Below are 44,860 nucleotides of genomic sequence, written 5' to 3'. Positions count from 1 at the left end.
AGGGGGGGGGGGGGTTCAGTCCAACCCCCCCCCCTCCCCTCTTTTTTCGATAATCTTGTGGCTATAGTCTGTCCGTCGTCCTCCTGCAACTTTTGAAGACTTGTTTATAGCATTATGGATAATTTGAGAATAAATTTTGTCCTATTTAATCTTGTAAGCTCCCGAAGATGCAATTTCGGTCGCTATTCTCCCTCTTTATTCGGTGAGTGCTTACTATTTTCTTGAAATCCCGATCATAACAATCCTCCAATATAATCTATTCAATCATAAAAAAAGACAACCATAGTTGAAAAACAACTATGGTTGTCTTTGAGTTACAATATAACTTTATTTATCTATTAAGTTGTTAGTTTTTAATTGTTCATCACACATTAATCGTCGTTATTACGCTGTCTACTCCGAGCTTCTCCGCCTTTTTGACCGATTTCTTCATAAAAGTCGCGATCTCGATATTGGGAGGTAGCTTCTCCACCCTTTTGTCCAATTTCGTCATAAAAATCTCTGTCATGATTTCTGGAGGTAGCTTCTCCACCTTTACGTCCCGCTTCTTCGACACTCATGTTTCCATTGTTGTTTCTGTTGCGATTGTTCTGGTTGTTTGCCATGTTAATTCCTCCTTCATATTTTTTAAAGCTTGGTAATCAAGCTCACTATTTATATTCCCACCTCTAGTCGAGTTAAACACATATTTTAATATGTTTTTCATAATGAGAAATAAGTAATATTAAAAAGGCCATTCCTAAATGACCTTTCAGACTGTAGACAAATTCGAATTTATTTTTATAGAGGATATACTGGTTTTCCGAAGCTTACCACTCGCTTTCCGCGGGCGAGCGCCGAGCCGCTTGGGCCAACACGATGTTGGTCATGAAGGCGTTGCCTCAGGAAGAGGCGCACTTAGCCTTCCTTCCTATTACACGCTCCTGCAGGGTCTCGTCTGTCTCGCTTTTCCCGCAGGAGTCGAGCGGACGCTTCTCCAAACCAATAAAATGCTACTTTATTATTTCTATATACTCAGGAAAAATAATCTTGAGTATATAGAAAGTGAGTAAAAATCAGAATAATTAACGAGACCATTAGCAAACTTCCTTTTGTCTACAACCTGAAGGGTCATTCCTAAATGACCTTTATGTATTGTATTTTTGCTTCGAATTTTTCTTGCCCTCGTTTAGAAAAGACGAGGATAAATAATTGAGTGCATCCATTATATTTTGTTGTGGGTATTGATTCATCAATTCTTCTATTAACTCATTCATTTCTACCTCTTTTTTCTCTTTATCCACAGCAAGAACCTTCTTTCTATTCTAATACGGTGATATCGACTATTTCATCCAATCTCAAAGAGAATGATTGGAATGTATCTTCCATTTCAATTACTCTTCGATTTAAGTCCACCCATATCACCTTCCCAACATAAATAGTAAATTCACCAGCTTTCCATATTTTGAGTTTTACTTCTACATTCCTTTTCATCGCTAGTTCGATTGATTCTTGTATAGCTTCTAGATCCCACTCATTTAATTCAGGTTTAGGAATTTTTTTGGAGTCGTCATTATATTGTCTAATAAGCTTGAGATGTTCCGGCAACATCATCGCCACCCACTTTTTAGAACCTCTATCCTGCACTTTCGATAAGTCCAGTTTTTCATGCATGAAATCATCAAAGGAAGACATTAGATAACATCCTTCTCTCTGTTAATGACAGGGATGCATGCAAGAACATTGCCCATAAGAAATGTTCGTTTTGCATTTCGAGTAAAACAATACGCTTGAAATGATTCTCCTTGTAACTTCAAAACCTTTATTCGCCTTTTCGTCACCTCACCACTTCTCGATAGATACATTACATCTAGTAATTGTCCATAACGCATGTACTTCGAAATTTCTTTCTTCACATTAACCTCTCCTTAAGAACGTTTGTTCTTATTATATGCCGAACATACGTTTTTAATCAATGGTAATTATGAGTAATTTTAATCCTCTTTTATCTGATGTAGAACTTTTTCAAATTTTTGCTCCTCAACTACTTGACGAATGTCTCGAAACGGATTGCCAATTTTTTTTATACGTTCTAATACAGAAGGGATGGTAAAAAAATCTGGTTTCAGTGAGTCACTTACTTCCTCCCACTTTAATGGAGTTGCAACAAAGCCATGCTCGTTTCCTCTAGTAGAATATGGTGCAATAATCGTTTTTCCTTCGTGATGTTGTACATAGTCCAAGTACAATTTGTTTTTACGGTTCTTTTTAAGGCGTTCGGTTGTAAACCACTGTGGTTCCTGCTCACATAAAAAATCACAAACAAACTTTGTAAACACGCGCGTATCTTCATAAGAATACGCGTTCAAAGGTAATGGGATATAAATCTGTAGCCCCTTACCACCAGAAGTCTTAACAAAAGATGGAAGCTCAAAATGATCAAAAATGGCTTTCATTCTTAACGCTGCTTCAACCGCCATGGAAAACTCATTAACTGAAGGAGGATCGAGATCAAATACGATTTCAGTCGGTTTTGAAGTATATATAGGCTGAAAAGGAATATGTAATTCTAACGCTAGCTGATTTCCAAGCCAAAGCAAAGACTCCACATCATTACACATCACATAACGATTATCCTCCAGCTGTTCTGTTTTAATAAAATCCGGAACTGTATCCGGGAAATTTTTTTGATAAAAACTTTCACCCGGAACTCCGTGTGGATAACGAATGACTGTAAGTTGTCGATCACGTAAAAAAGGAAGAATAAAGGATGAAATATTTTGCAAATAAAATAAATAATCATCTTTTTGTACACCACTAGCCAGCCAAACAGGTTTGTCCGGGTGAGTTATTGTGACCTTTTCAGGTAAAGGAAATAGTTGTCTTTGCATGTGCTGCCACTGACAATCAAGTGGTTCTTTTTCAAAATTAAATTGATGGAATCTTGGTTCTCTTAAACTTTTCCCATCAAAATCTATGCATGCTATATCCACGCATATGGAAGGTTCTATTTCCCAAATATTTTTATTTACTTTCTTCCCATTGGTTTGAAAGAGTTTTGACAATGTTTTTAACTCTTCTTCCTTCAGTCCGTGAAGAAAAGTGACAATTTCCACAAGCTCCTTGTTCAAGTAAACAGCACCATGAAAAAAATTATTACTTTTATCAAATTTGGTTAGAATTACACTAACAAATTTCCAGTTTTTTATTTTCAACCAGTTACCGGTGCGCTTCTCACTAATCCACATACTATTTTTTCTCTTTGCGATTACCCCTTCCCCATTATTCACCACTATTTGATTCCATAAGCTTTCATAATCCATGTAAACATCTATTGCCTGAAGTCGCTGTACATTTTCATAATTTATGGAGAGAGGAAGATGTAGTTTTTGAAATAGTTTTTTCAATTGTTGTTTTCGCTTTGTAAGCGAAAGATCGAATTGATCTTCTCCTTTATTAACAAGGAGATCAAAAGCTATATAATGACATGGAAACTGTTCCATATGGTTTTGAATGACATCCTTATTGCGCATTCGTCCTCTCAATTGGACAACAGAAAAGTTACTATTAATATCATTCGTCAAATGAACCAATTCGCCATCAAGTGTTATAGGCAAGTAAGATTTAATTTGTTCATACATTTTATGGCAAAAATCAATAATCTCCGGAAACATCAAATTAAGTATTTTTCCATTTCTACTTTTAAGTATTGGTTCACTTTCCCACTCTAAAATGCACCGGAAACCATCATATTTTGTTTCATACAACCAGTCTTTTCCTAATGGAATTTCCGTTGCATCTGTTAAAAGCATTGGTTTCAACTTTTTCACCTGCATTTTCTTTTTACTTAGCTTTTGAACAATTAGCAATCCTAATACATAAAAACAAACAAAAGATTGCATAGTAAGAAGAAAAAGAAAAAGTGGTGAATGCACATGCATACAGTTTGGAAAGGAAGTATTAGTTTTGGATTAGTTAATATCCCAATTAAGCTTCACACTGCAACAGAAAACAAAGATATTAAATTGAGACAACTCCATAAAGAATGTCATACACCTATTAGTTATCAAAAAGTTTGTGAAGGGTGTAAACAAGAAGTAAAAAGCGAAGATATTGTAAAAGCATATGAATACTCCAAAAATAAATTTGTCATTTTGGATGAAGAAGAACTGGAGAAATTAAAAAGAGAAAATGAGGATAAAGCGGTAGAAATAATCGACTTTGTTAAGTTAGAAGAAATAGACCCTATTTATTTTGAACGTAGTTATTTCATGGCACCAGATAGCGGTGGAGGGAAAGCCTACTCCCTTTTAAGAAAGGCTTTACTCGAGTCAGGAAAAATTGGCGTAGCGAAAATTATTATTAGATCCAAAGAGCAGTTGGCGATAGTTCGAGTATATAAAGAGACACTATTGATGGAAACGATACATTATCCGGACGAAGTTAGAAGCGTTCAAGATGTCCCTAATATCCCTAGTGAAGAAAATGTTGTTCAACGGGAGCTCGAAACGGCTTTATTATTGGTCGATCAGTTAACAACAACATTCGCACCTGAAAAGTATACTGATGATTATCGAACCGCTCTAATGGAATTAATTGAGGAAAAGAAATCTGGCAATCAAATAGTGACCGCAACAGATGAAAAACAACCTGTTGCCCCTTCCAATGTGACAGATTTAATGTCCGCTCTACAAGCTTCCCTGGATAAAACGAAAAAGAAAAAGCCCGCAACAAGAAAGAGAACAACAAAGGCAAAAACTTTAGCGTGATTGTACGAGATAATGCACATTAAAAGCTTTTGAAAACTAGGCATAGATTGGGGAAAACTATTCCCTTGCCCTAATGCCAGATATGCCAAATGAACATAGTCCATGTTTGTCGAATATGAATAATTAATTGTGAAAAAACCGCAAAGTCTAATCTTTGCGGTTTTAAATGTTCTCTACTTATTCCCTTTCTTCACTTTATCTTCATAAAAGACACTAAAATTCGGGTCAACTACTCCAATATTTAAATATCTAGCCTTATAATCTTGAAGTAATTCAAAGAATTTTTTACTAAGAAATAATATAACAACTAAGTTTACAAATGTCGGAATGGCAGTAGTTATGTCCGCAAAATACCAAACTGCTTTTCCTGGAAGATTATACATTACAGCGTAAATAACCATCAATGAACCAGGAATTGGATACAGCCACTTGAAAAGGGTTAGAATTTTATATTTTAGCGTAACCTTTTTCTCGTCTTTAAACATGTGTCTTAATAAGATTTCATAGTACGTATACCATCCGGTAGAAGTTGTAAGCCCAAATAAGAAAATTGATATAGTGATAATATAACGACCGAATTCACCGATTCCGATTTCAAACGCAGACAATGTTAATGCGGCCCCATCTAATCCAGAAGACCAAACACCGGTAATGATAATTGTAAAAGCTGTTATCGAACAAACAATCATCGTATCAACAAAAACTTCTACTGCTCCCCACATACCTTGTTTAATAGGATGATCCGTTTTCGCTGTTGAGTGAATCATTGGTGAAGTTCCCCATCCAGCTTCATTACTATACACGGCACGCGCTACACCCATACGGATTACTTGAGCAATAGCCGCACCAGTAAAACCGCCGACAGCTGCCATACCAGAAAATGCACTGTCAAATATTAAACCAAAGACAGGAATGATTTCGGAGTAATTTTTAAAAATAATAAATAGACCAGCAATAACATAAAACATACACATGAAAGGCACAAGTAAAGAGGCAATTTCACCAATACGCTTGATTCCACCGTAAATGATGATATAAATAATTGTCAAATAAATAAGGGAAGCGGGAATCATGCCAATATTAAAGGAAGAGCTTAATGCTTCAGAAATAGTATAATTTTGAAGCGTAATAAAAAACGTTGTAAAGATTCCAAAACCAAATAAAATGGCAGGCACTTTCCAATATTTAAATTTCTTTTCTTCCCCAAGCCCTTTTTCCATGTAATAGGTTGGCCCGCCATACGGATTTCCTTTTTCATCTGTGTTGCGGTAGTAAACAGATAATGATACTTCTACGGTTTTCGTAATCATGCCAAGAAGTGCTGTAATCCACATCCAAAAAACTGCTCCAGGACCTCCAATTGCGATGGCTGTAGCAACTCCCCCGATATTTCCAACTCCTACACTTCCACCAATTGCTGTACTTACCGCTTGAAATGGAGTTAATATTCCTTTCGAATCTTTCGACTTGTCTCGCTTTGAAAATACTTTACCAAAGGTAGATTTAAAGATATGAGGTAAATACCCGAACTGGAATAGCTTGCTTCCAATGGTGAAATATAACCCGACGAATAAAACAGTGAAAATTAGTGGTAATCCCCATAGCCAACCAACGATTGTTTCAAGTAGAGCATCCATATTCAATGTCCTCCCCTATTAGTTATAGTTCGTTATTTCGGTATTTAATTTCACCGCCGATTACCGTCATTTCTACTTTAGTAGTCAACAACTCATCAGCACTCTTCATACGAAACGGATCTTGTGAAAGTACCGTCATATCACATAGTTTTCCTCTTTCAAGTGTTCCTTTCTCATATTCCTCGTTTGTTGCGTAAGCACCTCCTAACGTAAAAAGTTGAATTGCTTCATACATGGACAATTTCTCTTGCGCATTATATCCATCGTGAGTCTCTTCTCTTTTCTTGCGTGTCACAGCTGCATGAATTCCTAACAATGGATTTAACGGTTCGATTGGTGCATCAGAACCACCTGCACACAATACCCCGTTTTGTAACAGTGTTTTAAATGGATAAGCAAACTTGGCTCTGGATTCTCCTAATCTATCTATAATCCATGGGTAATCACTTGTTACAAACTTTGGTTGTACATCTGAAATTCGATGTGAACCTTTTAGTCTTTCCATCAATACTTCATTTAAAATAGATACATGTATGAGTCTATCTCTAAATCTTGTAGGTTCGAATAAATCCAAAATATCTAAAACATTTATTAAAGCCTGGTCACCAATAGTATGTATTGCAACAGGCATATTATTTTCGCGGATATCTTTTATAATTTGAAAAAGTTCATCATTATCATACATTGCATTTCCAAGGTTATTTCCATCATCCTCATAGGGCTGAGAAAGAAGAGCAGTTCTGCCTCCTAATGCGCCATCCGCAAAAAGCTTGATTGCTCCGATCATCACTTTATTATTTCCGTAACCTGTAAACATACTAGATGCTTTTAATTCTTCTAAATAATCATAGTCAATTAAAAGATTACTTCTAGGACCGATGCCTTCTTTATTAACAAGCTCATTGAATAGCTTGTAAGTTTGACTTGCACCTCCTAAATAATTCGGGTCATTTGTGTGTATGCTTGTTAAACCAAGGCTAACTGCATCTTGAAGAGCATTTTTTAAGGCTTCTTTTAACTGGGAGTAACTTTTTTGGGGTATATGTTTTGTAATGAGGGTTGAAGCGGTTTCAAGCAAAAGGCCAGTAGGCTTATGACTAGTAGGGTCAGTTACAATAGTGCCACCATATGGAATGACCATATTGGTATGATATCCACAAAGTGAAAGGGCACGGCTATTTACTAAAAATGCATGTCCACATATTCGAGGTAAAAAAAGCGGAAAGTAAGGAGCTACATAGTCCAGTTCTTGTATGGAAGGAATTCGTTTATCAGGAAAAATGTTTTCATCCCACCCACGACCTAAAATCCATTCTCCCGGCAATAATGTGCTTGCTTTTTTCTTAATTGCAGCTAATAATTCATCTTTAGATTTAATGCCAATAAGATTAAGCTCCAGAGAATTAATCCCTACACTTGAAATATGAAGATGACTGTCTATCAAACCTGGGATTACAGTTTTTTCTTCCATGTTTATAATGGGTGTTCCGTTTCTCCCCCATTGCAGAATCATATCTTCGTGTGTTCCCATATCCAAAATTCTATCGTTATCAACAACGATAGACTGTACAGTAGGTTTAAGAGAATTCATCGTATAGAAAGTGCCATTTGTATAAATTGTCTTCAAAATAGATACACCTCTCTCTTATTCTTAAGTTATTAAAATATAAGTAAGTTATGCTAGTAAACTAAATATGATATAAAGAAAATATTATTGGTTTAAAATAATTATAAACGAAAATAAAGATAAGACAAAATATTCTGTACATTATAATGGAAATATATGAATGAAAAGAAGAATGTAGAACGCCTAGTAACTAAACTTAAAATTATAATAAGAATATAAAAAAGCACCTCTATGAGATGCTCGTTCATCATTAATTTTGTATATGCCGGTTTAATTCGTCGGCAATTTGTTTGTATGATTTATTTTCTTTATATTTCATTCGAGAAATTTGATAATTTAACCCCTTCAGCATGGTTTTATTTTTTTCTTTTTCTCTCTTAATTTCTAAATAAAAATCATGCATCTTTAGGAGCCTAATTTTTTTGTTTCGTAAATCCTGAATGTTACCTACTTGTGTAGTATGGACAATATCCTGGCTTTCACCAACAGTAAATGACAGCTTATTTCTCCCATACCAAAGCTCTAAATCCACATTAATTTGTTGTAAATGCATTTCAATAGTATCGATTTTTCTACACAGATCCACATAATTTGTGATTGTATCCACTTAAGCCCCCCAATCCCGATTATGTATAAATATTCTATATACATTTTTTTGCTTAGGCGAAATTCGAAGGCTTAATCAATGGAACCATATTGCTAAAAAAATATCCGTTATTACTTAATTGCAATTAAATACAAAAAGAAAAAGCGTTTAAAATGTTGATATAACAACATTTTAAACGCTTTTTCATGTTATTAGGTTATACATAGAAAACGTCCCAGGAGAGATTCGAACTCCCGACCGACGCCTTAGAAGGGCGTTGCTCTATCCAGCTGAGCTACTGAGACAATATTACATGCCTACCCAAATAGTAGGAAGACAATATATATTATCTGTTATTTTCTATACAAAGTCAAGCGGAAAATAAATAAAAATGCAATATACTACACCGATTACTTCAAATTATTATAAGTAAAAACAATGAAAAGGAAATATCGAATATTTAAGACACAAAAAAACCTCCTAAACATTAGAATAGGAGGTTTTTTCGTTCAATATTTAGAAAGGATATTTGATTAGGTACAAATCCTAAACGTTTACCCCAATCGCTCTAAACATTGATGTATAAAGATTGGATTATTATTTGTTTACGTCCCAGGAGAGATTCGAACTCCCGACCGACGCCTTAGAAGGGCGTTGCTCTATCCAGCTGAGCTACTGAGACCAGTACTCCCCCACCACACAGATAGGAAAGACAAGATTTATTATATAATCTATTTTGAATTAAGTCAACGCTATTTCAATAAAACTTTAAAATTATATTTTCAATAATAATATGTTCCGAGGAATAGAAAAATACATTCCATCCATCCTTAAATTTTTCGACAATTGCATAGCTTTTTTCTTTACGACCACGTGGCTGGTGTAGGCTACCTGGATTCACAAAAAGAACCCCATTGTTCATTTCCGCACCAATTAAATGAGAATGACCAAAACAAACAATGGATGCAGCTAATTCCTGTGCTCGATAACTAAGTGGCATAAGTGTCGATTTCACTTTATGTTTATGCCCATGTGTAACATAAACAATTTCGTCCTCTACTTTTAAAACCTGCTCCTCAGGAAATTGTGAATCAAAATCACAATTCCCACGAACAACATAAATTGGTTTATCTTCAAAGTATGAAAATTCCAGTTCACTATCTCCACAGTGGATTATCATATCCACTTCCTTGTGGTGTTGTATTACTTGTTCCATTGTTTTAGTATCCTGATGGGTATCACTAATTATTAATAATTTCATTCTATTACCTATTCGCTCTTCAAAAACTCAGGAAGTTTGACAGACAGTTTTTTAATCGCATTTCCTCTGTGAGAAATTGCACCTTTTTCTTCTGCAGATAGTTCAGCCATCATTCTATTTTCAGATGGAACATAAAATACCGGATCATATCCAAAACCATTGCTTCCTTTTTTTTCTTTTGCAATGATGCCTTCGCAAGTCCCTCTAACTGTAATTGGTTCCATAGAAGGTGAAGCGACTGCAATCGCGCATACAAATCTTGCTGTACGATTCGAATCTTCTACGTTTTCAAGCTCTTTTAGCACTTTTACGATATTTGCTTCATCACTTTTTTCTTCTCCAGCGTATCGCGCAGAATAGATGCCTGGACGTCCATCTAACGCGTCAATTTCTAGTCCGCTATCATCAGCTATCACGATCGTTTGTAGACGCTTTGCTAATGCTGTCGCCTTTAACAATGCATTCTCCTCAAATGTAGTGCCAGTTTCTTCTACATCCATATCCTCCGCAACATCATGCAAAGTTAAAACTTCGTAGCCTAGAGGTCCAAATAATGCTTCAAAATCTTTTGCTTTTCCTTTATTTTTAGTAGCAATAATTATTTTTTTCATTTTGTCACCTGACCTTTATCACCGATTTTATGAGCCAATTCACCAAGCGCAGAACGTTGAATGTCCATTAACTGCTTAATACCAACCTCACCATACTCAAGTAGTTCCAGTAACTCTTTTTTGGAGAAAGTTGCTTCTTCACCAGTACCTTGTAGTTCCACATATTCCCCATCACTCGTTTGAACGATATTCATATCTACTGCTGCTGATGAATCTTCTTCATAGTTTAAATCTAATACAACACCAACATTTTCAATAATACCAACACTTGTTGCAGCTAAATAATGACGTACTGGAAATACCGGCAAGTTCTTTTCTTCATACAGTTTACCAAGAGCAATCGTTAAAGCAACAAATGCTCCTGTTATACTAGCTGTTCTTGTGCCTCCATCCGCCTGAATTACATCACAGTCGATCCAAATGGTTTTCTCTCCTATACTTTCTAAGTCTACTACTGAACGCAATGCTCGTCCTATTAGGCGTTGTATTTCCATTGTCCGACCAGTTACTTTACCTTTTGAAGCTTCACGTTGTGTACGAGCTTGTGTCGCTCGTGGAAGCATAGAATATTCCGCAGTGATCCAGCCCTTGCCTTGTCCTCTTAAAAAAGGCGGCACTCTATCTTCAATAGTTGCATTACATATGACCTTTGTTCGTCCCACTGTTATTAATACGGACCCTTCTGGATGAATTAAATAATCCGTTGCTATTTGTACTTCCCTTAATTGATCTACGTTTCTACCATCAGTTCTTGTTGTCATATACTTCTCCTTTATATTACACTTCAAGCAAAATAAGACCCCGCTATTCGAGGATTCTCAAGTTAACAGGGTCATGTAAATGAAATTGTTCTTACATCTGCATTTTGCAGTACTAACCACTTTTCGACAATTGTCTTAAAGATTGGAATAGATCCAGTTGTATAGAATACCGGCTGTTTGTAACCCGAAAGTGGATTATGCATCTCATGATAATCCAAGTACTCTAATACTTCCTGGGCTGTTTGCTCTGCGGAAGAAAGCACCTTCACCTGAGGGCCAACAGCTTCCTCAATATATTTTTGTAATAAAGGATAATGGGTACAGCCAAGGATGACCGTATCAAATTGTTCGTTTTTTAATGGAAGTAACGTATTGTATACCATATTACGGGCAAATTCCCCTTCATACTCATTGCTTTCCACAAGAGGCACGAAAGTAGGGCATGCAAGTGGTATAACTTTGCTCGATGAATTCAGAGCAGTTATAGCCTCTTCATAAGCCCCACTTTTTATTGTACCGCTTGTACCTAAGACTACAATTTCATTTTTTTTTGTAGCTTTCATTGCAGCACGAGCGCCTGGAAAAATAACTCCAATCACTGGAAAAGGCATTTTTTTGCTTAATGAATCAAGTGCAACGGCAGTTGCTGTATTACAAGCAATGACCAACATTTTAATATTCATTTTAGATAAAGCAGTTGCCAATTGCCATGTAAATTTACGTACTTCTCCGCTCGAACGCGGTCCATATGGACATCTTGCAGTATCTCCAATATAAATAATTTCTTCATTCGGCAAAAGTCGCATAATTTCTTTAGCGACTGTTAAACCGCCAACTCCAGAGTCTATAACGCCAATCGGGGCTTTCAATTTTAATTCCTCAGTTCTTTTTCATCTCTTGGTGTAATTTTTCTAATAATGTTGATAGATTTGCTACTTCGTCTTTGTTGAATTGTTTTAGTATGTCTTCTAAGTACTGTTGTCTTTTAGCTATTACTTCTTCAATAATACGTTCGCCTTCTTTTAATAAATGTATTCTTACTACACGACGATCTTGATCATCACGAATTCTTTGAACAAGTTCGCTTCTTTCCATACGATCGATTAAATCGGTCGTTGTACTAAAAGCTAAATACATTTTATTTGATAAATCGCCAATTGTCATATCTCCTTGCTCCAAGAGCCATTGAAGTGCCACAAACTGTGGGGGAGTTATTGTATAGGCATTTAAAATTTGTCGCCCTTTTTGCTTGATAATACCCGAAATATGTCTAAGTTCTTTTTCTAAAAAAGCAACCTCATGATGATCATGGTGTGCAATTTTTATATCATCTGCCATTTAATCCTTCACTCCTCAAAACAATTCGTTCTATTTATTATTGTGACGTGTTCTGAGGAAAATGGCAAGGATTCTAATTAATTCAACGATAGTTCACCTAATCGTAATAATTCGACAATCGCTTGAGACCTACCCGATACTCCTAATTTTTGTATCGTATTGGAAATATGATTTCTTACTGTTTTTTCACTTATAGATAACTGTACAGATATTTCTTTTGTAGAATGATCCTCAACTAATAACTGAAATATTTGACGTTCCCTGCTCGTCAGTATTGATCGATGCTGATTACTATCATACAATGCCATAGCCCCCCTATCCACTCTTCTACTAACGTATGTAGCATGGGGAAAGTAGGTGACGGCTAGTTATGCCTACTTATTAAAAACTTTTAATTTTTCTTCTGACCATTTTGATCCTCTTCCGGTTTTCTTATCAATTTGGACCATTGTACCTCTTCCAGTGAAGACGATTTCTTCTTTCACGTTTTTTGCCATGTAATGTATATCTATGGATGACGAACCTACAGAATTGATTTTCACATAAATACGAAGTTTTTCATCGAAAAACACTTGTCTCAAGTAATCGCATTGCAAATCGGCAACAACTGGGATGGTTTCAGTATTAGGATTTAACCAATCACTCATTAACTTTATATGTTTTAGAAACTCAATACGTGCATACTCAAAATACGCAAATGTCACTGTATTATTTAGATGTCCGAACATATCCGTCTCTGAAAAACGAACACTTACCTCTGAATAAAAAGAAAATTCTTGCTCCCAACTTTTTATATCTTCTATGTAACTAGCTTTCATGACAACCATCCTCCTAATAAATGAATAACAATTCATTTATTATAGCAAAAAAATAAAAAATCTGCATAGAATACTAAATTCTACACAGATTTCTCTATATTCAGCTTTAAGAAAGCGCTTTTGTTCTATTAATCCACCATGTTGTCGCTTCCGAAGAAGTTTTTGAACATTTGAACAGTAGTATCACGGTTTAAAGCAGCAATTGAAGTTGTTAGTGGAATACCTTTTGGACATGCAACAACACAGTTTTGTGCGTTACCACAGTTAGCAAGGCCACCATCACCCATAATTGCGTTTAATCTTTCATCTTTGTTCATAGAACCTGTTGGGTGAGCGTTAAATAAACGTACTTGTGAAAGTGGCGCTGGTCCAATAAAGTTTGAACCGCTATTAACGTTAGGACAAGCTTCCAAGCAAACACCGCAAGTCATACATTTAGATAATTCATAAGCCCATTGACGTTTACGTTCAGGCATACGAGGACCTTCTCCAAGTTCGTATGATCCATCAATTGGAACCCATGCTTTTACTTTTTTCAAAGAATCAAACATACGAGTTCTATCAACTTGAAGGTCACGAACTACTGGGAAAGTTTTCATAGGTGCCAAACGAATAGGTTGAGTCAGTTGATCAACAAGTGCTGAACATGATTGACGTGGCTTATCGTTAATAACCATTGAACAAGCTCCACAAACTTCCTCTAGACAGTTCATATCCCAAGTTACTGGAGACGTCGCTTTTCCATCAGCATTGACTGGATTTTGACGAATTTCCATTAAGGCAGAGATAACATTCATATTAGGACGGTAGTTCACTTCGAACTTTTCCCAATAAGGTGTTGATTCAGGTGTATCTTGGCGGAGAATCTCAAATGTAACTTTTTTTGTTTCTGTCGCTGTAACCATTTTTATTTTTCTCCTTTCGTAGAAGAATAATCACGTTTACGAGGTGGAACAAGTGATACATCTACTTCTTCATAAGAAATAATAGGAGCACCAGTAGCTGGATCAAACTTAGCCATTGTTGTTTTCAAAAATTCTTCATCATTACGTTCTGGGAAATCAGGTTTGTAATGTGCTCCACGACTTTCATTACGTTTTAGTGCACCAATCGTAATAACGCGTGCTAAGTATAGCATATTTTTTAATTGTCGAGTAAATGATGCGCCTTGGTTAGACCATTTTTGTGTATCGTCCATATTAATATTCTCGTAGCGCTCTAGTAACTCTTGGATTTTTTTATCGGTAGCTTCCAGTTTGTCATTGTAACGTACAACCGTTACATTGTCAGTCATCCACTCACCTAATTCTTTATGAAGTAAGTAAGCATTTTCAGTACCTTTCATCGCTAACGTTTTATCCCATTTCTCTTGCTCAAGTTGAATTTCTGCGTCGAAAATAGTAGCGTCCATATCTTCAGCATGAGTATCAAGGTTTCTCATATATTTAACTGCATTAGGACCAGCTACGCTTCCACCAAATACAGCAGAAAGTAATGAGTTAGCTCCTAAACGGTTTGCACCATGTTGTGAATAATCACACTCACCTGCAGCAAATAAACCAGGAATATTCGTCATTTGATCCTCATCAACCCATAGTCCACCCATAGAATAATGAACAGCTGGGAAGATTTTCATTGGTACTTTACGAGGGTCATCGCCAGTGAATTTTTCGTAAATTTCAATGATACCACCAAGTTTAACATCTAGTTCATGTGGATCTTTGTGTGAAAGATCTAGGTAAACCATGTTTTCACCGTTAATACCAAGTTTTTGGTTAACACATACGTCGAAAATTTCACGTGTTGCAATATCACGTGGAACTAGATTTCCGTACGCAGGATATTTCTCTTCAAGGAAATACCAAGGCTTACCGTCTTTATAAGTCCAAATACGTCCACCTTCACCACGTGCAGATTCTGACATTAATCGTAGTTTGTCATCACCAGGTATTGCAGTTGGGTGAATTTGAATGAATTCCCCGTTTGAATAATGTGCTCCTTGTTGATAAACGATAGAAGCAGCAGAACCAGTGTTAATAATAGAGTTAGTCGTTTTACCAAAGATAATACCAGGGCCACCAGTAGCCATGATAACAGCATCTCCACGGAAAGCACGAATTTCCATTGTTTTAAGGTTTTGTGCTTTAATACCGCGACAAACGCCTTCGCTATCTTTAACTATTCCAAGGAATTCCCATCCTTCGAATTTCGTTACAAGACCATCTACCTCGAAACGACGAACTTGCTCGTCCAAAGCATATAGAAGTTGTTGACCAGTCGTTGCCCCAGCAAACGCTGTACGGTGCATTAATGTTCCACCGAAACGACGGAAGTCTAATAATCCTTCAGGCGTACGGTTAAACATAACACCCATACGATCAAATAAATTTATAATACCAGGTGCAGCATCAGTCATCGCTTTTACTGGCCCTTGGTTTGCTAAGAAGTCTCCACCATAAACAGTGTCATCTAAATGTACTGCTGGTGAATCTCCTTCACCTTTTGTATTTACAGCCCCGTTAATACCGCCTTGTGCACAAACAGAGTGTGAGCGTTTTACAGGAACTAATGAAAATAGATCTACATGCGTACCATCTTCGGCCGCTTTCATTGTTGCCATTAACCCGGCTAATCCACCACCGACAACAATAAGTTTACTTTTTGCCATGTCAATCTCACTCCTCATTTTAATAGTAGTTGAACGTGTAGAAGGATCTTATACGAACGCAAGAAGAGCTTGTACACCAACTACAGATAACGCTAGGAAGATTATTAATGTTACATATGTAACAACTTGTTGTGATTTAGCAGATTGAGTAATTCCCCAGCTTACTAGGAATGACCAAATACCATTTGCTAAGTGGAAAGTAGCAGAAATTACCCCTACTATATAGAAGCCTAACATCCATGGATTAGATAAAATTTCAACCATCATGTTAAAATTAACTTCTTTCGCTCCAATAGCTGCTTGGAATCTTGTTTCAAATACATGCCAAGCGATGAATACAACAAGGAAAATTCCAGTGAAACGTTGTAAAATGAACAAATAGTTACGAAGTGTACCAAAGTTTTTCGGATTATTTTTTGCAGTAAATGCAATATAAATTCCGTAAAATGCATGGAACATCAACGGTAAGTAAATTACAAAGACTTCCAAGAATAATAAGAATGGAAGACTCTCCATAAAGTGTGTTGCCCCATTAAATGCTTCTGGTCCTTTAGTAGCAAAATGGTTAATGATCAAATGTTGCGTCAAAAACAATCCAACAGGAATAATTCCTAATAGTGAATGTAGTCGGCGCCAGTAAAATTCGCGATCTTTCGACAAAACAGTTACCCCCCTCAGATTTACATTGACGCAATGATTACTATTGTAATAGAACAATAGGTTTCATTCCGTGCACACATCATCATGTTACGAATTTATGACATATCCATTGTACTCTCAACAATTTAGAGCGTCAAGGTATCTTTCCGTTTTTTCAAAATGTTTAATGTTTCATTTTTGTATAATGATTCGTTTAATTTTTCACATACTATATACCCTTACCAAGGGAAATTTTTTTATGATAAAATAAACTAGAATATTAGAATATAGATTAGAAAGAAGGGTTGCTACTTGGATGAAAAGGAACATTCACATGTAACTTCCTTTGGATATGAATTATTACGCGATCACGTTCTTGCTTCTATTCTCGGAAAACATGAAAAAGATATTTTATATTGGGCAGGAAAAGACCTTGCCCGCAAATTCCCCCTTTATTCGATGGAAGAGGCATCCTCTTTCTTTAACGAAGCAGGATGGGGAATTTTAAAGTTAGATAAAACGACAAAAGATTCCGCTTTTTATACCTTGCAAACTTTTAATTTACCGCAAAGCGGGAAAAGTAGAAGTCATCGATTAGAAGCAGGGTTTTTAGCTGAACAACAGCAGAAAATTGGTGGTTTTTTAACAGAATGCTATGACGAACAGCAAAAGAAAAATGGAGTTGTCACTTTTCATGTTAAATGGGACCTAAAAACTACCATTTCATAATGCAAATAAAGCAATGTACGAAACTGTACATTGCTTTTTATTGATTATTAAGCAATTTCTAAACCAAATTCACTGTGTAAGGCAGTAGCAGCTGAAATCATATCACTCTGTGGAACGACTACTGATACTTTTATTTCTGATGTGCTTACCATCTTCACAGGAATATTTTCCTTCCGAAGACGATCGAACATTTGAGCTGCAACACCTGGATTAGAGACCATTCCCGAGCCCACAATCGAAACTTTCGCAAGTCCTACTTCAAAGTCTGCGAATGTAAAACCAAGATTTTTTTTATTGGTTTCCAATACTGTAATTGCCTCCGCTAAGGAATCTTTTTTGATAGAAAATGAAACTGCAGGTTTTACACCATCCACGATCGACTGCACGATAATATCAACATCAATATGATTCGCTGCAAGTGTCGTAAATATAGAAGCTAATGATCCATTAAATGGCACTTCGTATTCAATCGTTAAACGGACAATATCGGATTCAAAAGCTACTCCTCGAACAACTAAATTATTTTCCACATCCACTTCCTCCTTTAAAATAGTTCCCTCTTCATCACTAAAACTAGGGCGCACACGTAATGGAATCTTGTAATTTTTCGCAAATTCTACAGCTCTTGGATGTAATACGCCGGCTCCTAAATTAGCAAGCTCTAACATCTCATCATATTCAAGTTGCTCTAGTTTTCGAGCATTTTTAATATAACGTGGATCAGAAGTATATATTCCATCTACATCTGTGTAAATATCGCAGACTTCTGCCTCGATGGAAGCTGCAATTGCAACGGCTGAAGTATCTGAGCCGCCTCTACCAAGAGTTGTAATCTCTTCCTGCGTGGATATTCCCTGAAAGCCAGCAACAATTACTACTTTATCTTCCGCAAGTTTGTCCAAGATTTTGGAAGAATCGAACGTAAGGATCTTTGCATTTCTATGTACGTCATCTGTCTGTAATCCTGCTTGCCATCCAGTTAAGGAAATGGCCTCAATTCCTAATGAACTTAATTTGATGGCCAGTAAAGCCATTGTGACCTGTTCTCCTGTAGATAGAAGCATATCCATTTCACGTTTTGATGGTGCATCCGATAGCTCGTTTGCCAAATCAACTAGTTCATCTGTAGATTTTCCCATCGCGGAAACAACTACTACAATTTCATTACCTTTTTCTTTCTCCATTTTAATTCTTCTTGCAACATTAGCAATTTTTTCTGTAGTGGCAACGGAAGTACCACCAAATTTCATTACAATTTTACTCATGAACATCTTCTCCCTTATTTCATTATCTTTCCATGCAACCGCCTAAGTTTGCATCATAATAAAAAGGCGCTGGAGTTGGGACGATAATTAAATAAAAAAAGCTTCTCACATATTGTGAAAAGCTTTGTCCCATACACGGTCAAAAGAATTGTCCATGTGAGATAGCCCTCCAGAATATTGCATTCTGACAATTCTACATTTATTAAATGCAGAACCAACATAAGAAAAGGAAAAGCTTTTCTATGTTTCGGCGAACGACCCTTTCCTCAACTATTATAGGATCTTTTCATCCTCCTGCTGAGTACTCTTGCCAATTCGCACCTCTATCTTCACTTAAAGTGAATATTAAATTGTTTCAACCATAACATAAGATTATTCAGAAGACAATGATTTTTTCTGAAAATGCTCTATCAATATATCTGCTAACTTTTCAGGAAGTCCTGCCTTTATGAATTCTTCTTTAGTAGCAGCTTGCATTTTCTTGATGGAACCAAAATGCTTTAATAATAAAGTCTTTCTCTTAGGTCCAATTCCTTCTATACCATCTAATGAAGAAGCAATCGTATGTTTCCCTCGTTGCTGACGATGAAAAGTAATCGCAAATCGGTGTACTTCATCTTGTATACGTTGTAAAAGGTAAAATGCTTCACTTGTACGTTTCATCGGAATAATTTCCATTGGATCTCCAAATAGTAACTGGGAGGTTTGATGTTTTCCGTCTTTTGCAAGACCAGCAATAGGGATATCTAATCCTAACTCATCTTCCAAAATCTCTCTAGCAGCTTCTATTTGTCCTTTTCCACCATCAATAATGATTAAATCTGGCAAAGGCAAGTTCTCTTTCAAAACTCTTGTGTATCTTCTTCTAACAACCTCACGCATCGCTCCATAATCATCATGTTTGGCAGCTGTTTTTGTTTTATATTTCCGATAATCTTTTTTATAAGCTCTACCATCTACAAACACAACCATAGCTGATACTGCATCTGTACCATGTATATGCGAATTGTCAAACGCTTCTATTCTACTTGGAATTGCAATTCCCATTAAGTCGCCTAATTCTTCTACAGCACCAATAGTACGTTCTTCTTGTCTTTCAATAAGATGAAATTTCTCACTTAAAGCCAACACTGCATTTTTTTCTGCAAGATCTACTAAATTCTTTTTGGTTCCTTTTTGCGGAATGATGACTTTCATTTCTAATAATTCAGTTGCCAAATGCAAATCTGTACTATTTGGAACAAAAATTTCTTTTGGTTTGATGTGTTCGGGTTTTGCATAAAACTGACCTAAAAAAGTGAGGAATTCTTCTTCGGGATCACGATAAATAGGAAATAAAGAGACATCCCTTTCGATTAACTTCCCTTGTCGAACAAAGAACACTTGGACACACATCCACCCTTTGTCCACAGAATATCCAAATACATCTCTACTTGTAAAGTCGTTCATCGTCATTTTTTGTTTTTCCATCACTTGTTCAATGTGAGATATTTGATCTCTATATTCCTTAGCACGCTCAAATTCTAAGTTCTCGGCAGCAGTATGCATTTTTTCTGTCAGGTCCTTCTTCACAGTCGTATGTCCACCATTCAAGAAACTAACTATTTCTTGAATTATTTCATTATAAGTGGATTCCTCAATTTTTTTCACACAGGGAGCTAAGCATTGTCCCATGTGATAATAGAGACAGACTCGGTTAGGCATTTTCTGACATTTACGTAAAGGATATAATCTGTCCAGTAGCTTTTTTGTTTCATGAGCGGCGTGAGAATTAGGGTAGGGGCCAAAATATTTCCCTTTATCTTTTTTTACTTGTCTCGTAATAATAAGTTTAGGGTTCTTTTCAGCTGTAATTTTAATGTATGGATACGTCTTATCGTCCTTTAACATGACATTGTACTTGGGGTCATGTTTTTTAATAAGATGAAGCTCAAGTATTAATGCTTCTAATTCAGACGATGTAACGATATATTCGAAGTCAACTATTTCTTGAACAAGTCTTTGAGTTTTTCCGTCGTGAGATCCCGTAAAATAGGAACGAACACGATTTTTTAGTATCTTTGCTTTACCGACATAGATAATCGTACCTTGTCGATCCTTCATTAAATAACAACCTGGTTGATCTGGTAAAATTGCACACTTCTGTTGAATTAAATCATTCATATTATCACCTGTTTAAAAAAACCGGGCACCATTCAGGACACCCGGCTTAATATTATGCGTTTTTCTCTACAAATTGAACCAATGCTTCTTTTGGTTGGAAGCCAACTGCTTTGTCTACTGGTTGACCATCTTTAAATAATACTAAAGTTGGGATAGACATAATACCAAATTGACTTGCAGTTGCTTGGTTTTCATCTACATCTACTTTTACGATTTTTACTTTATCGCTCATTTCAGCATCCATTTCTTCTAAAACAGGAGCAATCATTTTACAAGGCCCACACCATGTTGCCCAAAAATCTACTAATACTAATCCTTTTTCCACTTCTGTAGAGAAGGTTTGATCTGTTCCGTGAACTATTGCCATTAAAAAATTCCTCCTTTGGTTAACTATAAATAGATTATAGCAGACTCATATTGCTACATCTACATATTAGCTTCACACATGTTGAAGCAATTGTTTCCCGAAGCTTACCACTTGCTACCACTCGCTTTCCGTGAGCGAGCAACGATCCTCCTTCACAGATCTCGCTTGAGTGCACTGAAAAACTTACGTTATAAATGACGTAATTATTTTCTGAAGGGCAATAATAAGGCACATTCTGTTCAATTTTAACAGAATGTGCCTTATTTCTTTGTCTATTTCTAAATCTCTATGTATGGACTTTAATTGATGGTATCTTGGGTTAAAATTATAGGGAGCGCCTACATGCATTTACTTAAATTTATTATACAGGAAAACGATGTTTTTTTAGATAGAAGAAAAGTTTAATTGTAAGTATACAATAGTTGATTGTAGCGGAAGTCGGCGACTTCAGCCGGAATTGCATGAGCTGAAGACCCTGGACTGAGCGTAGCGAAGGAAGCGGCTGAAGCCATGCTGGCGGAAAGCGTCCGCCTAGAACGGAAATCAACGGTTTCCAGGCAAAAAGTGAGTATGTGAACGAAATGTCGTTCATATACTCGCTAAGCTATACCATGAAGAGTTTTTCAGTGCCTTCGCTTCGTGTGGAGGTCTTGTCTGTATCGCTTTTCCCGCAGGAGTCGAGCGGCTTCTCAAAACAATATCTTAAAAATCTCTGAAAAAGGCACATTCCTTAGCGAGTGTGCGTTCCTCAAAGAGCCCGGGGAAAGGGAGTCGTTTCAACGATTTTCTTATTTATTGGACAACCCCTTCAGTGCCATCCCACTTCCCTTACTCTCCTACAAGCAAAAACTCGGCTCCAAAGAGAGCCGAGTTGCTTTTAAGCATTTACTTTAAGTTGTTTGAATTCTTCCGTCAGCATTGGGATTACTTCAAAAAGGTCTCCAACAATACCGTAGTCAGCTACTTTGAAAATACTTGCTTCTGGATCCTTGTTAATAGCAACGATGATTTTTGAGTTAGACATACCTGCTAAATGTTGGATAGCTCCTGAAATACCTGCTGCAATATAAAGGTCTGGAGTTACAACTTTTCCAGTTTGACCAATTTGAAGAGAATAGTCACAGTAATCTGCATCACAAGCACCACGTGATGCTCCAACTGCTCCACCTAAAACATCTGCTAGCTCTTTTAATGGCGCGAAACCTTCTTCACTCTTCACTCCACGTCCACCAGCAACAACTACTTTCGCCTCTGATAAGTCAACACCCTCTGAAGATTTACGAACTACTTCTTTAATAATAGTTCTTAGATTCGTAATATCAACGGATAAAGAAGAGACATCAACTGATTTACTGTCATCTTTTGCAAGTGGTGCAATATTGTTTGGACGAATCGTAATAAACTCAATTCCTTCTTTTACTTTAACCTTTTCAAATGCTTTACCAGAATAAATTGGGCGAACAAATATTGCTGAATCACCTTCGCCCTCAATTGATGTAACATCCGATACTAAACCAACTTGTAATTTACTAGCAATTTTTGGTGATAAGTCTTTACCTAGTGCAGTATGTCCAAAAACAATAGCTTCTGGTTTTTCTTGTTCTACTACAGCAAGTAAAGCTTGCCCGTAACCATCAGAAGTATATTGTTTTAAATGCGGATGCTCTACAGTTATAACACGGTCTGCACCAAATTTTCCTAATTCAACAGCTAAATCCTTCACTGAATCTCCTAAGAGAACACTAACGACTTCTCCGCCACTTGAAATTTGTTTTGCAGCAGCAATTGCTTCGTATGATACATTACGTAGAGCACCTTCACGTGCTTCTCCTAATACTAATACTTTTTTAGACATGTTAATTTCCTCCCATTTTAAATATAAATTCGTTCGAATTCAGATTCCACTTATAAGTGGAAAACAATACTGAAGAAAAAGATTAAATCACTTTTGCTTCTGAATGAAGTAAATGAACTAACTCTTTAACTTGGTCAGCTAATTCGCCTTCCAATATTTTTCCCGCTTCCTTTTTAGGAGGTAAATAAATTTCAATTGTTTCAATTTTCGCTTCTACATCGTCTTCGTCTATATCTAAATCATCTAATTCCACTTCTTCTAAAGGTTTTTTCTTCGCTTTCATAATTCCTGGTAACGAAGGGTATCGCGGTTCGTTTAGCCCTTGTTGAGCCGTTACTAATAGTGGTAAAGAAGTTTCAAGTACCTCAGTATCACCTTCCACATCACGTTTGATAGTCACTGTAGTCCCATCAATTTCTAAATTAGTAATAGTTGTAACATAATTGATCCCTAATAATTCTGCGACACGCGGACCAACTTGACCAGAGCCACCATCAATTGCAACATTTCCTGCTAAAATTAAATCAGGATTTTTATCTTTTAAATACTCTGAGATAATATAAGCAGCTGTGAATTGATCCAATTCTTCTACATCATCTTCTGTATTGATAAGAACAGCTTTATCGGCACCCATCGCTAGAGCAGTGCGTAATTGTTTCTCCGCATCTTCTCCACCAATCGTAAGTACAGTAACTTCTCCACCTTGTGCGTCGCGAACTTGGATTGCTTCTTCAATCGCATATTCATCGTAAGGGTTGATGATGAATTCTGCTCCATCTTCTTGAATTTTGCCACCGCTCACAACAATTTTTTCTTCTGTATCAAATGTACGTTTTACTAAAACATAAATATTCATTTAGAATTCCTCCTAATGCATTAGATTATTATTTTTACTTCCCTTTAAATACAGGATTTCTTTTTTCTAAAAAGGCAGTAATACCTTCTTTTGCATCTTCTGAAACAAAAACAGTTCCAAAAGCATTTGCTTCGGCTTTTACCCCTTCATAGTACGATGCAGGCTTCACATACTGAAGCATTTCAAGTGCTGCTTTAACAGCAATTGGACTTTTCTTTGCAATTTTATATGCAAGCTCTTGTGCTCGATCAAATAATTCCTCTTCTGGGTAAGCATGATTAGCAAGCCCGAATTGCGCAGCATCTTTCCCACTTATTGGCTCACTTGTTAATAACATTTCAGCTGCTTTTGCAAAGCCAACATAACGTGGTAGACGTTGCGTTCCTGCAAAGCCTGGTATCAATCCTAGCTGTAACTCAGGGAGTCCTAGCTTAGCATTCTCTGCTACTAGTCTAATATGACAGCTCATTGCTAATTCAAGACCACCACCAAGTGCGGCTCCATGAATTGCAGCTATGACAGGTTTTGAGAAGGTTTCTAATCTTTCGAAAATAGATTGACCATTTGCTGCCAATTCTGAAAATTCTGCCCCTGTTGAAATAGAAGTAAATTCCTTAATATCTGCTCCAGCAGAAAAGAATCTCCCTTCTCCCTTCAACAATATAACTCGAACAGATTCATCATTTTCTACTGCATCCAGTAATTCATTTATTTCTAAAATAACTCCTCTTGCCAACGCATTTGCTGGCGGACGGTTAAACGTAACAGTAGCTACTCCGTCCTCGATAGTCCATGTCAAAAATTCCATCTGTTCACCTTCCCCTTTGTTATGCTTTTAACCCCTTAAATAATAGACGATGTACTTTATCAGTTAAGGCAACTAAATCATACTTATACTCATTCATTACCCAAGTAGTAGTCGTCTCATCAATTGTACCAAAAACCATCTGTCTTGCTAAGCGGATATCGATCGTTGGATCAAATTCGCCATTTTCAATTCCTTCTTTTAAGATAGTATCCAATAATACTAGATAGTTTTTTAGTATCTCATTGATTCTTAGTCGTAATGCTAAATTCGATTGTCTTAATTCTAATTGAGTCACTGTTGCTAAATGATGATCTTCTGCTAATACATTAAAATGATTTTCGATCATTTTAAACAATTTTTCTGAAGATGTCGTGTTTTCTTTTAAAATAACTTTTAAGTTTTCTGCGAACATCTCCATCTTCTCTTCGAAAACTGAGATTAAAATATCTTCCTTGTTCTTAAAATATAAATAGATTGTCCCGTCAGCTACACCTGCTTGTTTCGCAATTTTGGAAACTTGCGATTGATGATAGCCATTTTCTGCGATAACAATAATTGCCGCATCGATAATTTGTTTATATTTAGGCTTGTCTTTCTTCAATGAATTCACCACCAAAATAAAAATATGAATGATGATTCATTCATATTTTTATATTATATTTAATTTTTCTGAATGTCAATCTACAATTATGCCTCTAGTGCTTGTTTTAATTTTTCTTTTTCTTGTTCTATTAGCGTTCTTCTTAAAATCTTTCCAACTGCTGTTTTTGGTAGTTCTTTTCTAAATTCATAGATTCTTGGAACCTTAAAAGCAGCTAGATTGTCACGACAGAACTTGTTTAACTCCTCTTCTGTAACACTTGCACCTTCTTTTAATACGATAAATGCTTTAACTGTTTCCCCACGATAAGGATCAGGGACACCTGCTACTACACATTCTTGTATTGCAGGGTGTTCATATAATACTTCTTCAACGTCCCGTGGATAAATATTGTATCCCCCTGCTATGATCATATCTTTTTTGCGATCAACGACGTAAAAGAAACCGTTTTCACCCATATACCCTAAATCACCAGTTAAAAACCATCCGTCACGCATTGTCATTGCTGTTTCCTCCGGACGATTCCAATAGCCTTTCATTACTTGAGGTCCTTTTACAGCTATTTCACCTATCTCACCTGGAGGAAGCGGAATCGTTGAATCAACATTAAAAATTGCAGCATCCGTATCTGGCCAAGGAATACCAACAGAACCTTTAATGCGTTCATCACTATAGATTAAATTTGCATGTGTAACTGGGGAAGTTTCTGTTAATCCATAGCCTTCTACTAATTTACCTCCCGTAACTTTTTCAAATTTTTCTTGCACTTCGACTGGTAATGGTGCTGAACCACTTAGACAAGCAACAATTGAAGAGAGATCGTATTTTTGAATATCAGGATGATTTAATAACCCTATATATATTGTTGGAGCTCCAGGAAAGATTGTTGGTTTTTGCTTATCAATCGTTTTAAGAGCGGTCTCCACGTCGAATTTAGGTAATAATATCATTCTATTTCCTAACATTACAGAGAAAATAAGGACAGTTGTCAAACCATAAACATGAAAAAATGGTAGGACACCTAAAATACTTTCTTCTCCCTCTTTACATTTATACATCCATGCTGTACACATAGCAGTATTCGAAACTAGATTTTTATGTGTCAACATAACACCTTTTGGGAATCCAGTTGTTCCACCTGTATACTGTAAAAGTGCAATATCTACTTCAAAATCAAAAGAAAGCTTAATAGGTTCAGCCTTAGCGACTTTCATAATTTCAGGGAATAAATGATTCATTCCACGATGTTCAACTTTTACACTAAATCCGTATTGCTTCTTTTGAATAAAAGGATATACTACATTTTTAGGGAAAGGTAAGTAATCTTTAATACCTGTAATAATAATATTTTCAAGCTCTGTCTCTTTCAAAACCTTAGAAATCCGAGGGAATAAAATGTCCAATGCTAATATTACTTTCGCACCTGAGTCCTTCATTTGGTAGGATATTTCTCTTTCCGTATACAATGGGTTTGTCTGCACGACAATGGCACCTGCATAAAGCGCACCGTAGTATCCAATAACTCCTTGCGGACAGTTTGGCAGCATAATAGCAACCCGATCACCTTTTTGAACCCCTAAAGTTTGCAGGTAATTTGCAAACTTCAAAGAAGATTCATAGAGCTCTTTGTACGTAATATCCTTCCCCATGAAATGAATAGCTACATTAGATGGAAATTTTTTATACGCTCTAGTTAGATACTCTTGAATTGGAATAGCTTCATAATTTAGCGAATGCGGTATTTCAGGTGGATAATTTGCTAACCATATTCTTTCTGTCATTATAAAAACCCCCTTTGTTTTATAATAGCGTGAATATTCCTATTTTTTATTATAATGAAAAATGAATGACAATTCAATTCCTTGTAAAAAAAAGAATGAGTTGGCTGCTCATTCTTAATTTATTACTACATATACTATTCCGACTATAACAAAACATATGCCTACCGCTATTAACACTTTCGATAATTTTTCCATTTTTATCTCTCCTATGAAATACTTGCACCGATAACAAATGACAAACCTACGGATATTATGAGAGAAATAAAACCAACAGAACGGTTGTCCTGTTCAATTTCTTTGTCCACATTAAAAGAGGGTGTTAAAAATTCAAATAACCAATATGCAATGATGAGCAGGAAAAAACCAAACCCTCCCCATCCAATCATTTCAAAGAGTGAATTATGTTGATCTATTGAGTAACGAAAAATATTACATACACCAAATATTTTCCCTCCAGTTGCCATTGCAACAGCTAAATTCCCGTTTTTGATTTCTACCCAATTTTTATACTTTGTTACGATTTCAAATATTACCATGGAAACGACTAAGCACAATATGACTACGCTAAAATAGCCAGCAGACTCCACAAGTGGGTTCGACCAAAAACTTAATAGTATCATTTAAATAACCCCTTTAAACTTTTCTTACTCTACGTTCAACAAAATAAAAGGTTTCAATATTTTATATTTTACTTTAATTCAACTACAGTAACTCCATGCCCACCTTCTCCTGCTTCTCCATATCGATAACTTTTCACACGAGAGTGGTTTTTCAAATATTGTTGAATGGCTTGTCTTAAAACACCTGTACCTTTCCCGTGAATAATGGAAATACGTGGATAGTTTGCAAGAATTGCATCATCCAAATATTTTTCTGTGCGGATAATGGCATCTTCATACCGTTCTCCTCGAAGATCTAGCTCTAGTTTTACATGAGAGTCTCTACCTCTAACCGCATTTACTGATACTGTTTGTTTTTGTTTTTCAGGTTTTATATATTCCAAGTCTGATTCATCTAGTTTCATCTTTAACATGCCTATTTGTACTGACCACTCCGAGTTGGATAGCTTCTCAAGTAAAGTACCTTTTTGACCAAAACTAAGCACCTTTACTTCATCACCTGCTTTTAGTTCTTTCATTTTTTCATTTAATTTCTTTTGTTTTTTCAATACCGGATTGTTTGGTAAAGCCTCTTCCAAACGTTTTTTTGCATCAATTAGTTCATGTTCTTTTACAAGCTTATGCGTATTTGCTTGCATTTTTCGTAACTCGCTAATAATCTCGTCGGCTTCTTGTCTTGCTTCTTCTATAATTTTCTTCGCTTTCTCTTTTGCTTTTTGCTCTAATTGCTCTTTCTTCTTATCAAGATCTGAAAGTTTTTGTTCTAGCTCTTCTTTTACTTGACGTGCTTCTTCTAACTGTTCTTCAGTTTCTTCTGCATCTCTTTCTGCTTGTCTTCTACTTTCTTCAAGAGATGCTATCATGGAATTGACTTCCCCACGGTCTGTACCGGTAAAGGATTGAGCTTGTGCAATAATATGTGTTGGAAGTCCTAGTCGTTCAGAGATTTCAAATGCATTACTGCGCCCTGGTACTCCGATTAACAATTTATAAGTGGGACTTAATGTTTCAATATCAAACTCCACGCTTGCATTTGCGACTCCTGGACGATTATAGCCATATGCTTTTAGTTCAGGATAATGAGTAGTCGCCATCACGCGTGCTCCCGTTCCATGAACAGCATCCAAAATAGATATAGCAAGGGCTGCCCCTTCTTGAGGATCTGTACCTGCTCCAAGCTCGTCAAATAATATTAAAGATTTTTCATCATATTTTTTTAAAATATCAACTATATTGACCATGTGAGAAGAGAAGGTACTTAAACTTTGTTCAATTGATTGCTCGTCCCCAATGTCAGCAAATACAGTTTCAAACAAAGCAACTTCAGAACCGTCTAAGGCAGGAATAGGTATTCCACTCTGTGCCATCAACGTACATAAACCTACTGTTTTTAGTGTAACCGTCTTACCACCTGTATTGGGACCAGTAATAACAATAGCAGTAATATCTCTTCCAAATTCAATTGTATTTGTTACGGCAGTGTCTATAGGAATAAGTGGGTGTCTTGCCTTTACTAACCTTATATACCCTTCGTTATTAATTAACGGCATCGTACATTTCTCGGCTTGCCCATATTTTGCTTTAGCTAAAATAGCGTCAATTTCACCTAGTATATTTACTAATTGGAAGATTTCATGGCCGACTATTTCCACCTCTGCTGTTAGCTTAATTAATATTCGTTCAATTTCTTCTTGTTCTTTTACTTTCAAGCCCCGTATATCATTATTCAATTGAACAACTGCAGATGGTTCAATAAAAAGTGTTTGTCCGGAAGAGGATTGATCATGAATGATTCCACCATAATGACTTCTATATTCTGATTTCACTGGAATAACATAGCGGTCGTTACGAATCGTAATAATTGAATCCGACAACATTTTGGATGCATTGGCACCTCTTGTATAGCTCTCTAATTTTTCACGAACCCGTCCTACATAAATACGTAGCTGCTGACGAATAGACCGCAATGTACTACTAGCGCTATCTAAAACAGTACCATTTTCATCAATACAATTATTAATTTCATGTTCTAACGCAGTAAGAATAGGCATTGCATCCTTTTTCTCTAGAAGATGAGCTATCTCTACATCTTCTGATTCCGCTACATTTTCTAGAAATTGACGTAAAATTTTACTCGCACGGATTGTGCTTGCCGTTTCCATCAACTCCATCGGACTCAACATACCACCGATTTGAGCTCTTTTAGCATGAGGACGAATATCTGTAATGCCACCCATTGGCACATTTCCTCGTAAACGCAGTACAGTTAATCCTTCATCCATTTCTTCCAAAAGCTTTGTTACTTCCGCGTAATCTACAGAAGGAACAAGCGCATCTATATGACTTTTTCCTATTGAAGACGTACAGTATCTCGATAACTCTTCTCTTATTTTATAATATTCTAATGTTTTCAGTGCTCTTTCAGTTATCACTAAGGCACCTCCTATTTATTTCGTTATAAATTGCTTAAATTTTTCTAAAGTCCATGTATTCACAATTTCTTCTTTAGATAACCAAGCTTTTTGTGCATAGCGCACACCAATATCCATGTATTTTAGTTGGTTGATATGATGAGCATCTGTATTTATGGCAATAGGAACACCAGATTCCTTTGCTAGCTTTAAATATTCTGTATTTAAATCTAAACGATATGGGCTAGCATTGAGCTCGAGTATTTTTCCATATTCCTTTGCCCAATCGATTAAAGTCGGGACATCTGGATTATATCCATTACGTGTTTCAATAATTCTTCCCGTTGGGTGTGCAATCATGTGTACATATGGATTTTTAATTGCATTAAATAAACGCTCCATTATTTTATCCTGGGGTTGACTAAAGCTTGAATGGATCGAAGCAATAACAAAATCCAATTGTTTTAAAATATCCTCATCAAAGTCCAGCGACCCATCAGGAAGTATATCCATTTCTGTACCCGCAAATATTTCAATATCTGTATACTTTTCGTTTATATTGCGAACTGTTTCTATTTGATGTAACAAACGCTCTCTAGATAGTCCATTTGCTACTTTTAAATAATCGGAATGATCAGTAATGACTATGTACGAATATCCTTTAGCTCGACAAGCTTCCACCATTTCTTCAATGGAATAAGCTCCATCCGACCATGTAGTATGCATATGAAGATCTGCTTTTATGTCCTCTAACGTTACTAGTAGTGGTAACTGTTCTAGCTTTGTAAACTCTAAGCCATCTTCTCGAACTGTTGGTGGTATAAACGGCAAATCGAAAAATGCATAGAACTCCTCCTCAGATTGAAAGTGCTGAACAGTCCCATCTTCTAACTCCACACCATATTCACTTATCTTCATCCCTCGGTCCTTTGCAATTTGTCTCATTTTGATATTATGATCCTTTGAACCTGTAAAATGGTTGAGGGCAGAAGCAAATTGATCACTGTTCACTAAACGAAAGTCAACGTCTATTTCATTTTCTACATCAAGTGTAATAGAAACTTTTGTATCACCAGCAGCAATAATTTTTAAAACTGGAAGTACTTTTAATAGCTCTTCTCTAACTTCGATTGGGAATTTTGTTGCAATGATAAAATCGATATCCTTACTGGCTTCCTTTATCCTTCTATATGAACCTGCGACAGAAAATTTTTCAATTGCAGAAATATGTGAAAGCTTCTCATTAATTAATTCAACAATTGGCTCCAATAGCCAAACTGCACTTCTTTCAGGTTTCGCTTGAAAGTTTTCTAGTTCGGCAAGTATTTTCACTTCTGTCTTTGCAGCAAATCCAGGAAGCTTTTGAACCTTATGTGATTCACAAGCTTCTTTTAACGCTTCTATTGAATCTACTTGTAATTCTTTATATAGCTTTGCAATTTTCTTACCACCAAGACCTGGTATTTTTAACATAGGAAGTAATCCACTTGGTACTGATTTTTGTAGTTCCATAAGTAAGGAGGATTCTCCCTTATTCATTAAGTCTTCTATAACGGTTCCTGTCGCAGCACCGATTCCCTTAAGTTTAAGAATATTATCCATTTCTGAAAGACTTCTTGAATCTAATTCTATTACTTGGGCAGCTTTGCGAAATGCAGAAACTTTAAAAGGATTTTCTCCTTGTAACTCCATATATAATGCAATCTTTTCTAAAGTTTTAATAATCGTCTTTTTATCCAATATAAATACCTCTTTCCGTCCATAAAAGCAAGCACTTGCTCAATTCGATATTATTATTAGCTAAGCGCTAAAGTTTAGGTATTCAAAAAAAACTTCCCTCTACTGAGAGAAGTTATTTTTCGATATAAATATACCACCAATTTTTTACTGTTTCCGATAGAAAAGGTGTATGATCTAACATCCAAGACGTTAAAATAGATTTTGATATTAAATTCTGAATTAAATCTATCGGCAATAACGCAAAAACGTAGAGCACAACAAATAAAATAAAATAAAATTCTATAAAACCTAAAACGGCACCAACAATATTGCTTATAAAACCAAGTATAGGCAAATACTTTAAAAAATCAAACATGGAAGCTAATAACTGCAATGCAAACTTTACTACAATAAAAATAAGTGCAAATGCAATTATACGATAAAATGTTTGATCTAAATCTAAACTTTCTACTGCAAAAGTAAGCTTAGATCCCGCTGTTACTGCAGGAAAAGGAATCCATAAAACAAATTTATCAGCAAGTGGTTTATAATATGTATAGGCGACAATCAGCGCGATGATAAAACCAGTCATATGAATAAGCTGAACAATTAACCCTCGTTTTGCGCCAGTAATTATACCAGCAACTAATAATATTAAAATCAGAATATCTAACATTTTTTCAGTCCTTTAACTTTTTCACTTCTTCTTCAAGAAGCTCTAATTGTTCTTTTACTTTTATGTAATCGTTTACTGCATTCACGGCTGTTAATACTGCAAGTTTAGCAATATCTAGTTGACTATTATGAGAATGTATTTCTCTCATTTTATCATCTACCATGGAGGCTACAAGACGCATATGTCCAGAAGCTTCGGTACCTACCATTGTATAATTCTGTCCATATATATCAACAGAAATTCTTGTTTTTTGTTGTTCTGACAAAGACATACCCTCCCCCAGAAAATCCTATTAATTATAATAACACGAAATAGATTCTTATGTGAAGAAAGGAACAATCGAATGTCAAATGTAGTACTAGTATTACCACCCGATGAAATTGAAAAAGTGATGTTTCACTATAAGAATAATAAAGTTGAAAGATCAGCCCCAGGTGTAGTTTTTGCAGCAAAGCTAGCCGATACTGCAGTAACTGTTTATAAATCTGGCAAAGTTATGTTCCAAGGCAATGGAGCGTCACGCGAAGCTTCTTTATGGGGAAAACCTATAGATAAAGTTACTGTCTCGACAAAAGGTGATATATTACCACCTAATTTATCTTCTCTATCTGTCATAGGATCGGATGAAACTGGAACGGGTGATTATTTTGGCCCTATAACAGTTGCTGCCTGTTTTGTACGTGAAGACCAAATAGAATTAGTGAAAGAACTTGGAGTAAAAGATTCCAAAATGCTTACAGATGATGTGATGCGTAATATGGCACCGGATTTAATGGCTACATTAAAACACAGTGTTCTAGTATTAAAAAACGAAAAATACAATGATATACAAGGACGAGGATGGTCCCAAGGAAAAATAAAAGCACTCATGCATAACCAAGCACTCAAGCATGTATTAAATAAGATAAACCCAGAGAAACCCGCATATATTTTGATTGACCAGTTTGCTGAGCGTGGTATTTACTATAATCATATTAAAACGGAAAAAGAAATTATTCGTGAAAACGTACTCTTCTCTACAAAAGCTGAGCAACTTCATGTTTCTGTGGCGGCAGCTTCCATTATTGCAAGATATGCTTTTTTAAAGGAAATGGATCGTCTTAGTGAAATGGCTGAAATAACAATTCCCAAAGGCGCCAGCTCAAAAGTGGATGAAATCGCAGCAAAAATTTATTTTAAGCATGGAGAAGCATTTTTAAAATCCATAACAAAATGGCATTTTGCAAACACGCAAAAAGCAATGAAGCTAGTTAACAAAAGAAAATTTTAAATAGAATCATCTAGTTAGTGAATTTAACCTATTTAGAAGAGCAAAAATATTATTGTTTTTGCTCTTTTCTTTTCAATTGTCACGGAAGAACAATTTTATTATTATTTCTTTGTCGAAAATTATCAGAATATATTGTATAATTATGAAAACGCTTTCGTGAATACTAGAGGAGGCTGATGTATGGAATTGATTCTTAACCATAGGCAAGAACTAGGCCTAGTTATGACATATCAGTTACGACAAGCTATAGAACTGTTACAATTCTCTACGTACGATTTATATCAATTCATAAAAGAACAAGAGTCAGAGAATCCGTTAATAGAATTAAATGAAAAGATAACAGATTTAGCGTATATCGATAGAACCGGTAAGAAAACAATTTCTACCCATTCTACATCAGAACAGCTTGACTATATAAGAAATAAAGAAATCGGGATGAGGCAAAAGCTATGTGAACAAGTTAGATTTCAATACAAAGAAGAAGATCAGCAACTCCTTTCTTATCTAATTCACAATTTAGATGATAGCGGTTATTTACGTTTAGATGAAAGTGCCAGCTATGACGAGAAAACCGTTAAAAGAGGAATTCATCTACTACAAGAAATTGGACCAATTGGTATCGGTGCTAGAAGTTTACAAGAGTGCTTGCAGTTACAAGTAACATACAATTATCCAAATCAGCTATTGGCTAAAGAAGTAATTGAAAATCACCTAGACTTATTAGCGAATAGAAAGTGGAACGATATTGTTCGAGTTATGAAAATATCATTAGAGAAAGTAAAAGAAATATATGAGTTTATACAAACACTTAACCCAAAGCCTTGCACACACTTATCGGATTTCAAAGTTGAATATGCAGTACCAGACATCGTTGTAGAATTTAAGGAAGGAAAACTAGTACATTATTTAAATGAAAGCTATTTACCAAAAATAAGTCTTAATCAAGACTATTCCTCTTTATTAAACATTAAGGATGAATCATCACACTATATTTCTAATCAATATGCCAGCTACAAATGGTTGATAAGCAGTATAGAGCAACGCCGGGAAACTATTTTAAAAATAATAAAAGTGCTAATAAAAAAACAAGAAAGTTTTTTCAAAGAAGGTTTTTGTTCATTAAAGCCATTAACTTTAAAAGATGTTGCGGCTGAAATTGAAATGCATGAATCTACTGTCAGCAGAGCAACTATGAATAAAATTATTCAAACTCCCCATGGTACTTTCGATGTTCGGATGTTATTTACTTCCAAGCTTGAGACAGAGGATGGAAGTTCTATCTCTCAAAGAGAAGTTAAACAACTTTTAGAAAACATTATTAAGAAAGAAAATAAACGTAAACCGTTATCCGACCAAAAAATTGCCGATTATTTTAATACAGAAAAAGGAATAACAATCTCTAGACGAACAATAACTAAATATCGGGAAGAATTAAATATTCTTTCTTCTAGTTTACGAAAAGAGATCTAGTAGAAAAAGAGATTTTAGTCAAACCATAATCTCTCAGACTATAGACAAACTTTATCTATAGTCTTTTTTCTAAAATAAAAAATGATAAATAGAATTGAAGTTTCCGCTCCAGGCGGACGCTTTCCGCCGGCATGGCTTCAGCCGCTTCCCTCGCTTCGCTCAGTCCAGGGTCTTCAGCTCATGCTATTCCGGCTGGAGTCGCCGCCTTCCACTACATTCAATATATTGAATAATTACATAATAATAAAAGTTAAGGATCTACATAAAAACATACTATTCATTCAATATGGATTATGATGACAGAAAATAAATCATTGAAACTTAACAATAAGGGAGATGCTGACGATTGACCAACTGGTTCTACTGGTTAACTAGAGGCAGCAATAGATTTCTCCTTCAATTATTTATTGGTCGAAAACCTCTACTCCAAATTAGGTCGTCCTATTAAAATACATAAATAATGACAAAAGGTATCGAGATAACGAACCCTCGATTCCTTTTGTCGACAATCTGAGAGATTATGGTCAATCCATAATCTCTTTTTCTATTACTATTTACAATGTTATTATTAAATAACCAAAAATAATAACCGACCTAACAGTCCAATTGACACTTTATTTTAATACGTCTTCACGTAAGATATACTGGGCCAACGCTTCCATTTGGTCGGAGATTGCTCTGTCACTTTCTAATGGAGGGCAAATTTTTCGAACTTTTTCCAAGTAATCCCTTGTCGCTGGTGCAATTTGGTTTTCTGCTTTCTCTAAGTAAATGGCTTGGGAAGCACATATTAGTTCAATAGCAATGACTCTCGCGCTGTTATGAACTATTTCGCGTGCTTGGCGTGATCCAATTGTCCCCATACTAACATGGTCTTCCTGATTAGCTGACGTTGGGATGGAATCAACACTTGCTGGATGAGCAAGAACTTTGTTTTCAGATACTAGAGCAGCTGCAGCATATTGCGGAACCATTAAGCCGCATTCTAAACCCGGATCCATTGCTAAAAATGGCGATAACCCACTTAGTTGGGGATTAACTAGACGTTCCGTTCTTCTTTCTGAAATATTCGCCCACTCTGCAGCTCCAACCTTCAAAAAATCCATTGCTAATGCAATAGGCTGACCATGAAAATGTCCACCAGAAATGATTTCCCCGTTCTCTAAAATAATTGGGTTATCTGTAGCAGAATTTATTTCAATTTTTAGTCTTTCTTCTACGTAATTAAACGCTTGCCAAGACGCACCATGAACTTGTGGAATGCATCGAATGGAGTATGCATCTTGCATTCGTACTTCCCCTTGGTGTGTAATTCTTTTACTGCCTTCCAACCAATTTCTCATTCGGGAAGCTACGAACTCCATTTCCGGATGTGGGCGTACAGCTAATAATTCACTATCAAAAGCAGAGATTATTCCTTGCAGTGCTTCCATCGTTAAACATGCAGCCATATCCGCGGCTAAGCCTACACGCTCTGCTTCATTAAGCGTAACAACCCCAACTCCAGTCATCGCCTGTGTACCATTGATTAAAGCAAGTCCTTCTTTTGCCTCTAAAGAAACAGGGTTTAAACCTGCTCGTTCTAGCGCTTCGGCACCTGAAAGTATTTCCCCTTCATATTCGGCTTTTCCCTCACCTATTAAAACTATTGCCACGTGTGCTAACGGTGCCAAGTCACCACTTGCTCCAACAGATCCCTTACTAGGTACAACAGGGTGAACACCTTTATTGATCATATCGACTAACAATAGGAGTGTGTCTTCTTTTATTCCTGAAAAACCTTTTGCTAGTGCATTAGCACGAAGAACCATCATCGCCCGTACAATAGGCGTTGGTAGAGGGTCCCCTACCCCCACTGCATCTGCTCGTAGTAAATTTAATTGTAATTTCGCTATATCTTCTTTTTCTATTTCGATATCGCTTAATTTTCCAAAGCCAGTATTAACTCCATAGATCACTTTTCCATCTCTAAGCTGTTTTTCAATCCTTTCTCGACTTGCACGTACCCTTATTAAATCAGCCTCTGGTACATTTACCTTTGCGCCTCTATAAACTGCACTTTCAATTTTATGTCGATCTAATGTGCGTCCATCTAATTCAACTACTACTTCGCTTCTCATTGTAAGTTCACTCCCTATGTCTGCTGCTAACTAGAATATTTATTTATGGGTCTCATACCATTGTTCTATTAATTCAGCTGTTAGTCTACCTGTATTTATTAAGTTTTCTATGCTTATACATTCTCTAAAGGAATGGATATTTTGAAAACCATTTCCCAAGGTAATACAAGTCAAACCATTTTCGTTTAGTATATTTGTGTCTGCACCACCTAATGTTTCTGTTAAATATGGATTTACATGTATGTTTCTAGCGGATCTTTCAACAGTTGAGGTTAAAATGTGATCCTTTGGAATATCAAATCCACTATATTTCTTTTCAAAACGGACATTGACTTTGCCACCACTTTTTCGAGCTGCCTCCTGCATTACTTCCTCCATATGCTTTAGCTGGCGGTCTAATTTTTCTTTAGAAAAACTTCGTACTTCACCAGCCACCGTCACAGAACCAGGAATAATGGATGTTAATTCTCCACCATTAATAATACCTATATTAGCTAATGTCTCTTCATCAATGGTACCAAGCTTCATATTTAACAGACCATTTGCAGCTATAAGAAATGCACTATTTCCTTCATCTGCATTTAGTGCAATATGTGCGGCATTTCCCTCAACTTCTAACCAGATACGACTACTGTATGGACCCTTTAAAATTATTTGACCGACATCACCACTACTATCAAAAATGTAACCTGCTTTACTCTTAATCTTTGAATAATCCATATATTTGGCTCCAACAAGCCCTGGTTGCTCATTAACTGTTAAAACAAATTCTATAGGCCCATGTGGTATCCCACTTTCAATAACCGCCCGAATTCCTTCTAGATATGCTGCTAATGCCGCCCGATCATCTGCACCCAATATAGTTGTTCCATCAGAATAGATAACTCCGTCTTTAATAACTGGTTTAAGTCCCTCAGTCGGAAGTACTGTATCCATATGTGTAGAGAAAAATAGTGGAGGAATAGATGCATCAGTTCCCTCATGCCAAGCAATTAAATTACCAACTTCGCCATTGAAATTTTCATGTGCTTCATCAAATACAATAGTAAATCCTAGCTCAGGTAATGCTTTTTTTAAATATTCCGCTACAAGTTGTTCCTTTGTACTCGGACCATTAATTTTTGCAAGTTCCAAAAACAAATTGAGCAAGCGCTCTTCTTTTACTTCTTCTGCAGCTGAAGTGAATTGTTTTTTCGTCATCCATAACCCCTCCTATTTTATCGACTGACTACTACTCTTCCGTCTTTAATAACTGTTTCAACTATGTTAGTTCCGAGCTCGTAGGCTATATGTTTATACGTGGGAATATCCCAAATCTGTAAGTCTGCTAGTTTACCAATCTCAATAACACCACGATCATTTAAATTAAGTGCTCTTGCACCCCCATATGTAGCTGCTTTTATTGCTTCTTCTACGGTAAATTTATACAGTCTACACGCTAGGTTGATAACAAATTGCATGGACTCTGTATAACACGCTGGACAAAGATCAGTTGCTAGAGCTATTTCCATTCCTGTGTCGAGCATTTTTCTCGCATCAAATGGACGCTTATGTCCAACAGCAAAATCCAATGCCGGCATTAACACACCCGTAACTTTGGACTGTGCAAGCCTTTCCATTACTTCTACAGGAGTATAATTAAGATGATCTACGGAAACCATGTTCATCTCTACAGCTAAATCAGACCCTCCTATGTAGGAATATGCATCTGCATGTAACTTCGGTTTCATTCCATATTGCAATGCTGCTTCCAATATTTGTTTTGATTCATCTGCAGTGTAGTAACCTTCATCACACCAAGCATCACAGAATTCCGCAAGATTGCGCTTGCCTACTTCTGGAATCATTTCATTGATAATGATTGAAAGGTACTCGTTCTTTTCCATGCCTTTTGGAAAACCATGAGCTCCTAGAAATGTATTCAGTACGTCTACAGGAGTTTCTCTATCAAGCCTTCTACCCACTTCTAGAATTTTTATTTCACTTTCGGTTGTTAAACCATATCCACTTTTACTCTCTATTGTAGTAATTCCGTAATTTAACATAGATAACATTCTTCTTTTAGATTGTTGAAATAAATCTTCTATAGAAGCATCTCGCGTTAATTCTATTGTCCGATTAGGTCCTGTAGTGATGCCCAGTTCTTTTAATTTTTCAGGATTGTCGCCAGTCAGTTTAGCTGAATATTCCTCTACACGTGTACCGTTAAATACTAAATGTGTATGACAATCTACAAATCCAGGTGCTACTACTTTTCCAGTTGCATCAATTATTTGTGTATTTTCTATATCAAACTTCTTGCTTAGTTCTTGTTCTAATCCGATTCCAATAATTTTGCCATTTGCAATAGCTAGCGAAGTATTCTTTAGGACTTCAATGCCAGACATGCCTTCGCCAGTACAGGTAATAATTTCTGCTGCATTACTAATTAAAAGATCAACTTCTATATTTTCACTCATTGTTTTCATACCTCCATTAAAAGTAGTACTAGACACATATCAGCTGCACACATTGAAAGTTTAGAGGAATAAAAATACAAGTGGTGTAACAATGATGAGCGTTAAAATCGTTCTCCAAAACCAAATTGCTAATATATGCGTCATCTTAATTGGTATTTCCGTTGATAGAATACAAGGTATCAAAGCAGAGAAGAATAGAATCGTCGAGATGGAAAGAGATCCTATAATAAATCGAGTTTCTAAACTTGCCTCCAATACAACCAGTGATGGTAAAAACATATCAATTAGGTTAATGGCTGCAGCCTTTGCAGCTAGAAGTGGTTCTGGAATTTGAAGAATCCAAGTTAATGGATAAAAAATATAACCAAGAAAGTCGAACACCGGTGTATAATTCGCCAATATTAACCCAAATAATCCAATGGACATAATAGACGGTAAAATACCCATTGCCATAACTAATCCATCTTTGACATTCTCATAAATATTTGTCTTTAATTTAGGAGCATTATGAGCAGTAAGCATTGCTTGCTCCCATGCATACTTTACTCGATTCTCTTTTATAATTTCTTCTGGATACCCTTCTTCTGTGTAATACTCATCGCTCATTTTATTTATTGGCCAAATTCTCACCGTAATAGCTGTTACCACAAAAGTAACTAAAAATGTGAGCCAAAAATATAAATTCCAAATATGCATTAAGTCTAAAGTGTTTGCCACAACAATCATAAATGTAGCTGACACGGTAGAAAAACCCGTTGCAATAATAACTGCTTCTTTCTTTGTATATTTACCTTCCTTGTAAATTCTGTTCGTTATTAACAAACCAATAGAATAACTACCAACAAACGAGGCAACTGCATCAATAGCAGATCTACCAGGAGTTCTCCATATTGGACGCATAATTGGCTGCATGAAAATACCAATAAACTCAAGTAATCCATATCCAACTAACATTGCTAAAAAAATTGCACCAATTGGTACGAGAACTCCAATAGGAATAAGTAATTTATAGTACCAGTATGGCCCCATATCTTCTGCCATAAGCCAAGCTGGACCGATTTCAAACAATACAAGAAAAGCAGCAATAGCCCCTAATACTTTAAAAGCAGATAATACCATTTCAACTTTACTTTTCCGCCATGTTTTTTTGTAAAAAGGGTAGGCTGCACCCAAAACAACTAATATCATTGCATAATAGGCATTTGCCGTATTAGAAAATGACCGAATCCACGTAACCAAGTGATCTAAAGGAATGGAATTTTTATCATTTATATTAATTGGAATAAAAAACATAAAAATTCCTATAGTACTAAAAAAGAAGAATTTTATGAAATTTGGAAACGAATATATCTTTTGTTGCCCATTAAACGAAACTTGATGATTTTCTAATGATTCTGGAAGACTATTCATTTTTTCACCCCATGTTTGGATTCTTAAATTTTGAAACCGATTAGAGAACCTTACTTAAGAAGGATTTTGTTCGATCGTGTTGTGGGTTTTCAAATATTTCTTTTGGAATATTTTCTTCCACTATGAAACCACCATCCATAAAAATAACGCGGTCGCCTACTTCTCGAGCAAATCCCATTTCATGAGTAACAACTACCATCGTCATCCCCTCTTTTGCTAATTGTTTCATCACTTCCAGTACTTCTCCAACCATTTCAGGATCTAATGCAGATGTCGGTTCATCAAAAAGCATAATTTTAGGTTCCATCGCAAGTGCCCTTGCAATAGCTACTCGTTGCTTTTGACCACCTGATAAAGAATCTGGATACGCATTTGCCTTTTCTTCAAGTCCAACTTTACGGAGTAAATCTAAACCTTTTATCTTTGCATTTTCTAAAGATAACTTTCTCACTCTCATAGGGGCAAGAATAATATTTTCCATTACCGTTTTATGGGGAAACAAATTAAATTGTTGGAATACCATACCTACTTCGGTTCTAACTTTATTAATATCTGTCTTCTTATCTGTTATATCAATACCTTCTATCGCCACACGACCGTCTGTGATCAATTCAAGTAAATTCAAGCATCTTAAAAAAGTTGATTTTCCTGATCCAGATGGTCCAATCACTACTACAACTTCCTGAGGTTTAATGGCAACATTGATATCCTTTAATACTTCATTTGTACCAAATGATTTTTTTAAGTTCTTTACCTGTATCATTCTGTTGCCAACCTTCTTTCAAGATGATTTAATAAGAAACTTAAAGTAGTAGTTAGCACTAGATAAATAAGGGCAGCTGTAAGATACGGTTCCCATACGCGGTAATATTGACTTGCTAAAGCACGACCATAATACATAAGTTCAGGAGTTGCAACAATTGCAGCTAAGGAAGATTCTTTAATAAGAACAATGAACTCATTCCCTAAAGGAGGTATCATTCTTTTAATAGCTTGCGGTAGAATTACATCTTTCATTGATTGGACATGATTCATGCCAAGAGAACGTGATGCTTCCATTTGCCCCTTATCGATTGACTGAATACCTGCTCTGAAGATTTCAGAAATATATGCACCTGCAATTAAAGAAAGGGCAATAATACTGGCTACTATCCCATTTGTATGCCCGATGATCATAGGCACTACCCCAAAGTGAATTAATAAGATTTGAACAAATAATGGTGTTCCACGGAAAAATACTATATAGCAACTGCAGATAAATGAAATTACTTTGTTTTTCATCATTTTTCCTAAACCAACTAACAACCCTAATATTGTTCCTATTAGTATTCCTATAAGTGATAAGCCTATTGTTAGAAGTGTTCCCTTCAAAAAGAAAGGAATATATTCTACTAATATGTCAAATCTAAAATCCATTTTGTTCCCCCCTTGTGAAAACAAAATTGCGTAACTTTTTATTTGAAGTCACGCAATTTAATTCTTAAAACTTATTGTTGCGCTAATATTGTATCTACATCAGGTTCTGTACCAAACCACTCTTTATAAATTTTTGTATATGTTCCATTTTCCAGGACAGCTATTACAGCTTTATCAAAATCTCCTGTAAGTTCACTTCCTTTTGGAAACATAATTCCATAAAACTCACTTTCAAAACCTTCTTCATCTGTAATTACAACTAGTTTCTGATCAGGGTTATTTTTTGCATATTCCTCGACTACTGCATTATCCGCAACTACCGCATCTGCCCCACCATTGATCATTTCCATAATAGCTAGGTTATTATTATCGAATTTTTTTATATTACTATTATTTTTACCAAGAATACTTTCTACTGCTTCTTGACCTGTTGTTCCACCTAATACCGCTACTACTTTATCTTTCTTTAAATCCGCAGCAGTTTTTATATCACTACCTTCAGGAACTAGGATTTTGTTAGTAGATAAATAATATGGGACTGAGAAATCGTATGTTTGCTTTCTTTCATCATTAATTGTTATCGCACATATCCCTAAATCTGAAAGCTTGCTTTTCACTTCAACAAATAGTGGATCCCATCCAACATTTACTAACTCAATTTCGTAGCCAGCTTCTGCAGCAACAGCATTCATAAAATCTACATCAAAACCAGTCATTTTCCCTTGATCCAAATAAACAAAAGGTGCATAATTTGCCTCTGTAGCAACTTTGAGTGTTTTTTTACCATCACTTGTGCTGCCATTCTTATCCGCATCTGCGTCAGCCTCTCCAGACCCACATGCTGCTAAGATTAAAGAGAAAATTATGACTATCGTAAGAAATAAATTCTTTTTCATTTCATTGCCCCCTATTTAAGTTTTTAGAGCCTTTTATTTTGAAAGAAAAGAAAAGAAAGGTAGATATCCTAACTATAGATATCTACTCCCTTTCTAGATTTCCTTATGCCTTAACTTCCTTTTTCACATCTTTTGGTCCAAATGTAGCTTCACGTGTCCACCATAATGGAATCTTTATGCTTTCCTCTGTTAACTTACCTTTACCATTTGCAACATCCTGCGCAATTTCATATCCAGCTTGCGCGTGACGAACCACTCCAATTCCAGAATCTACGGTCATTGCTACTTCTAGTCTCATATCGGACTCAGCCGTTCCGTCCGCAACCATCGTTACACCTGTATGAACCGCCTCTCCCATCGAGTAGTTTGCTTGAATCGCGATTAAGTCACACATGCCTACTGCGTTAAGAAGACCGTTCAACATTGGCCAGTCAGAGATTAGGTCACTTCCATCTTTCATGTTTTCGGATTCGAATGTTGGATTCACAATAGAGCCAGAATCTAAATTGTCACGAGAGAACGCAACTGGTCCTGCCAGTTCTCCGCGACGAATCATGTCATTTACTTCTAGAGCAAAAGCTTTACGTTGGCCAAATCCCATGTAGCATATACGTGCAGGTAGTGCTTCAATTGGGATGTGCTCCTTTGCCAGTTTTATCCAACGAGTCACCAGATGGTCATCGCTAAATTTTTCTAGAATCATGTCATCAATTTTGCGGAGATCGTCTGCTTCTCCAGATAGGCAAACCCAGCGGAATGGTCCACGCCCCTCACAGAATAGCGGGCGGATGTATTCTGCCACGAATCCTGGAAGACGTTTCGCTTCTTTTTCATTCATTCCCGCATCGATACATTCTTTACGGTGGCTTGTCCCATATTCAAATGAATGGACACCCAAATCCATGAATTTGATAAGTGCTTTCAATTCACGCACCATTGTCTCACGTGCTTTTTCCAGATACAGTTCACGATTGGAGTCACGTAGCTCTTCTGCTTCTTTGACTGTATAACCAGCTGGCAAGTAAGAAATCGGGTCATGCCCAGGCGTCATGGAAGTGGATATATCCGGTAGCCATACTTTTTCAAGTACTTCCTCAAAAATATCTGCGGCATTTCCAACTACTGCGATGCCAAGTGGTTTTCCAGCCGCAGCATATTCCTTCGCTTTTGCAATCGCCTCGTCTAGTGAACCCGCAACCTCATCGATGAACCCTTTGTCAATACGACGTTGAATGATCTCAATGTTAGAGTCACAAAGAATCGCTACCCCACCG

43 protein-coding genes, 2 tRNA genes and 1 riboswitch (1 of these 46 only partly in view) are annotated in these 44,860 nt (G+C 36.2%); of the genes, 4 read left to right on the top strand and 41 right to left on the bottom strand.

Features of this window, described 5'->3' with window-relative positions; translation table 11 throughout:
• Positions 1 to 371: 371 nt before the first annotated feature.
• The 5 genes from WAX74_RS06970 to WAX74_RS06950 all read right to left on the bottom strand — a co-directional run bounded on the left by WAX74_RS06970 (position 372) and on the right by WAX74_RS06950 (position 3,800).
• Positions 372 to 605 carry a KGG domain-containing protein gene (locus tag WAX74_RS06970; protein WP_413788933.1) on the bottom strand — a complete coding sequence of 78 codons (234 nt, stop codon included), beginning with the start codon at positions 603 to 605 and terminating at the stop codon, positions 372 to 374.
• 522 nt (positions 606 to 1,127) lie between these two features.
• Positions 1,128 to 1,283, bottom strand: a complete 156-nt coding sequence (locus tag WAX74_RS06965) for a hypothetical protein (protein WP_336496933.1) — start codon at positions 1,281 to 1,283, stop codon at positions 1,128 to 1,130.
• Positions 1,284 to 1,299: 16 nt separating this feature from the next.
• Positions 1,300 to 1,674, bottom strand: coding sequence for a YolD-like family protein (locus WAX74_RS06960; protein WP_336496932.1), 375 nt, complete (start codon positions 1,672 to 1,674; stop codon positions 1,300 to 1,302).
• Positions 1,674 to 1,895: a transcriptional regulator gene (locus WAX74_RS06955; protein ID WP_336496931.1), complete on the bottom strand. Its 222-nt coding sequence runs from the start codon at positions 1,893 to 1,895 to the stop codon at positions 1,674 to 1,676. Before WAX74_RS06955 ends, WAX74_RS06960 begins: the two co-directional genes overlap by 1 nt.
• A 78-nt stretch (positions 1,896 to 1,973) precedes the next feature.
• Entirely contained in the window at positions 1,974 to 3,800 is a 1,827-nt protein-coding gene (locus WAX74_RS06950) for a DNA ligase D (protein ID WP_336497078.1), read from the bottom strand.
• A gap of 114 nt (positions 3,801 to 3,914) precedes the next feature.
• Between WAX74_RS06950 and ku the strand changes: the two genes are divergently transcribed.
• Complete coding sequence (gene ku / locus WAX74_RS06945; protein ID WP_336496930.1) at positions 3,915 to 4,748, top strand: non-homologous end joining protein Ku; 834 nt, start codon at positions 3,915 to 3,917, stop codon at positions 4,746 to 4,748.
• A gap of 173 nt (positions 4,749 to 4,921) precedes the next feature.
• Here the strand turns inward: ku and WAX74_RS06940 are convergent, their stop codons facing one another.
• From WAX74_RS06940 to WAX74_RS06870, 15 genes are all read right to left on the bottom strand, one after another.
• Complete coding sequence (locus WAX74_RS06940) at positions 4,922 to 6,385, bottom strand: alanine/glycine:cation symporter family protein (RefSeq protein WP_336496929.1); 1,464 nt, start codon at positions 6,383 to 6,385, stop codon at positions 4,922 to 4,924.
• A gap of 22 nt (positions 6,386 to 6,407) precedes the next feature.
• Positions 6,408 to 8,015 (bottom strand): amidohydrolase, encoded by a 1,608-nt coding sequence (locus tag WAX74_RS06935; RefSeq protein WP_336497077.1) that lies wholly within the window; start codon positions 8,013 to 8,015, stop codon positions 6,408 to 6,410.
• Positions 8,016 to 8,262: 247 nt separating this feature from the next.
• Positions 8,263 to 8,619, bottom strand: coding sequence for a hypothetical protein (locus WAX74_RS06930; protein ID WP_336496928.1), 357 nt, complete (start codon positions 8,617 to 8,619; stop codon positions 8,263 to 8,265).
• Positions 8,620 to 8,829: 210 nt separating this feature from the next.
• A tRNA-Arg gene (locus WAX74_RS06925) sits at positions 8,830 to 8,903 on the bottom strand.
• A gap of 303 nt (positions 8,904 to 9,206) precedes the next feature.
• Positions 9,207 to 9,280: transfer RNA gene (locus WAX74_RS06920), tRNA-Arg, on the bottom strand.
• Between the two features lie 75 nt (positions 9,281 to 9,355).
• Positions 9,356 to 9,859, bottom strand: coding sequence for a metallophosphoesterase family protein (locus tag WAX74_RS06915; RefSeq protein WP_336496927.1), 504 nt, complete (start codon positions 9,857 to 9,859; stop codon positions 9,356 to 9,358).
• 8 nt (positions 9,860 to 9,867) lie between these two features.
• Positions 9,868 to 10,470 (bottom strand): XTP/dITP diphosphatase, encoded by a 603-nt coding sequence (locus WAX74_RS06910; RefSeq protein ID WP_336496926.1) that lies wholly within the window; start codon positions 10,468 to 10,470, stop codon positions 9,868 to 9,870.
• Positions 10,467 to 11,231, bottom strand: a complete 765-nt coding sequence (rph, locus tag WAX74_RS06905) for a ribonuclease PH (protein WP_336496925.1) — start codon at positions 11,229 to 11,231, stop codon at positions 10,467 to 10,469. The genes WAX74_RS06910 and rph overlap by 4 nt, the downstream gene beginning before the upstream one ends.
• 71 nt (positions 11,232 to 11,302) lie before the next feature.
• On the bottom strand, positions 11,303 to 12,100 hold the full coding sequence (racE, locus tag WAX74_RS06900) for a glutamate racemase (RefSeq protein WP_336496924.1): 798 nt from the start codon (positions 12,098 to 12,100) through the stop codon (positions 11,303 to 11,305).
• A gap of 10 nt (positions 12,101 to 12,110) precedes the next feature.
• On the bottom strand, positions 12,111 to 12,569 hold the full coding sequence (locus WAX74_RS06895) for a MarR family winged helix-turn-helix transcriptional regulator (protein WP_336496923.1): 459 nt from the start codon (positions 12,567 to 12,569) through the stop codon (positions 12,111 to 12,113).
• 77 nt (positions 12,570 to 12,646) lie between these two features.
• A complete protein-coding gene (locus WAX74_RS06890; protein ID WP_336496922.1) occupies positions 12,647 to 12,877 on the bottom strand; it encodes a helix-turn-helix domain-containing protein in 231 nt (76 codons plus the stop codon).
• Between the two features lie 66 nt (positions 12,878 to 12,943).
• Complete coding sequence (locus WAX74_RS06885) at positions 12,944 to 13,387, bottom strand: acyl-CoA thioesterase (protein ID WP_336496921.1); 444 nt, start codon at positions 13,385 to 13,387, stop codon at positions 12,944 to 12,946.
• 128 nt (positions 13,388 to 13,515) lie between these two features.
• A complete protein-coding gene (sdhB, locus tag WAX74_RS06880) occupies positions 13,516 to 14,292 on the bottom strand; it encodes a succinate dehydrogenase iron-sulfur subunit (protein WP_336496920.1) in 777 nt (258 codons plus the stop codon).
• 2 nt (positions 14,293 to 14,294) lie between these two features.
• A complete protein-coding gene (gene sdhA, locus WAX74_RS06875; RefSeq protein WP_336496919.1) occupies positions 14,295 to 16,055 on the bottom strand; it encodes a succinate dehydrogenase flavoprotein subunit in 1,761 nt (586 codons plus the stop codon).
• A gap of 48 nt (positions 16,056 to 16,103) precedes the next feature.
• Positions 16,104 to 16,715, bottom strand: a complete 612-nt coding sequence (locus WAX74_RS06870; RefSeq protein ID WP_336496918.1) for a succinate dehydrogenase cytochrome b558 subunit — start codon at positions 16,713 to 16,715, stop codon at positions 16,104 to 16,106.
• A gap of 291 nt (positions 16,716 to 17,006) precedes the next feature.
• On the opposite strand from WAX74_RS06870, the gene WAX74_RS06865 reads away from it, so the two are divergent.
• Positions 17,007 to 17,423 carry a YslB family protein gene (locus WAX74_RS06865; protein WP_336496917.1) on the top strand — a complete coding sequence of 139 codons (417 nt, stop codon included), beginning with the start codon at positions 17,007 to 17,009 and terminating at the stop codon, positions 17,421 to 17,423.
• A gap of 47 nt (positions 17,424 to 17,470) precedes the next feature.
• On the opposite strand, the gene WAX74_RS06860 is transcribed toward WAX74_RS06865, so the two are convergent.
• The 13 genes from WAX74_RS06860 to zapA all read right to left on the bottom strand — a co-directional run bounded on the left by WAX74_RS06860 (position 17,471) and on the right by zapA (position 32,810).
• On the bottom strand, positions 17,471 to 18,688 hold the full coding sequence (locus WAX74_RS06860; RefSeq protein WP_336496916.1) for an aspartate kinase: 1,218 nt from the start codon (positions 18,686 to 18,688) through the stop codon (positions 17,471 to 17,473).
• A gap of 154 nt (positions 18,689 to 18,842) precedes the next feature.
• A riboswitch (Lysine riboswitch) is annotated at positions 18,843 to 19,022 on the bottom strand.
• A gap of 38 nt (positions 19,023 to 19,060) precedes the next feature.
• Positions 19,061 to 20,851: an excinuclease ABC subunit UvrC gene (gene uvrC / locus WAX74_RS06855; RefSeq protein WP_336496915.1), complete on the bottom strand. Its 1,791-nt coding sequence runs from the start codon at positions 20,849 to 20,851 to the stop codon at positions 19,061 to 19,063.
• 52 nt (positions 20,852 to 20,903) lie between these two features.
• Positions 20,904 to 21,218: a thioredoxin gene (gene trxA / locus WAX74_RS06850; protein WP_336496914.1), complete on the bottom strand. Its 315-nt coding sequence runs from the start codon at positions 21,216 to 21,218 to the stop codon at positions 20,904 to 20,906.
• Between the two features lie 877 nt (positions 21,219 to 22,095).
• Positions 22,096 to 23,073 (bottom strand): electron transfer flavoprotein subunit alpha/FixB family protein, encoded by a 978-nt coding sequence (locus tag WAX74_RS06845; RefSeq protein ID WP_336496913.1) that lies wholly within the window; start codon positions 23,071 to 23,073, stop codon positions 22,096 to 22,098.
• A gap of 82 nt (positions 23,074 to 23,155) precedes the next feature.
• Complete coding sequence (locus WAX74_RS06840) at positions 23,156 to 23,929, bottom strand: electron transfer flavoprotein subunit beta/FixA family protein (RefSeq protein WP_336496912.1); 774 nt, start codon at positions 23,927 to 23,929, stop codon at positions 23,156 to 23,158.
• Between the two features lie 34 nt (positions 23,930 to 23,963).
• Positions 23,964 to 24,737: an enoyl-CoA hydratase gene (locus tag WAX74_RS06835; RefSeq protein WP_336496911.1), complete on the bottom strand. Its 774-nt coding sequence runs from the start codon at positions 24,735 to 24,737 to the stop codon at positions 23,964 to 23,966.
• A 19-nt stretch (positions 24,738 to 24,756) separates the two neighbouring features.
• Positions 24,757 to 25,338: a TetR/AcrR family transcriptional regulator gene (locus WAX74_RS06830; RefSeq protein ID WP_336496910.1), complete on the bottom strand. Its 582-nt coding sequence runs from the start codon at positions 25,336 to 25,338 to the stop codon at positions 24,757 to 24,759.
• An 86-nt stretch (positions 25,339 to 25,424) separates the two neighbouring features.
• On the bottom strand, positions 25,425 to 27,119 hold the full coding sequence (locus WAX74_RS06825) for a long-chain-fatty-acid--CoA ligase (protein ID WP_336496909.1): 1,695 nt from the start codon (positions 27,117 to 27,119) through the stop codon (positions 25,425 to 25,427).
• Positions 27,120 to 27,325: 206 nt separating this feature from the next.
• Positions 27,326 to 27,739, bottom strand: a complete 414-nt coding sequence (locus WAX74_RS06820) for a DUF350 domain-containing protein (RefSeq protein WP_336496908.1) — start codon at positions 27,737 to 27,739, stop codon at positions 27,326 to 27,328.
• 68 nt (positions 27,740 to 27,807) lie between these two features.
• A complete protein-coding gene (locus WAX74_RS06815; protein ID WP_336496907.1) occupies positions 27,808 to 30,171 on the bottom strand; it encodes an endonuclease MutS2 in 2,364 nt (787 codons plus the stop codon).
• A 15-nt stretch (positions 30,172 to 30,186) separates the two neighbouring features.
• Positions 30,187 to 31,890, bottom strand: coding sequence for a DNA polymerase/3'-5' exonuclease PolX (polX, locus tag WAX74_RS06810; protein WP_336496906.1), 1,704 nt, complete (start codon positions 31,888 to 31,890; stop codon positions 30,187 to 30,189).
• 112 nt (positions 31,891 to 32,002) lie between these two features.
• Complete coding sequence (locus tag WAX74_RS06805; RefSeq protein WP_336496905.1) at positions 32,003 to 32,545, bottom strand: CvpA family protein; 543 nt, start codon at positions 32,543 to 32,545, stop codon at positions 32,003 to 32,005.
• A 4-nt stretch (positions 32,546 to 32,549) separates the two neighbouring features.
• Positions 32,550 to 32,810, bottom strand: a complete 261-nt coding sequence (zapA, locus tag WAX74_RS06800) for a cell division protein ZapA (RefSeq protein ID WP_336496904.1) — start codon at positions 32,808 to 32,810, stop codon at positions 32,550 to 32,552.
• A 78-nt stretch (positions 32,811 to 32,888) separates the two neighbouring features.
• On the opposite strand from zapA, the gene rnhC reads away from it, so the two are divergent.
• Complete coding sequence (rnhC, locus tag WAX74_RS06795; RefSeq protein ID WP_336496903.1) at positions 32,889 to 33,815, top strand: ribonuclease HIII; 927 nt, start codon at positions 32,889 to 32,891, stop codon at positions 33,813 to 33,815.
• 180 nt (positions 33,816 to 33,995) lie between these two features.
• Positions 33,996 to 35,285 (top strand): RNA polymerase factor sigma-54, encoded by a 1,290-nt coding sequence (rpoN, locus tag WAX74_RS06790; protein ID WP_336496902.1) that lies wholly within the window; start codon positions 33,996 to 33,998, stop codon positions 35,283 to 35,285.
• Between the two features lie 614 nt (positions 35,286 to 35,899).
• On the opposite strand, the gene hutH is transcribed toward rpoN, so the two are convergent.
• The 8 genes from hutH to hutU all read right to left on the bottom strand — a co-directional run.
• Positions 35,900 to 37,405, bottom strand: a complete 1,506-nt coding sequence (gene hutH / locus WAX74_RS06785) for a histidine ammonia-lyase (protein ID WP_336496901.1) — start codon at positions 37,403 to 37,405, stop codon at positions 35,900 to 35,902.
• Positions 37,406 to 37,444: 39 nt separating this feature from the next.
• Positions 37,445 to 38,605: a M20/M25/M40 family metallo-hydrolase gene (locus tag WAX74_RS06780; RefSeq protein WP_336496900.1), complete on the bottom strand. Its 1,161-nt coding sequence runs from the start codon at positions 38,603 to 38,605 to the stop codon at positions 37,445 to 37,447.
• A 17-nt stretch (positions 38,606 to 38,622) separates the two neighbouring features.
• A complete protein-coding gene (gene hutI / locus WAX74_RS06775) occupies positions 38,623 to 39,864 on the bottom strand; it encodes an imidazolonepropionase (protein WP_336496899.1) in 1,242 nt (413 codons plus the stop codon).
• Between the two features lie 60 nt (positions 39,865 to 39,924).
• Entirely contained in the window at positions 39,925 to 41,274 is a 1,350-nt protein-coding gene (locus WAX74_RS06770) for a YjiH family protein (RefSeq protein WP_336496898.1), read from the bottom strand.
• Positions 41,275 to 41,314: 40 nt separating this feature from the next.
• On the bottom strand, positions 41,315 to 42,037 hold the full coding sequence (locus tag WAX74_RS06765) for an amino acid ABC transporter ATP-binding protein (RefSeq protein WP_336496897.1): 723 nt from the start codon (positions 42,035 to 42,037) through the stop codon (positions 41,315 to 41,317).
• A complete protein-coding gene (locus WAX74_RS06760; RefSeq protein ID WP_336496896.1) occupies positions 42,034 to 42,690 on the bottom strand; it encodes an amino acid ABC transporter permease in 657 nt (218 codons plus the stop codon). Before WAX74_RS06760 ends, WAX74_RS06765 begins: the two co-directional genes overlap by 4 nt.
• A 71-nt stretch (positions 42,691 to 42,761) precedes the next feature.
• On the bottom strand, positions 42,762 to 43,586 hold the full coding sequence (locus WAX74_RS06755) for a basic amino acid ABC transporter substrate-binding protein (protein ID WP_336496895.1): 825 nt from the start codon (positions 43,584 to 43,586) through the stop codon (positions 42,762 to 42,764).
• 103 nt (positions 43,587 to 43,689) lie between these two features.
• Positions 43,690 to 44,860 carry the 3' portion of a urocanate hydratase gene (gene hutU, locus WAX74_RS06750; RefSeq protein WP_336496894.1) on the bottom strand. The gene runs 548 nt beyond the window's last position, so only the last 1,171 of its 1,719 coding nucleotides appear in the window; its start codon lies beyond the right edge, outside the window — the gene reads right to left on this strand; its stop codon occupies positions 43,690 to 43,692.

Source organism: Psychrobacillus mangrovi (genome assembly GCF_037104765.1).
GTDB lineage: Bacteria > Bacillota > Bacilli > Bacillales_A > Planococcaceae > Psychrobacillus > Psychrobacillus mangrovi.
This window is presented reverse-complemented; position numbering and strand designations above follow the sequence as displayed.

What these genes read in the sequence shown, in the direction of transcription:
- WAX74_RS06970 (WP_413788933.1), bottom strand. Translation starts at nt 605, where the DNA reads ATGGCAAACAACCAGAACAATCGCAACAGAAACAACAATGGAAACATG.
- WAX74_RS06960 (WP_336496932.1), bottom strand. Translation starts at nt 1,674, where the DNA reads ATGTCTTCCTTTGATGATTTCATGCATGAAAAACTGGACTTATCGAAA.
- ku (WP_336496930.1), top strand. Translation starts at nt 3,915, where the DNA reads ATGCATACAGTTTGGAAAGGAAGTATTAGTTTTGGATTAGTTAATATC.
- WAX74_RS06940 (WP_336496929.1), bottom strand. Translation starts at nt 6,385, where the DNA reads ATGGATGCTCTACTTGAAACAATCGTTGGTTGGCTATGGGGATTACCA.
- WAX74_RS06915 (WP_336496927.1), bottom strand. Translation starts at nt 9,859, where the DNA reads ATGAAATTATTAATAATTAGTGATACCCATCAGGATACTAAAACAATG.
- WAX74_RS06910 (WP_336496926.1), bottom strand. Translation starts at nt 10,470, where the DNA reads ATGAAAAAAATAATTATTGCTACTAAAAATAAAGGAAAAGCAAAAGAT.
- rph (WP_336496925.1), bottom strand. Translation starts at nt 11,231, where the DNA reads ATGACAACAAGAACTGATGGTAGAAACGTAGATCAATTAAGGGAAGTA.
- WAX74_RS06895 (WP_336496923.1), bottom strand. Translation starts at nt 12,569, where the DNA reads ATGGCAGATGATATAAAAATTGCACACCATGATCATCATGAGGTTGCT.
- WAX74_RS06890 (WP_336496922.1), bottom strand. Translation starts at nt 12,877, where the DNA reads ATGGCATTGTATGATAGTAATCAGCATCGATCAATACTGACGAGCAGG.
- WAX74_RS06885 (WP_336496921.1), bottom strand. Translation starts at nt 13,387, where the DNA reads ATGAAAGCTAGTTACATAGAAGATATAAAAAGTTGGGAGCAAGAATTT.
- sdhB (WP_336496920.1), bottom strand. Translation starts at nt 14,292, where the DNA reads ATGGTTACAGCGACAGAAACAAAAAAAGTTACATTTGAGATTCTCCGC.
- sdhA (WP_336496919.1), bottom strand. Translation starts at nt 16,055, where the DNA reads ATGGCAAAAAGTAAACTTATTGTTGTCGGTGGTGGATTAGCCGGGTTA.
- WAX74_RS06860 (WP_336496916.1), bottom strand. Translation starts at nt 18,688, where the DNA reads ATGAGTAAAATTGTAATGAAATTTGGTGGTACTTCCGTTGCCACTACA.
- uvrC (WP_336496915.1), bottom strand. Translation starts at nt 20,851, where the DNA reads ATGAATGATTTAATTCAACAGAAGTGTGCAATTTTACCAGATCAACCA.
- trxA (WP_336496914.1), bottom strand. Translation starts at nt 21,218, where the DNA reads ATGGCAATAGTTCACGGAACAGATCAAACCTTCTCTACAGAAGTGGAA.
- WAX74_RS06845 (WP_336496913.1), bottom strand. Translation starts at nt 23,073, where the DNA reads ATGTCTAAAAAAGTATTAGTATTAGGAGAAGCACGTGAAGGTGCTCTA.
- WAX74_RS06840 (WP_336496912.1), bottom strand. Translation starts at nt 23,929, where the DNA reads ATGAATATTTATGTTTTAGTAAAACGTACATTTGATACAGAAGAAAAA.
- WAX74_RS06835 (WP_336496911.1), bottom strand. Translation starts at nt 24,737, where the DNA reads ATGGAATTTTTGACATGGACTATCGAGGACGGAGTAGCTACTGTTACG.
- WAX74_RS06825 (WP_336496909.1), bottom strand. Translation starts at nt 27,119, where the DNA reads ATGACAGAAAGAATATGGTTAGCAAATTATCCACCTGAAATACCGCAT.
- WAX74_RS06820 (WP_336496908.1), bottom strand. Translation starts at nt 27,739, where the DNA reads ATGATACTATTAAGTTTTTGGTCGAACCCACTTGTGGAGTCTGCTGGC.
- WAX74_RS06805 (WP_336496905.1), bottom strand. Translation starts at nt 32,545, where the DNA reads ATGTTAGATATTCTGATTTTAATATTATTAGTTGCTGGTATAATTACT.
- rnhC (WP_336496903.1), top strand. Translation starts at nt 32,889, where the DNA reads ATGTCAAATGTAGTACTAGTATTACCACCCGATGAAATTGAAAAAGTG.
- rpoN (WP_336496902.1), top strand. Translation starts at nt 33,996, where the DNA reads ATGGAATTGATTCTTAACCATAGGCAAGAACTAGGCCTAGTTATGACA.
- hutH (WP_336496901.1), bottom strand. Translation starts at nt 37,405, where the DNA reads ATGAGAAGCGAAGTAGTAGTTGAATTAGATGGACGCACATTAGATCGA.
- WAX74_RS06780 (WP_336496900.1), bottom strand. Translation starts at nt 38,605, where the DNA reads ATGACGAAAAAACAATTCACTTCAGCTGCAGAAGAAGTAAAAGAAGAG.
- hutI (WP_336496899.1), bottom strand. Translation starts at nt 39,864, where the DNA reads ATGAGTGAAAATATAGAAGTTGATCTTTTAATTAGTAATGCAGCAGAA.
- WAX74_RS06770 (WP_336496898.1), bottom strand. Translation starts at nt 41,274, where the DNA reads ATGAATAGTCTTCCAGAATCATTAGAAAATCATCAAGTTTCGTTTAAT.
- WAX74_RS06765 (WP_336496897.1), bottom strand. Translation starts at nt 42,037, where the DNA reads ATGATACAGGTAAAGAACTTAAAAAAATCATTTGGTACAAATGAAGTA.
- WAX74_RS06760 (WP_336496896.1), bottom strand. Translation starts at nt 42,690, where the DNA reads ATGGATTTTAGATTTGACATATTAGTAGAATATATTCCTTTCTTTTTG.
- WAX74_RS06755 (WP_336496895.1), bottom strand. Translation starts at nt 43,586, where the DNA reads ATGAAAAAGAATTTATTTCTTACGATAGTCATAATTTTCTCTTTAATC.